At 56.3% G+C, this 44,136-nt stretch carries 37 protein-coding genes; 24 read left to right on the top strand and 13 right to left on the bottom strand.

The window, feature by feature from the left end:
• The 5 genes from N7V53_RS21835 to aceK form a co-directional block, all read left to right on the top strand.
• Nucleotides 1–470: YjaA family stress response protein (locus N7V53_RS21835; RefSeq protein WP_279794923.1), on the top strand; the 470-nt coding region annotated here is incomplete at its 5' end.
• Between the two features lie 133 nt (nt 471–603).
• Nucleotides 604–1,533: a homoserine O-succinyltransferase gene (gene metA / locus N7V53_RS21830; protein WP_023478504.1), complete on the top strand. Its 930-nt coding sequence runs from the start codon at nt 604–606 to the stop codon at nt 1,531–1,533.
• Between the two features lie 246 nt (nt 1,534–1,779).
• Nucleotides 1,780–3,381 (top strand): malate synthase A, encoded by a 1,602-nt coding sequence (gene aceB / locus N7V53_RS21825; protein ID WP_279794921.1) that lies wholly within the window; start codon nt 1,780–1,782, stop codon nt 3,379–3,381.
• Nucleotides 3,382–3,534: 153 nt separating this feature from the next.
• A complete protein-coding gene (gene aceA / locus N7V53_RS21820) occupies nt 3,535–4,845 on the top strand; it encodes an isocitrate lyase (RefSeq protein ID WP_023478373.1) in 1,311 nt (436 codons plus the stop codon).
• A gap of 85 nt (nt 4,846–4,930) precedes the next feature.
• Nucleotides 4,931–6,679 carry a bifunctional isocitrate dehydrogenase kinase/phosphatase gene (gene aceK / locus N7V53_RS21815; protein WP_279794919.1) on the top strand — a complete coding sequence of 583 codons (1,749 nt, stop codon included), beginning with the start codon at nt 4,931–4,933 and terminating at the stop codon, nt 6,677–6,679.
• On the opposite strand, the gene N7V53_RS21810 is transcribed toward aceK, so the two are convergent.
• From N7V53_RS21810 to N7V53_RS21800, 3 genes are all read right to left on the bottom strand, one after another.
• A complete protein-coding gene (locus tag N7V53_RS21810) occupies nt 6,676–7,692 on the bottom strand; it encodes a hypothetical protein (protein ID WP_279794917.1) in 1,017 nt (338 codons plus the stop codon). The genes aceK and N7V53_RS21810 overlap by 4 nt on opposite strands.
• A 119-nt stretch (nt 7,693–7,811) precedes the next feature.
• Nucleotides 7,812–8,639 (bottom strand): glyoxylate bypass operon transcriptional repressor IclR, encoded by an 828-nt coding sequence (gene iclR, locus N7V53_RS21805; protein ID WP_023478496.1) that lies wholly within the window; start codon nt 8,637–8,639, stop codon nt 7,812–7,814.
• A 120-nt stretch (nt 8,640–8,759) separates the two neighbouring features.
• Nucleotides 8,760–9,503 carry a hypothetical protein gene (locus N7V53_RS21800; RefSeq protein ID WP_279794914.1) on the bottom strand — a complete coding sequence of 248 codons (744 nt, stop codon included), beginning with the start codon at nt 9,501–9,503 and terminating at the stop codon, nt 8,760–8,762.
• Between the two features lie 160 nt (nt 9,504–9,663).
• Here N7V53_RS21800 and metH point away from each other — a divergent pair, with 160 nt between their 5' ends.
• The 4 genes from metH to N7V53_RS21780 all read left to right on the top strand — a co-directional run bounded on the left by metH (nt 9,664) and on the right by N7V53_RS21780 (nt 16,637).
• Entirely contained in the window at nt 9,664–13,350 is a 3,687-nt protein-coding gene (metH, locus tag N7V53_RS21795; RefSeq protein WP_279794913.1) for a methionine synthase, read from the top strand.
• 223 nt (nt 13,351–13,573) lie between these two features.
• Nucleotides 13,574–14,383, top strand: coding sequence for a hypothetical protein (locus N7V53_RS21790; RefSeq protein WP_023478360.1), 810 nt, complete (start codon nt 13,574–13,576; stop codon nt 14,381–14,383).
• Nucleotides 14,358–14,834, top strand: coding sequence for a hypothetical protein (locus N7V53_RS21785; protein ID WP_023478446.1), 477 nt, complete (start codon nt 14,358–14,360; stop codon nt 14,832–14,834). Before N7V53_RS21790 ends, N7V53_RS21785 begins: the two co-directional genes overlap by 26 nt.
• 171 nt (nt 14,835–15,005) lie before the next feature.
• Entirely contained in the window at nt 15,006–16,637 is a 1,632-nt protein-coding gene (locus tag N7V53_RS21780; protein WP_279794911.1) for a Na/Pi cotransporter family protein, read from the top strand.
• 28 nt (nt 16,638–16,665) lie between these two features.
• On the opposite strand, the gene N7V53_RS21775 is transcribed toward N7V53_RS21780, so the two are convergent.
• Nucleotides 16,666–16,944, bottom strand: a complete 279-nt coding sequence (locus N7V53_RS21775) for an addiction module antidote protein (RefSeq protein ID WP_279794924.1) — start codon at nt 16,942–16,944, stop codon at nt 16,666–16,668.
• 247 nt (nt 16,945–17,191) lie between these two features.
• Here N7V53_RS21775 and rluF point away from each other — a divergent pair, with 247 nt between their 5' ends.
• Complete coding sequence (rluF, locus tag N7V53_RS21770) at nt 17,192–18,061, top strand: 23S rRNA pseudouridine(2604) synthase RluF (protein WP_023478466.1); 870 nt, start codon at nt 17,192–17,194, stop codon at nt 18,059–18,061.
• Here the strand turns inward: rluF and N7V53_RS21765 are convergent, their stop codons facing one another.
• The 3 genes from N7V53_RS21765 to rtcR form a co-directional block, all read right to left on the bottom strand.
• Complete coding sequence (locus N7V53_RS21765) at nt 18,062–18,334, bottom strand: DUF3811 domain-containing protein (protein ID WP_042712605.1); 273 nt, start codon at nt 18,332–18,334, stop codon at nt 18,062–18,064.
• Between the two features lie 148 nt (nt 18,335–18,482).
• Complete coding sequence (gene panS, locus N7V53_RS21760) at nt 18,483–19,424, bottom strand: ketopantoate/pantoate/pantothenate transporter PanS (RefSeq protein ID WP_023478339.1); 942 nt, start codon at nt 19,422–19,424, stop codon at nt 18,483–18,485.
• A 149-nt stretch (nt 19,425–19,573) separates the two neighbouring features.
• Entirely contained in the window at nt 19,574–21,160 is a 1,587-nt protein-coding gene (gene rtcR / locus N7V53_RS21755) for an RNA repair transcriptional activator RtcR (RefSeq protein ID WP_279794910.1), read from the bottom strand.
• A gap of 473 nt (nt 21,161–21,633) precedes the next feature.
• Between rtcR and N7V53_RS21750 the strand changes: the two genes are divergently transcribed.
• The 3 genes from N7V53_RS21750 to N7V53_RS21740 are packed head-to-tail and all read left to right on the top strand — an operon-like array spanning nt 21,634 to nt 24,793.
• Complete coding sequence (locus N7V53_RS21750; RefSeq protein ID WP_279794909.1) at nt 21,634–22,779, top strand: slipin family protein; 1,146 nt, start codon at nt 21,634–21,636, stop codon at nt 22,777–22,779.
• Nucleotides 22,769–23,995 (top strand): RtcB family protein, encoded by a 1,227-nt coding sequence (locus tag N7V53_RS21745; RefSeq protein ID WP_042712614.1) that lies wholly within the window; start codon nt 22,769–22,771, stop codon nt 23,993–23,995. Before N7V53_RS21750 ends, N7V53_RS21745 begins: the two co-directional genes overlap by 11 nt.
• Nucleotides 23,996–24,007: 12 nt before the next feature.
• Nucleotides 24,008–24,793 carry a nucleotidyltransferase domain-containing protein gene (locus N7V53_RS21740; protein WP_279794908.1) on the top strand — a complete coding sequence of 262 codons (786 nt, stop codon included), beginning with the start codon at nt 24,008–24,010 and terminating at the stop codon, nt 24,791–24,793.
• Nucleotides 24,794–25,304: 511 nt separating this feature from the next.
• On the opposite strand, the gene lysC is transcribed toward N7V53_RS21740, so the two are convergent.
• A complete protein-coding gene (lysC, locus tag N7V53_RS21735; protein ID WP_139568492.1) occupies nt 25,305–26,654 on the bottom strand; it encodes a lysine-sensitive aspartokinase 3 in 1,350 nt (449 codons plus the stop codon).
• 363 nt (nt 26,655–27,017) lie between these two features.
• Between lysC and pgi the strand changes: the two genes are divergently transcribed.
• The 5 genes from pgi (at nt 27,018) to N7V53_RS21710 (ending at nt 32,890) form a co-directional block, all read left to right on the top strand.
• A complete protein-coding gene (gene pgi / locus N7V53_RS21730; protein ID WP_279794907.1) occupies nt 27,018–28,667 on the top strand; it encodes a glucose-6-phosphate isomerase in 1,650 nt (549 codons plus the stop codon).
• A 444-nt stretch (nt 28,668–29,111) separates the two neighbouring features.
• A complete protein-coding gene (gene yjbE, locus N7V53_RS21725) occupies nt 29,112–29,354 on the top strand; it encodes an exopolysaccharide production protein YjbE (protein ID WP_071789442.1) in 243 nt (80 codons plus the stop codon).
• Between the two features lie 64 nt (nt 29,355–29,418).
• Nucleotides 29,419–30,057, top strand: coding sequence for a YjbF family lipoprotein (locus tag N7V53_RS21720; RefSeq protein ID WP_023478525.1), 639 nt, complete (start codon nt 29,419–29,421; stop codon nt 30,055–30,057).
• Nucleotides 30,054–30,791, top strand: coding sequence for a capsule biosynthesis GfcC D2 domain-containing protein (locus tag N7V53_RS21715; RefSeq protein WP_279794906.1), 738 nt, complete (start codon nt 30,054–30,056; stop codon nt 30,789–30,791). Before N7V53_RS21720 ends, N7V53_RS21715 begins: the two co-directional genes overlap by 4 nt.
• A gap of 2 nt (nt 30,792–30,793) precedes the next feature.
• Entirely contained in the window at nt 30,794–32,890 is a 2,097-nt protein-coding gene (locus N7V53_RS21710; RefSeq protein WP_279794905.1) for a YjbH domain-containing protein, read from the top strand.
• A gap of 35 nt (nt 32,891–32,925) precedes the next feature.
• On the opposite strand, the gene N7V53_RS21705 is transcribed toward N7V53_RS21710, so the two are convergent.
• Together N7V53_RS21705 and N7V53_RS21700 are read right to left on the bottom strand one after the other, a co-directional pair.
• Complete coding sequence (locus tag N7V53_RS21705) at nt 32,926–33,387, bottom strand: acyltransferase (RefSeq protein WP_279794904.1); 462 nt, start codon at nt 33,385–33,387, stop codon at nt 32,926–32,928.
• 9 nt (nt 33,388–33,396) lie between these two features.
• Complete coding sequence (locus N7V53_RS21700; protein WP_279794903.1) at nt 33,397–33,906, bottom strand: GNAT family N-acetyltransferase; 510 nt, start codon at nt 33,904–33,906, stop codon at nt 33,397–33,399.
• 137 nt (nt 33,907–34,043) lie between these two features.
• Between N7V53_RS21700 and psiE the strand changes: the two genes are divergently transcribed.
• A complete protein-coding gene (psiE, locus tag N7V53_RS21695; protein WP_023478361.1) occupies nt 34,044–34,454 on the top strand; it encodes a phosphate-starvation-inducible protein PsiE in 411 nt (136 codons plus the stop codon).
• A gap of 75 nt (nt 34,455–34,529) precedes the next feature.
• On the opposite strand, the gene malG is transcribed toward psiE, so the two are convergent.
• From malG to malE, 3 genes are all read right to left on the bottom strand, one after another.
• Nucleotides 34,530–35,420 (bottom strand): maltose ABC transporter permease MalG, encoded by an 891-nt coding sequence (malG, locus tag N7V53_RS21690; protein WP_023478487.1) that lies wholly within the window; start codon nt 35,418–35,420, stop codon nt 34,530–34,532.
• A 14-nt stretch (nt 35,421–35,434) separates the two neighbouring features.
• A complete protein-coding gene (gene malF, locus N7V53_RS21685; RefSeq protein WP_023478334.1) occupies nt 35,435–36,979 on the bottom strand; it encodes a maltose ABC transporter permease MalF in 1,545 nt (514 codons plus the stop codon).
• A 124-nt stretch (nt 36,980–37,103) separates the two neighbouring features.
• A complete protein-coding gene (gene malE, locus N7V53_RS21680) occupies nt 37,104–38,294 on the bottom strand; it encodes a maltose/maltodextrin ABC transporter substrate-binding protein MalE (protein ID WP_076769052.1) in 1,191 nt (396 codons plus the stop codon).
• Between the two features lie 370 nt (nt 38,295–38,664).
• Between malE and malK the strand changes: the two genes are divergently transcribed.
• The 5 genes from malK to ubiA all read left to right on the top strand — a co-directional run bounded on the left by malK (nt 38,665) and on the right by ubiA (nt 43,880).
• On the top strand, nt 38,665–39,774 hold the full coding sequence (gene malK / locus N7V53_RS21675) for a maltose/maltodextrin ABC transporter ATP-binding protein MalK (protein ID WP_023478364.1): 1,110 nt from the start codon (nt 38,665–38,667) through the stop codon (nt 39,772–39,774).
• A 171-nt stretch (nt 39,775–39,945) separates the two neighbouring features.
• A complete protein-coding gene (locus N7V53_RS21670) occupies nt 39,946–41,265 on the top strand; it encodes a maltoporin (RefSeq protein WP_279794902.1) in 1,320 nt (439 codons plus the stop codon).
• A gap of 109 nt (nt 41,266–41,374) precedes the next feature.
• Nucleotides 41,375–42,316 (top strand): maltose operon protein MalM, encoded by a 942-nt coding sequence (malM, locus tag N7V53_RS21665; RefSeq protein WP_279794900.1) that lies wholly within the window; start codon nt 41,375–41,377, stop codon nt 42,314–42,316.
• A 181-nt stretch (nt 42,317–42,497) separates the two neighbouring features.
• Nucleotides 42,498–42,995, top strand: a complete 498-nt coding sequence (gene ubiC / locus N7V53_RS21660; RefSeq protein WP_279794899.1) for a chorismate lyase — start codon at nt 42,498–42,500, stop codon at nt 42,993–42,995.
• Nucleotides 42,996–43,007: 12 nt separating this feature from the next.
• The gene (gene ubiA, locus N7V53_RS21655; protein WP_279794898.1) at nt 43,008–43,880 is read left to right on the top strand and encodes a 4-hydroxybenzoate octaprenyltransferase; all 873 of its coding nucleotides are present in this window, start codon (nt 43,008–43,010) and stop codon (nt 43,878–43,880) included.
• Nucleotides 43,881–44,136 lie beyond the last annotated feature (256 nt).

Here is a 44,136-nt window from a genome sequence, read left to right as displayed (position 1 = left end):
CCACGCGTTTTAATCCCCCCTCACCGCTAAAGGAAGTAGCCATGGTCACGCTTTACGTTCAGCTGTATAAAAACCGTATGGTTGTACGCAATCTCAACACCCAGCAGCAGGTTTCCGGCCATCAACCCTTCAGCAACCAGCGCATCATTATTGCTGACTTCTTTCTTGCGGAAAAACTGCTCCATGATTTGATCATGGAAGTTGCCCCTCACTCTTTCTGGCATGCCCTTCCCGGAGCCGGTAAGCTGGCCATTCTCGCTCATGCGCTGGAGATGAACGAAGGGGGGTTATCGGCGGTGGAAGAGCGTGCCATCATGGAAATGACCTTCGGCGCAGCACATGGTCGGTGTCGCGCGCCTTATGTTATTGCCAATCCCGCCCCGCTTAGCGATCCTCAGATTCTGGAGGCGCTACAGCAAGTTAAAAGGCCAAAACCACCGGGCAATAACAACCCTACCATCATCAGCTGAACCCTCACCGCGTAAGCCGTAATGTGAAACTTTCTCACCTTCCACCGGCATGCTCGACATTCAGACCATTTATGGGTATTGTCAGCTGTCTGGATGTCTAAACGTATAAACGTATGTTGTGAGGATATAAGTTATGCCGATTCGGGTGCAGGACGAGCTGCCGGCCGTCAATCTTCTCCGGGATGAAAACGTCTTTGTAATGACGACTTCGCGCGCGACAGTGCAGGAAATTCGTCCCCTGAAGGTGCTTATCCTCAACCTGATGCCGAAAAAGATCGAGACGGAAAACCAGTTCCTGCGGCTGCTCTCCAACTCCCCGCTGCAGGTTGATGTCCGCCTGTTGCGAATCGATTCACGCGAGTCGCGTAACACCCCCGCTGAGCACCTCAACACTTTCTACTGTAACTTCGATGAAGTATGCGACGAGAATTTCGACGGTCTGATCGTCACCGGCGCGCCGTTAGGCCTGGTCGAGTTTAACGATGTTGCCTACTGGCCGCAGATCGAGCAGGTGCTGGCATGGGCAAAAGATCACGTTACCTCAACGCTTTTCGTCTGTTGGGCCGTGCAGGCCGCGCTCAATATCCTTTACGGCATTCCGAAACAGACCCGCAGCGATAAGCTTTCCGGCGTATATGAGCATCACCTCTTACAGCCTCATGCCCTGCTGACGCGCGGCTTTGATGACTATTTTCTTGCGCCGCACTCGCGCTATGCCGATTTCCCGGCCGCGCTGATCCGTGATTACACCGATCTCGATATCCTGGCAGAAACGGCAGATGGCGATGCCTACCTCTTCGCCAGCAAAGATAAGCGCATCGCGTTTGTCACCGGTCACCCGGAATACGATCCTGACACGCTGGCGAGCGAATATTTCCGCGACGTGGAAGCGGGCCTGAAACCTGAACTGCCGCACAACTATTTCCCGCAAAACGATCCGCAAAACAAACCGCGTGCTTCATGGCGCAGCCACGGTAATTTGCTGTTCATCAACTGGCTCAACTACTACGTCTACCAGATCACGCCATACGATCTTCGTCATATGAATCCAACCTTGGATTAAGCGTTTCAGCTCCAGACGAGAGGCACCTTCGGGTGCCTTTTTTGTTTGCGAAAATCACTTCACTCCCCAGTAAAAATTTATCTCCATTCTGATCAATCACTTATCATGTATTTATAATTAAAATGGAAATTGTTTTTGATTTTGGAAAATTTATTGTCCAGGATTGATCTTGCTGCACGAAAACTGCACAACCGATCTTCGTTTGCCCTGGAAAATGAGTTCGCTGCCAAAAGAGGAGACCGCACCATGACACAACAGGCGACCACAACTGAAGAACTGGCCTTTACCCAGCCATTTGGCGCGCAGGAGAAGCAGATCCTGACGCCGGCAGCAGTAGAATTCCTCAGCGACCTGGTCGCGCGCTTCACGCCAAAACGCAATCAACTGCTGGCCGCGCGCATTCACCAGCAGCAAGAGATTGATAACGGCAAGCTTCCAGACTTTATTTCGGAAACTGCTTCCATCCGTGAAGGCGACTGGACGATCCGCGGCATTCCTGACGATCTGCTGGACCGTCGCGTAGAGATCACCGGGCCCGTCGAGCGCAAAATGGTCATCAACGCGCTGAATGCAAACGTGAAAGTATTTATGGCGGATTTTGAAGATTCGCTGGCGCCAAACTGGGGAAAAGTAATCGACGGGCAGATTAACCTGCGCGATGCGGTCAATGGCACCATCAGCTACACCAATGAAGCGGGAAAAATTTATCAGTTGAAGCCCGATCCGGCGGTACTGGTTTGCCGCGTGCGCGGCTTACACCTGCCGGAAAAACATGTCACCTGGCGCGGGGAGGCGATCCCAGGCAGCCTGTTCGACTTCGCGCTCTACTTCTTCCACAACCATAAAAGTCTACTCGCCAAAGGCAGCGGCCCTTACTTTTACCTGCCGAAAACACAAGCCTGGCAAGAGGCCGCCTGGTGGAGCGAAGTCTTCAGCTTCACGGAAGATCGCTTCAACCTGCCGCGCGGCACCATCAAAGCAACGCTGTTGATTGAAACGTTGCCGGCCGTCTTCCAGATGGATGAGATCCTCCACGCGCTGCGTGACCATATTGTCGGGCTGAACTGCGGGCGCTGGGATTACATCTTCAGCTACATCAAAACCCTGAAAAACTACCCGGACCGTGTGCTACCGGATCGCCAGGTGGTGACGATGGATAAACCCTTCCTCAGCGCCTACTCCCGCCTCCTGATCAAAACCTGTCATCGTCGCGGCGCGTTTGCCATGGGCGGCATGGCGGCGTTCATCCCCAGCAAAGATGCCGAACGCAATAACTGGGTGCTGAACAAAGTAAAAGCCGACAAGCAGCTGGAAGCGGATAACGGACACGATGGCACATGGATTGCGCACCCCGGCCTTGGCGACAGCGTGATGGAGATTTTCAACGCGGCGCTGGGCGAGCATAAAAACCAGCTTTTCGTAACCCGTGAAGAGGATGCGCCGATCCGCGCAGAAGAGCTGCTGGCACCCTGCGAAGGGGAGCGCACCGAAGAGGGGATGCGCGCCAATATCCGCGTGGCGGTGCAGTACATCGAAGCGTGGATCACCGGTAACGGCTGTGTGCCCATTTACGGTCTGATGGAAGATGCCGCCACCGCGGAAATCTCCCGAACCTCTATCTGGCAGTGGATCCACCACCAGAAGACGCTGAGCAACGGCAAACCGGTGACCAAAGCGCTGTTCCGCCAGATGCTGGCTGAAGAGATGCAGGTCATTCAGGAAGAGCTGGGTGAGCACCGTTACAGCAGCGGACGTTTTGACGATGCCGCACGGCTGATGGAGCAAATCACCACTTCCGATGAGCTGATCGATTTCTTAACCCTGCCGGGCTATCGCCTGCTGGCGTAACTACCCGGGCTAATTTGTTCGCCACGTTGGCCAGGGCAGCGTTCACCATCCCCGCTTATGACAAACAGGCTGCGGTGGGTGGGCTGGCCCTGAGCAAACGGCCTTCATCAATAACGCCTGGTACGCCAGGAGAAGAATAGGGAGCATCTGCATATGAAAACCCGTACCCAACAAATTGAAGCGCTGCAACAGGAATGGACACAATCACGCTGGGAAGGCATTCGCCGCCCGTACAGCGCGGAAGAGGTGGTGAAGTTACGCGGCTCGGTCAACCCGGAGTGCACGCTGGCGCAGCTTGGCGCAGCCAAAATCTGGCGTCTGCTGAACGGTGAGTCGAAAAAGGGTTACGTGAACAGCCTTGGCGCATTAACCGGCGGGCAGGCGTTGCAGCAGGCGAAAGCGGGCATTGAGGCGGTCTATCTCTCCGGCTGGCAAGTAGCGGCGGACGCTAACCTTGCCGCCAGCATGTACCCGGATCAGTCCCTCTACCCGGCTAACTCGGTGCCAGCGGTGGTTGAGCGCATCAATAACACCTTCCGCCGCGCGGATCAGATCCAGTGGTCGAGCGGCATTGAGCCTGGCGACCCGCGTTATGTCGACTATTTCCTGCCGATCGTTGCCGATGCGGAAGCGGGGTTTGGCGGCGTGCTTAACGCCTTTGAACTGATGAAATCGATGATCGAAGCCGGTGCAGCGGCGGTTCACTTCGAAGATCAGCTCGCCTCGGTGAAAAAGTGCGGCCATATGGGCGGTAAAGTGCTGGTTCCGACCCAGGAAGCGGTGCAAAAACTGGTGGCCGCGCGACTGGCCGCTGACGTGCTTGGCGTGCCGACATTAGTGGTCGCGCGTACCGATGCGGATGCCGCCGACTTGATCACCTCCGACTGCGATCCTTATGACAGCGCCTTTATTACCGGGGAGCGTACCAGCGAAGGGTTTTACCGCACCCATGCTGGCATTGAACAGGCGATCAGCCGTGGCCTCGCTTATGCTCCTTACGCTGACCTGGTGTGGTGTGAAACCTCGACGCCAGACCTGGCACTGGCGCGCCGCTTTGCCGACGCCATTCACGCGAAATTCCCCGGCAAGCTGCTGGCCTACAACTGCTCGCCCTCCTTTAACTGGAAAAAGAACCTCGACGACGACACCATCGCGCGCTTCCAGCAGGAGCTGTCGGATATGGGCTACAAATTCCAGTTCATCACCCTCGCGGGCATTCACAGCATGTGGTTCAACATGTTCGACCTTGCGCACGCCTATGCGCAGGGCGAGGGGATGAAGCACTACGTTGAGAAGGTGCAGCAGCCGGAGTTTGCCGCTGGTAAAGAGGGCTATACCTTCGTCTCGCACCAGCAGGAGGTGGGCACCGGTTACTTCGACAAAGTGACCACCATTATTCAGGGCGGAACCTCGTCAGTCACGGCGTTAACCGGATCGACAGAAGAGGCGCAGTTCGGCGTCTAATCGCGCACAACTGCATTGTGGCTGCCGGATGGCGCGGACGCGTCTCCGGCTTACACACTAATCCGGCCGTCACCTGGAGGTGCACATGTCGCGTGGCCTGGCGTTGTTAATTGCACAAACCATCCTGCAGGGTTTTGACGCGCAGTATGGGCGCTTTCTGGAAGTGACCGCCGGGGCGCAGCAGCGCTTTGAGCAGGCGGACTGGCACGCCGTGCAGCAGGCGATGAAACAGCGTATCCACCTCTACGATCACCACGTCGGTCTGGTGGTGGAGCAGCTGCGCTGTATCACCGACAGCCAGCATCCGGACGTGGAATTTTTGCAAGAGGTGAAAGCGCACTACACGCAGCTGCTGCCCGACTATCCCCGCTTTGAAATTGCCGAAAGCTTCTTTAACTCGGTCTATTGCCGCTTGTTTGATCATCGCTCTCTGTCGCCCGAGCGGCTTTTCATCTTCAGTTCGCAGCCTGAACGCCGTTTTCGCACCATTCCGCGCCCGCTTGCGAAAGCCTTCTGGCCGGAGCGCGGCTGGGAAGCGCTGCTGACAAAAGTGTTATCGGATCTGCCGCTGCGGCTGCCGTGGCAGGACAAAGCGCGTGACGTGCGTTATATCAGCGCTCACCTGCTGGAAGCCTTTGGCATGGATGCGCTCAACCACGCGCATTTACAGGTAGCGAACGAGCTTTTTTATCGCAATAAAGCCGCCTGGCTGGTGGGCAAACTCATCACCCCGGCGGGAACGCTGCCGTTTCTGCTGCCGATCCATCGCAGCGAGGAGGGGGAGCTGTTTATCGACACTTGCCTCACCACACACGCCGAAGCAAGTATCGTGTTTGGCTTCGCCCGCTCCTACTTTATGGTCTATGCGCCGCTCCCGGCGGCCACCGTCGAGTGGCTGCGCGAAATCCTGCCGGGCAAAACCACCGCCGAGCTCTATATGGCGATTGGCTGCCAGAAGCATGCGAAAACAGAGAGTTACCGCGAATATCTCCACTATGTCACTAACAGTGATGAGCAGTTTATTGAAGCACCGGGCATTCGCGGTATGGTGATGCTGGTGTTTACCCTGCCGGGGTTCGATCGTGTCTTCAAAGTGATCAAAGATGTGTTCCCGCCGCAAAAAGAGATGAGCGCCGCCCACGTTCGCGCCTGCTATCAACTGGTAAAGGAGCACGATCGCGTCGGGCGCATGGCCGACACCCAGGAGTTTGAAAATTTTGTGCTGGAGAAGCGGCAGATTGCGCCGCCGCTGATGGCGCTGCTGCTGGAGCAGGCACCGGGCAAAATCACCGATCTCGGCGATCGGATTGCCATCAGCCATCTCTATATTGAACGGCGAATGGTGCCGCTCAATCTCTGGTTCGAGCAGGTGAAAGGCCAGCAGCTGCGCGATGCGGTGGAAGAGTATGGCAATGCCATCCGTCAGCTTGCCGCCGCCAATATTTTCCCCGGCGATATGCTGTTTAAAAACTTCGGCGTGACGCGCCACGGCCGGGTGGTGTTTTATGACTACGACGAAATCTGCTACATGACGGAAGTGAATTTCCGCGATATCCCCGCCCCGCGTTACCCGGAAGATGAACTGAGCGCCGAGCCGTGGTATAGCGTCGCACCGGGCGATGTCTTTCCTGAAGAGTTTCGCCACTGGCTCTGCGCCGACCCGGAGATCGGCCCGCTGTTTGAAGAGATGCATGCCGATCTCCTTCGTGCTGACTACTGGCGTGGTTTGCAGGAGCGTATTCGCCAGGGGCACGTCGAGGATGTCTACGCCTACCGCAAACGCCAGCGCTTCTGCATTCGCTTCGCCCAAAGCGCGCTGCGGCAGGCGGGTTAATGCAGATGGGTGTTGTACTGCAACACCGAGTAGCTCAGGGAGCCAAACAGTAGCAGCGTCAACAGCATCACCAGAAAGGCGGCGGTGTTAGCTATGGCGCTGCGAAACAGCACGGTTTCCCTTGGCGTAAGCAGGATCGCAACCAGCGGCACAATAAAGGCGAAATGACCCACCACATCTGTGATGCCAAAGGGAATAAAGGCCAGCACCGCAATCAGCGCGAAGAGAACGATGCAGGTATAGCTTGCCAGTTTGCCGCTGTAGATATGCCAGATCAGGCACAGCTCCACAAACCCGCAGCCGCGCACAAAGAAAGCCCAGTCCAGCCCCATCGCCAGCCACGGGTGCGCGCCCAGCAACTGGAAATAGAGATTCGGCTGCATAAATTTCTCCACGGCGCCCCATAAAAAGGAGTAGCAGAGCATCAGCCGCACAAAGGCCATCACCCGCTCGTCGTTTTCTACCGGCAGAAAGGTCTGGCTGATGAGATAGATACCGAGGGCGACAAACAGCAGGTAATCGAGCATATGGAACGCGCCGTAAAGCTGCACCGCATAGCTATAAAGAAACAGCATCAGCAGCCCGGCGATAAAGCTGGTTTTCCGCGTCAAGGCGGTGATGGCAATAGCGAGGTGAATAAAGGTCAGCCACGGGTTGGCCACGATCAGCTCTGGGGTGAGGATCACTTGCGGGTAGAAGAGGCCGAGGATGAGAAAAAAGAGGCCGGTTCCCACGCGCATAATGGCAGGAACCCAGTGATGGGCGCGCTGAAGTTGCGGGCGAAAGCGCGGGATCTCAGGTAATGAGGGGAGGCGGCGATCGGCCAGCGACGTGGCGAAAATCACCAGCGTGGCGAAAACCAGCAGCGCCCAAAAGCTGAGTGAACCGGCAATCGCCGTCAGCGAGGCCGGGGCGATTTTGACGTCATAATCCACAAACCATTTCACATGCGCCCACACCGGAACAGGCAGCGCCAGCAGAAGGGCGGCAAGCGTACGACTATTACACTTCATCAAACAGAACCTCAGAAAGGGCATTGCCGCCAAAGTGCCACTGCCTGAGGGGGAACAACAATCAGAGATCCCTTCTATCGCCTGCGAGAGTGCCCGCGCGTATAGAGAGAACTCTTCTTTTAGGTGCGGATGCCACCGTAAGCCAGCGTCACCTCTTTTGCCGCGCGGATCACCATTGCGCCCAGCTCCGTGACGCGATCGTCAGTAATGCGCGAAATTGGCCCGGAGATTGAGATGGCGGCGAACGGCTCGCCGTGCTCGTCAAAGATGCAGGCGGCGACGCAGCGCAGGCCGAGCGCATGCTCTTCATCATCAAAGGAGTAGCCGCGTTTACGCGTCTGGGCGAGATCCTCTTTCAGATGCAGCGGCGACACCAGCGTGGCGTGGGTATAAGCGTGCAGCCCCTGGCGGTGCAGCAGATTACCAACCTGCTCATCATCCAGCCGGGAAAGAAACGCTTTTCCCGCCCCGGAGGCATGCATTGGCAGCTTGCCGCCAATCGGCGCGGACATGCGCATCAACTGCGTACACTGCACCTGATCGATAATGATCGCCTGATGATCGCTCTTATCCAGCACCGCCAGGTTCACCGTCTCGCCGGACTCCTCCATCAGCTTGCGCAGAATCGGGTGCACAATCGCCATCAGATTGCGGCTTTGCAGAAAGCTACTGCCGACGATAAAGGCGTGCGCGCCAATCGCCCAGTGCCCCAGCTCGCCTACCTGGCGGACAAAGCCCAGCTGCTGCATGGTGGTCAATAAACGGTGGGTGGTGGAGTTGGGTAAACCGGCCTGCTGCGCCAGCTCGGTCAGCGCGACGCTACTGTGTGATTCGGCGATCCACTCGAGCAATTTCAGGCCGCGCGTTAAGGATTGCACCTGCCCACCAGCGGGCGCGGCGGGAGCGGCGGCTTTTCTGCCACGTTTTGCGGGGACGGAAGCGACCATAGGAGCTCCTTTTCTGTATCGTGGAAATGGTTTTCGTTTTGCCAGAGTATAACGTAACTCCTTCGTGGACTGATCGGATGAGTTCGCCCAGACATATCGAAAAACGGCTCCACAGCTTGTTTATTGCCGCAAGTGTTTTGCCAGCTGACAATGTTGAGCGCAAAACGCAATGGTCTCTCTTACCTGGCTGAGAGGGTGCTCAGGGAATACCTCATCGTATTGCCGCTCGTCGCTCGGCAGACAGCGTAGCTTGCTTTCACGCAACCTGGCGAAAAGAGCGTCGGCGGATTCGATAAATTCGGGTTCCTCCTCGGCTGGTGCTTCATAGCCCTGGTGAAGAAGCAAGTTCGTGACGAACGCTTCGCGTATACCGGTATCGCCTTTTTCGATTGCTTCAGCATTAATCTGGAAAGTGCCCTGGCTTAAGGGGAGCCAGATAATCGCGACGTAATACATACCAAGCGAACCAGGTGTAGGGTCCCGATATTTAAATATGCCTTGCAACGCTGCCATTCCCTGAATATCGAGCGCTATCAGCTCCACCAATGCTCCATCGATTTTGGCCGTTTCCTGCTGCCAGTAGCGGGTAGCCGCGGCAATATCATCTAAGGCGAAGGGCCACTGCGTCGGTGGGAGCAGTTGCAGGCGCACTGCGTTTCGTTCTGGTGTAAACCACATCATAGTGGTTTCAAATGTCTCATACAGTTGCCACTTATCAACATTAAGTTTCAAGTCGCTGAGACGAGGTTTTTTATTGCCAAACAATGAGCGTAAAAACGACATAATCTGTTCCGTGACGAGGTGCGTTTGTAAAGAGGCAAAAGATTTAGCATACATCGGCAGCATCGCCCAAAACTTGAACAAGGAATTCCCCGGAAAGGTTAGTGACTGGCGCGGCAATCGAGCTTACAGGCGTTAAGTGAACTTCTCTCATATTCCCCCCGCGTCGCTTTTCCACCCTGTGACTTTATGCCAGTATGTCCTGCTGGCCTTTTGGCCTGATCTGGCGCCGTCGGGAGTGAGTGTGAGCAGCAACGTTGAGCAACTGAAACAGCAGTTAAGTGAACGCATTCTGGTTCTGGATGGGGGCATGGGCACCATGATCCAGAGCTATCGTTTAAGCGAGCAGGATTTCCGCGGCGAGCGCTTCGCCGACTGGTCCTGCGATCTGAAAGGTAACAATGACCTGCTGGTGCTCAGCAAACCGCAGGTAATTGCTGATATCCACGACGCCTACTTTGCAGCAGGCGCGGATATTATTGAAACCAACACCTTTAACTCCACCACCATCGCCATGGCGGATTACCAGATGGAATCCCTGTCGGCGGAGATCAACCTGGCTGCCGCGAAGCTGGCGCGTGCCAGCGCTGATAAGTGGACCGCGCAGACGCCGGATAAACCGCGCTATGTAGCCGGCGTGCTCGGCCCAACCAACCGCACCGCCTCCATTTCGCCGGACGTTAACGACCCGGCGTTTCGTAATATCTCCTTCGATCAGCTGGTTACTGCCTATCGCGAATCAACCCGCGCGCTGGTGGAGGGGGGAGCCGATCTGATCATGATCGAAACGGTGTTTGATACCCTCAACGCCAAAGCGGCGATCTTCGCGGTAAAAGAGGAGTTCGACGCTCTGGGCATCGATCTGCCGATCATGATCTCCGGCACCATTACCGATGCTTCCGGGCGCACGCTCTCCGGGCAGACCACCGAAGCCTTCTATAACTCTTTGCGCCATGCCGATGCGCTCACCTTCGGGCTCAACTGTGCGCTGGGGCCGGACGAGCTGCGCCAGTATGTGCAGGAACTGTCGCGCATTGCCGAGTGTTACGTCACCGCGCACCCGAACGCCGGTTTACCGAATGCGTTTGGTGAATACGATCTCGATGCCGACACCATGGCGGCGCAAATCGGTGAATGGGCGCAGGCCGGTTTTCTCAACATCGTCGGCGGTTGCTGTGGCACCACGCCGGAACATATTGCGGCGATGAGCCGCGCGGTTGCTGGTGTGCCGCCGCGCAAACTTCCGGAGCTGCCCGTCGCCTGCCGTCTCGCCGGTCTTGAGCCGCTCAATATTGGCGATGAAAGCCTGTTTGTGAACGTCGGCGAACGGACGAACGTTACCGGCTCAGCCAAATTCAAACGCCTGATTAAAGAAGAGAAGTACAACGAAGCGCTCGATGTTGCCCGCCAGCAGGTGGAGAGCGGCGCGCAGATCATCGATATCAATATGGATGAAGGGATGCTCGACGCCGAAGCGGCGATGGTGCGTTTTCTCAACCTGATTGCCGGTGAGCCGGATATTGCCCGCGTGCCCATCATGATTGACTCCTCCAAATGGGAGGTGATTGAAAAAGGGCTGAAGTGCATCCAGGGCAAGGGCATTGTTAACTCCATCTCAATGAAAGAGGGCGTTGAGGCCTTTATCCATCACGCGAAGCTGGTGCGCCGCTATGGCGCAGCGGTGGTGGTGATGGCCTTTGATGAAGTGGGCCAGGCGGATACCCGCGCGCGCAAAATTGAAATTTGCCGCCGCGCTTACCAGATTTTGACCCAGGAAGTAGGCTTCCCGCCGGAAGATATTATTTTCGACCCCAACATCTTCGCCGTGGCGACGGGGATCGAAGAGCACAACAACTATGCGCAGGACTTTATCGGCGCCTGCGAAGATATCAAACGCGAACTGCCCCACGCCCTCATCTCTGGCGGCGTGTCGAACGTCTCCTTCTCGTTTCGCGGTAACGACCCGGTGCGTGAAGCGATCCACGCTGTCTTCCTCTATTACGCCATTCGTAACGGTATGGATATGGGCATCGTCAACGCCGGTCAGCTAGCGATTTATGACGATCTGCCCGCCGAGCTGCGCGATGGGGTAGAAGATGTGATCCTTAATCGCCGCGACGACGCCACTGAGCGCATGCTGGATCTGGCGGAGAAGTATCGCGGCAGTAAAGGTGCCGATGAGGGTGCTGCTGCCCAGCAGGCGGAGTGGCGCAGCTGGGATGTGAAAAAGCGCCTTGAATATTCGCTGGTTAAAGGCATCACCGAGTTTATTGAGCAGGACACCGAAGAGGCCCGACAGCTGGCCGCGCGCCCGATCGAAGTGATTGAAGGGCCGCTGATGGATGGCATGAACGTGGTCGGCGATCTGTTTGGCGAAGGCAAAATGTTTCTGCCGCAGGTGGTGAAATCTGCCCGCGTGATGAAGCAGGCGGTGGCCTATCTGGAGCCCTACATTGAAGCCAGCAAAGAGAAGGGCAGCAGCAACGGTAAGATGGTGATCGCCACGGTAAAAGGCGATGTGCACGATATCGGCAAGAACATCGTTGGCGTGGTGCTGCAGTGCAACAACTACGAAATTATCGATCTCGGCGTGATGGTGCCAGCGGATAAAATCCTCAAAACCGCCCGCGAAGTGAATGCCGATCTGATTGGTCTTTCCGGCCTTATCACCCCCTCGCTTGATGAGATGGTCAACGTGGCGAAAGAGATGGAGCGTCAGGGCTTCACCATTCCGCTGCTGATTGGCGGCGCGACCACCTCGAAAGCCCATACGGCGGTCAAAATTGAGCAGAACTACAGCGGGCCGACGGTCTATGTGCAAAACGCCTCGCGTACCGTCGGCGTGGTCTCTGCGCTGCTCTCTGCCACGCAGCACGATGATTTTGTTGCCCGCACCCGCAAAGAGTATGAAACGGTGCGCATTCAGCACGCGCGTAAAAAACCGCGCACGCCGCCCGTGACGCTACAGGCCGCGCGTGAAAACGATCTCGCCTTTGACTGGGCGAGCTACACGCCGCCGGTCGCTCACCGCTTAGGTGTGCAGGAGGTCACGGCCAGTATTGAGACGCTGCGTAACTACATCGACTGGACGCCTTTCTTTATGACCTGGTCGCTGGCGGGTAAATATCCGCGCATCCTCGAAGATGAAGTGGTGGGTGAAGAGGCAAAACGGCTCTTCGCCGATGCCAACGAGATGCTTGATATGCTCGGCGCAGAAAAGCGGCTCAACCCGCGCGGCGTAGTGGGCATTTTCCCGGCGAACCGCGTCGGTGATGACGTCGAGATTTACCGGGATGAAACTCGCACTGAACTGCTGGCGCTGGGTTGCCATCTGAGGCAACAGACGGAAAAAATCGGCTTTGCTAACTACTGCCTCGCCGATTTTGTCGCGCCGAAACAGAGCGGTAAAGCGGATTACATCGGTGCTTTCGCCGTGACCGGCGGCCTGGAAGAGGACGCGCTGGCAGACGCCTATGACGCCGCGCACGACGACTACAACAAAATCATGGTCAAAGCGATAGCCGATCGGCTGGCGGAAGCCTTCGCCGAGTATCTCCATGAGCGGGTACGCAAAGTCTACTGGGGCTATGCGCCGTATGAAAATCTCAGCAACGAGGCGCTGATCCGCGAAAATTACCAGGGGATCCGCCCGGCACCGGGTTATCCGGCCTGCCCGGAGCACACGGAAAAAGGGACCATCTGGCAACTGTTGGATGTGGAAAAACATACCGGCATGAAGCTGACGGAGTCCTTCGCCATGTGGCCGGGTGCCTCGGTCTCCGGCTGGTACTTCAGCCATCCGGAGAGTAAATATTTCGCCGTGGCGCAAATTCAGCGTGACCAGGTGGAAGATTACGCGCGCCGTAAAGGGATGAGCGTGGCGGAAGTTGAACGCTGGCTGGCGTCCCATTTAGGTTACGATGCGGATTAAATTATACGGGGCAGGTTAATTGCCCCGTTTTTTCATTTCATTTTCACGAAACTATCGTGAAGCAGACATAATACAAATTTGAACTAAGAACATTCTTAAAGTATGATATTTTCTTAGGCCCTCATTCCGCTTCATGCGTATGATGGAGGCAGATTAAAAAGTAAGGTTGCTCTCTTTTTTGCGCTGCTTTTGGCTGTCATCAATTAAACGTGAGTATTATAAAATGGATATTTATGATATCAGGAAAAGAAATTTACTGCCGAAGGATTATGAGAATATCCTCGCTCCGGATATTGCAAAGAACATCATTAAAAAAGAGTACTTTATTGAAAGCAGCCCTAATAATCTTTTAGGCAGTATTGATGGCTACACCATTAAACCCCATCACGGTTTTAAATATGGTTTACCGCACGATCCGCTGGGCCATCAAAAAGAGAACTATATCGATAGCCTGATTGATAAAGGTATTGTGGTGGTGGTCAGGCCGAACGTCAGCGCACGCAACCGCTTCTACTATCCGTTCTTTATTTCCGAAAACGCTGAGCTGTTCTGCGTGCAGAGCCTGTCGTTCAACGCCGTCTTTGTACGTACGATTATTAACGGCTTTAAAGATAGCGTGGCGGTGCACGGGCGTCCGGCACCCACCCGCAGCGATTTCGCGCCGGTGACGGATGAGTTTGGCCCCGGCTACTGGAAAACCAGCGAAACGGACTTCCACGGTGTGAAGAATGCGGCGGTGATGCTGCTTAACCGTGCGACCAGTATGGGCGACGAAGGGCGCGTCTTCGGCTCCGACGGCAAAGATTATATGAACACCTCGCGCGATAAAATTCAGCTGTGGACGCCGCTGCCGGCAGACCTGGCATCCGATACGCGTGAGTTCCTCTATAATCGTTCGGTGATCCGCCGCTATGGCGAAAAGCGGACGATCTACCAGAAATATCTTGAGGGTGATGATGCCTGGGCGGTGTCAGGTAAATCATGGCACTGGATTCCAGGCGTAAGGGATGAAGATTATGAATTTAAGAAATAAAATATTTATCTTTTGGGGCGTGATGGACGTGCTGGCGCTGCTCGGATATCTCTTTTTTTCGATGCAGAGCGGTAACGTGCCCTTTTATTCTGACATCAGCGCGTTTTATTCCAACTATGGCCGCTTAGGCGTCAGTGGTGTGACGGGCGGATTAGTCCAGTTGATGTTCTTTATTAATATTGCATTAATTGTTTCATTAATATTTTCCGCGTGGTCGTTTCTGGCGAAGAAAAATATCAATATGATTTTCTTTGTCGTGCAGGAAATTGCCCGCGTGTTCTCATTAAAATGCTCTGTTGCGCTGATCCCGATGATGATGCATCTGAGTGGATTTAGCTCAGCATGGGGCGCGGTTGTGTTGTTTATGTTGTCGGAAGCGTTAAAAATTGGCTCGGTGGTCTGGGCGAAACGTAACGGCACCCCACGCGCGGATGCCGCTTTAACGCGTTAACCGCCAACGCCTCGCTTCTGTCACATAACTGTCATCTATTCTTACAACTCACAGGGCGCGGATTGCGCGCCCTGCGCCCGTCTCAGGTTTAACGCCTTATACTTACTTCATAAAGTTGCCGTATCCATGTGGATAACAGGCAGCGCATAACGATAAGGAGAAGCTGATTCCGTGTTAACTTTGCTACATCTTCTTTCTGCCGTCGCCCTGCTGGTGTGGGGCACACACATTGTACGAACCGGCGTCATGCGCGTGTTCGGCGCGCGTTTACGCACGGTGCTTAGCCGTAGCGTAGAGAAAAAACCGCTCGCCTTCTGCGCCGGTATTGGCGTAACCGCGCTGGTGCAGAGCAGCAACGCCACCACCATGCTGGTGGCCTCCTTTGTCGCCCAGGATCTGGTGGCGCTGACCCCCGCGCTGGTGATCGTACTCGGCGCGGATGTGGGTACCGCGCTGATGGCGCGGGTGTTGACCTTCGATCTCTCATGGCTTTCGCCGTTGCTGATTTTTGTCGGCGTGATCTTCTTTCTTGGGCGTAAACAGACGCGCGAAGGGCAGCTTGGCCGCGTCAGCATCGGCCTTGGGCTGATCCTGCTGGCGCTGGAGTTGATTGTGCAGGCGGTGACGCCGATTACTCAGGCGAATGGGGTGCAGGTGATTTTCGCCTCGCTGACCGGGGATATCATGCTCGACGCGCTGATTGGCGCGGTGTTTGCCATTATCAGTTACTCCAGCCTCGCCGCGGTGTTGCTGACCGCGACGTTAACCGCAGCCGGTATCATCTCTTTCCCGGTGGCGCTGTGCCTGGTGATTGGTGCCAACCTTGGCTCCGGGCTGCTGGCGATGCTGAATAACAGCGGGGCCAATGCCGCCGCCCGCCGCGTTGCGCTCGGCAGCCTGCTCTTCAAGCTGGTGGGCAGCCTGCTTATCCTGCCTTTCGTTCACCTCCTTGCTGACGGGATGCAGAAGCTGCCGCTGCCGGAGTCGGAGCTGGTGATCTATTTCCATGTCTTCTACAACGTCATCCGCTGTCTGGCGATGGTGCCGTTTGCCAGCCCGATGGCGCGCTTCTGTAAACGTATTATTCACGAAGAGCCGGAGCTGGATGCACGCCTCAAGCCGAAACACCTCGACAGCTCCGCGCTTGACACACCAACGCTGGCGCTGGCCAATGCCGCACGCGAAACCCTGCGCATGGGCGATGCGATGGAGCAGATGCTGGAAGGGCTGCACAAAGTGATGCATGGCGAACCGCGTCAGGAGAAGGAGCTGCGTAAGCAGGCCGACGATGTGAATGTGCTCTACACCGCCATCAAACTCTACCTGGCGCGCATGCCGAAAGATGAGCTGGCGGAGGAGGAGTCGAAGCGCTGGGGCGAAGTGATTGAGATGTCCCTCAACCTTGAGCAGGCCTCTGACATTATTGAGCGCATGGGCAGTGAGATCGCCGATAAATCCCTCGCCGCGCGGCGCGCGTTCTCCTTTGAAGGGCTGAAAGAGCTGGATGCTCTGCATGAGCAACTGCTTAACAACCTGAAGCTGGCGATGTCGGTCTTTTTCTCCCGCGATGTCACCAGCGCACGCCGGTTGCGCCGCAGCAAGCACCGCTTCCGTATTCTGAACCGCCGTTACTCCCACGCGCACGTCGATCGTCTGCATCAGCAAAACGTGCAGAGTATTGAAACCAGCTCGCTACACCTCGGCCTGCTCGGCGATATGAAGCGCCTCAACTCGCTCTTCTGCTCGGTGGCCTACAGCGTGCTGGAGCAGCCCGACGAAGACGAAACCCGCGAAGAGTATTAATCCACGCCGTGCCTGCGGGCACGGCAGCTTAGCGTTTGACTGTCAATTCAATACCCAGCGCTTTCATTACGGAGAGTGTCGTCTTCAGTGTCGGGTTTCCCTTTTCACTGAACGAGCGATAGAGCTGCTCGCGTGACAAACCGGTTTCTGCAGCGATGTCGGTCATCTCTTTAGCCCGAGCGATCACTCCTAATGCTCGGGCGATATAAGCCGCATCGCCGGTTTCCAGTGCATCCGCCATAAAGACCACTATCGCCTCATCGTTAACCAGTGCCGCTGCGGGATCATAAGGGGTTAATTTATTCATGGTAATCACCTGATGGTTTAAACACATTTTGCCAGGTATTTTGTACTGTTGAGCAAAAATACTCTTCCACTGATACGGAAAAAAGCCCCCCATTCTCTTTCTGGAAAGCGTCTCGCAGACTACTTTGCTTGCTTTCACATAGTGCATATATTTTAACGAGTTAGCGCACATTTCTCCGCCGCTGGGGCAAAAATCCATTTTTCTCTTCTGCCTAACAACGTTATATTCCGCTTTCAGAGGAGAACTTATGCTGCCAACCCAATCTACACGTTTAAACAAATACATTAGCGAAAGCGGAATCTGCTCACGCCGCGAGGCTGACCGTTACATCGAACAGGGCAACGTCTTTATCAACGGCAAACGCGCCGGCATTGGCGACCAGGTGGTGGCCGGAGACGTGGTGAAAGTGAACGGGCAACTTATCGAACCGCGAAGTGAAGAAGATCTGGTGTTTATCGCGCTGAATAAACCCGTTGGCATCGTCAGTACCACCGAAGAGGGCGAAAAAGACAATATCGTCGATTTCGTTAACCACAGTAGCCGCATTTTCCCCATTGGCCGGCTCGATAAAGATTCGCAGGGGCTGATTTTCCTGACCAACCACGGCGATCTGGTCAACAAAATCCTGCGCGCAGGAAACGACCACGAAAAAGAGTATCTGGTCACGGTCAACAAGCCGGTTACCGATGAGTTTGTTCGCGGGATGGGCGCAGGTGTGCCGATCCTCGGTACGGTAACCAAAAAGTGCAAAGTGAAAAGAGAAGCGCCTTTTACCTTCCGCATCACGCTGGTGCAGGGGCTTAATCGCCAGATTCGCCGCATGTGCGAACACTTTGGCTATGAGGTGACCAAGCTTGAGCGCACGCGCATTATGAACGTCAGCCTGACCGGATTGCCGCCCGGCGAATGGCGCGATCTTACCGATGATGAACTGATTGCGCTGTTTAAGCTGATTGAGAACTCCACCTCGGAAGCGAAACCGAAGGGGCAGAGCAAAGCGAAACCGCAGGCGGCGAAAAAGCCCGCGGTAAAAGCGGCGAAGCCGGAAGAGAAAAGCCGGGCGAAACCGGCCGGTAAACGCTTTACCCAGCCGGGCAGGAAAAAGAAAGGGCGCTAATCAGCGGCGTCCGCGCGTTTGCGTGGTTGCCGACCACGAAAAGGTGCTGTTCTCATCAGGTTTATAAGCCTGCTGCTTTTTCACCTGGCGGGCTTTCTTCGCGGTCGCTTCACGCTGCGCCATCAGCTTATCGATGTACTCTTTCTTAACATGGTTCGCCTCAGAGTTGCTCAGCGGGCGTCCATGCGCAATGCGGGCGCGATCGAGCAGCGTTTTAAGCTCCCGCTGTTCACTTTCGGTCATCTCTTTCTGCGTCAGTCTGGTCACGGCCATGGCATGTTCTCCTAAGGAAGTGTCTCGAGTCTACGCGATAACGTGCCAAAAGCGCAGGCAAGAACGCCATAACTGGAAATTGGCTCGCAGGTTATCGCTCAATGAGGATAACCGGAACGACGTGCTGCGTCCGGCATCCCCTTTCCAGTTAACTCACTTCGCGCTTTTCTGCCTGATGGCCCTCTACCGGTTTACCCGACCAGTAGCCCGCCAGCAGCGAGCCGGAAAGGTTATGCCACACCGAGAAGAGCGCTCCGGGCAGGGCGGCGAGTGGTGAGAAGTAGAGCTTGCCGAGCGCGGCAGCCAGCCCCGAGTTCTGCATTCCCACTTCGATAGCCAGCGTCCGGCAGGTGGACTCATCAAAACCAAACAGACGCCCGCCCCAGTAACCGCTGAGCAGACCAATCGCGTTGTGCAGGATAACCGCCACAATCACCATCAGCCCAACAGACGCAATGTGTGATGCGGAACCGGCGACCACCGCGCTGATGATGGCCAGAATACAGACCATCGAAAAGGCGGGCAGCCAGGGTTCTACCGCTTTCACCACCCGCGGGAAGAGGTAATGAACAATCAACCCCAGCCCAATCGGGATCACCACGATTTGCAGGATACTCAGCAGCATCCCCATCACATCGACCTGGATATGGGCATCGACATAGAGGCGCGTCAGCAGCGGCGTGGCGATAACACCCACTAGCGTTGAGACCGAAGAGATAGTCACCGACAGCGCGACATCGCCTTTGGCGAGATAGATCATCACGTTGGATGCGGTTCCGCTGGCGACGCTGCCGACCAGCACCATTCCTGCCGAAAGATCCGGCGGCATCTTGAAAATCATTGCCAGCAGCCATGCCGCCAGCGGCATCACCAGGTAGTGAAGAAACGTACCCGCCGCGACGGGGGCCGGTCGGGAGAGCACGCGCTTAAAGTCGTCGAGGGTCAGATGTACGCCCATGCCGAACATAATCAGCATCAGCAGCGTGGTGACCCACGGGCCGATAGCGACAAATGTCGGCGGGAAGAAGTAGGCGAGAACAGAGAGCAGCACGGCCCAGAGCGGGAACAGCCGCGTGAAGGTTGCGAGCATGGGGATTTCCTTGCGATGACATTGTGTTGTGTTATTCCCCGTTCTCGTAAACGATTCGGGGGTTTATTAACGGCCGGGTTCGAGCCCGACCATAGCCAATGTTTATCGTGCTAAGGATTAATATTCAAACGAATTATGATGAAGATCGTTTATGTTGCGCCGCGCACGCTCTCCCAGCTCAGGCCAAAGCGTGCGAGATATTTACGCAGCCGGTCAGCATCATTGGGGTTGGCCTTTTTCTGCCGCGATACCGCAAACAGTTCCCGGCCCGCTTCAGAAAGGCTCTGCGTGCGGCGACACACCTCCACCACGCTCTCCAGCTGGCGTCGGTCGAAGAGATCCAGCGTCTCCATGTCGACCGGCAAATCGCCCATTGATGGCGCACCGCGCCAGTTGTACTCCAGCCGCGCGATCTCCTCCGCCACCAGCGCATCGGTGATGCGGCCCTGTTCCGCCAGCGTTGCCATGCGGGCAATCGAGGTGCTCAGCTCGCGGAAGTTGCCGCGCCACGCCGCCTGCACCGAGCAGGCGAAGGCCAGGTATCGCTCGCGCGCCCCTTTGTCGAAGCGGATCTGCGTCTGCTGCTCAAGGCCAAAACGCTGCAACTCATACTCGATATTGGGCGCGATATCCTCCCGCCGCTGCGCCAGCCCCGGCAGTTCAAAGGTCCACATATTGATGCGCGCGTAGAGATCCTCCCTGAAGCGCCCCTCATCAACCCACTGCTGCATATTGCGGTGGGTACCGGCAATCAGCTGGAAGTCACTCTGCACCTCTTTATCCGAGCCGAAGGGGAAAAAGGTCTTCTCTTCAATCGCTTTTAACAGCATCGCCTGTTCATCCAGCCCCAGCTCAGCGATCTCATCAAGAAACAGCACTCCGCCATCCGCTTCGCGCAGCAGCCCGGTTCGCGCCTGCTGTGCACCGGTAAACGCCCCCTTCACATGACCAAACAGCGTCGACATGGCGTTATCGCCGCGCAACGTCGCGCAGTTCACCGCCACCAGCCGCCCGGCAACGAGATGGCGGGCGTGGCGTAGCTGAAAGATGCGTTTTGCCAGAAACGATTTTCCCGCCCCGGTCGGGCCGGTAAGCAGAATCGGCGCAGAGGAGCGCAGCGCCACGCGCTCAATCTGATCGATCATGCGGTTAAAGGTGGCGTTGCGCGTATCAATACCCGATTTCAGGAACGAGACCGACTGCTGCTGCTCGCGCTGAAAACGGCTGGTCAGTGTGGCATAGCGGCTTAAATCGAGATCGATAACCGAACAAACGCCCGCTGAGATCTCTTTATCGTTCGCGCCTCTCACCGCCGGGCCGGTTTGTAACAGGCTGGCGGGGAGGTAGCGCGCTTCGGTGAGCAGGAACCAGCAGATCTGCGCCACGTGCGTCCCGGTGGTGATATGCACCAGGTACTCTTCATTGTCGGTATCGAAAGGGTAGTGGGTGGCGAAATCGAGAAACGCGGCGTAGACCTCTTCGAAATCCCACGGGTTTTTGATCTCCACCGGGTGGTTGCGCACCTCGGTGCGCGGCGAGAGCACTGCGATATCTTCTGCGGTTTGCGTCGCCAGCCCTTCATCGCGCGGCTGGTGGATCAACTCCAGCCTGTCGACAGGAAAATCCGCTTGCTGGCAGAGCGCCACCGTCGGTCGCCATTTGCGAAAGCGGTTATGCCGTTTCCCGCGTTTATCCAGCACTGTTCCCAGCACCCCAATCACAACCCGACGTTTCATCTTTATCCTGAATAATAAAAGGCGATATATAAAGATAAGAAATCTCGTAGGCTGGCACAATGCCTGGCATCGCCTTAAAAAATTAAATCATTTATTTTCAATAAGATAAAAATTTATTTTCTTGTTTTCCTCTTTTTGGCACGCCTCTCGCAATAGTTACCTCGTCAACACGCTGAGTTCGCTGGGGTTATTCACCCCGCCGGCGCATCAGGAGCGGCAAGCGCCGTTTTCCCGGAGGCGTTCCGTCAGTGCAGAGACATCTGCGGAAAATCGGTTATTGATCGGGTTCGACTCCCGAATTCGCAACCATTATCTCTCCAGATAATCATGATGCAGTACCCCGTCATCGCGCAGTTTACGGTGACATGAGACGACCGCCGATAATGGCGCCGGGCGGCAGGCAAAACAGTGTTTCCCCTGTCGCTTCGCCCCTGCATTCGCGGTCGTAACAACAAAAATAAGAGGGATCAGAGATGACCAACAAAATCACAATTCGAAAAGGTCAGTTAGCGTTACTGGCAAAAGAGGGCGACTACTACCAGGTTCTGGAAACCGGAGAGCACCGTCTGCCATGGTTTGGTAAAAAACCGGATGTGCTGATCGTTAACCGCGACGGCAGCGAAGTGCCAGCCGGGCTTGCCGAGTATTTGCGCCGTTTCCAGCCGGAGTGGGCGGAAAAATATTGCCTGGCAGCCGATCTGGGCGATAACGAAGCGGGCGCGCTCTACCTGAACGGCATGCTGCTGGAGATTTTGCCGCCTGCTACGCGTCGTCTTTACTGGAAAGCGGACGACACCCTGACGCTGGTGCGTATCAATACCGACGAGGTGAGCGTCCCGGCCGATATTGTTAACGCCGTATTGCAGCCGAAACGTGGCGCGGCGGTAAAAGGGCGCGACGCAATCCTCGTGGTGCAGGTGCCCGCCTGGCATGCGGGTGTGCTGAAAATTGATGGTGAAACCCAGGCGCTGTTACCGGCGGGTATCAGCGGTTACTGGAAAGTGAACCACCTGGTGGAAGCGGAAGTGGTCGATCTGCGCCTGCAGGTGCTGGAAGTGAGCGGCCAGGAGATCCTGACCAAAGATAAAGTGACCCTGCGCCTCAACCTGGCGGCGAACTGGCGTTACAGCGATCTGCTGAGCGCGTTTGCCCAGTTGAGCAAACCGCTGGATCACCTCTACCGTGAATTGCAGTTTGCCCTGCGTGAAGCGATCGGTACCCGCACGCTGGATGAGCTGCTGGAAGATAAGCAGATTATTGCTGATGTGGTTAGCGTACAGGTGGCGAACCGCATGGCGGCCTTCGGCATTGAAGTGGCGTCGCTTGGCGTCAAAGACATCATCCTGCCGGGCGAGATGAAAACCATTCTGTCGCGCTTAGTCGAGGCAGAAAAGTCGGCGCAGGCGAATGTGATCCGCCGCCGCGAAGAGACCGCCGCCACCCGTTCGTTGCTGAACACGGCGAAAGTGATGGAGAGCAACCCGGTGGCATTGCGCCTGAAAGAGCTGGAAACGCTGGAGCGTGTCGCAGAGCGCATCGATAAGATCTCGGTCTTCGGTGGTCTCGACCAGGTATTGCACGGCCTTGTAAACATTAAAGGGAAAGATAATGCAGCATAACGATTACAACCTGCTGGCGCGTGAAAACAGCGCGCCGGTGAAGATGTGGACCCACGGCGTGCCGGTCGAGCCAGAAGCGCGTGAACAGTTGCTTAACACCGCCAAAATGCCGTTTATTTTCAAACATCTGGCGGTGATGCCGGATGTGCACCTCGGGAAAGGTTCCACCATTGGTAGCGTCATTCCGACCAAAGGGGCGATTATCCCGGCAGCGGTCGGCGTGGATATCGGTTGCGGCATGATTGCCGTGCGCACCTCGCTGCTGGCAAGCGATCTGCCGGACAACCTGAGCGGGCTGCGCAGCGCCATTGAGCAAGCTGTGCCGCACGGGCGCTCGGTAAACCGATCGAAGCGGGATAAAGGCTCATGGTCAAGACCGCCGGAAGAGGTGGATGTGCACTGGGCGTCGCTTGCGCCGCGTTTTAAGCGGCTGACGGATAAATATCCGCGTTTGCTGAAAACCAACAATTATCAGCATCTGGGAACATTGGGCACCGGTAACCACTTTATTGAGGTGTGTCTGGATGAGCAGCAGCGGGTCTGGGTGATGTTGCACAGCGGTTCGCGCGGCGTGGGTAACGCCATCGGCAACGTCTTTATCACCCTGGCCCAGCAGGATATGCAGCAGCATATCGCCAATCTGCCGGACAGAAACCTCGCCTATTTCCGCGAGGGGAGCAAGCACTATGACGACTATCTGGAAGCGGTCGAGTGGGCGCAGGATTTCGCCCGTCATAACCGGGAAGTGATGATGTCGCGCGTGCTGGCAGCGCTGTCGAGTATTGTCACTAAACCCTTTATGACCCAGCAGGAAGCGGTGAATTGCCACCATAACTATGTGCAAAAAGAGACGCACTTTGGTGAAGAGGTGCTGGTCACGCGTAAAGGCGCGGTTTCGGCGCAAAAAGGGCAGATGGGGATCATTCCCGGCTCAATGGGCGCGAAAAGCTTTATCGTGCGCGGGCTGGGAAATGAGGAGAGCTTCTGCTCATGCAGCCACGGTGCCGGGCGCACCATGAGCCGTACCGCGGCGAAAAAGCGCTTTACCGTTGAAGATCAGATCCGCGCTACCGCGCATGTGGAGTGCCGTAAAGACAGCGAGGTGATCGATGAGATCCCTATGGCCTATAAAGATATCGACGCCGTGATGGCGGCGCAGGCCTCGCTGGTGGAAGTGGTGCATACCCTGCGTCAGGTGGTGTGCGTAAAAGGATAAAAGGGTGAAAAGATGGAACAGCACGGAGTAGATGCCGCCATGCGTGAACGCGTGCGGCTCGAGTTAGAGGCAGTAGAGCGCAAATATGATGTGAGAGTGCTCTACGCCTGCGAATCAGGCAGTCGCGGATGGGGCTTTGCCTCGCCGGACAGCGATTATGATGTGCGCTTTTTGTATGTGCACAAGCCGCAGTGGTACCTGCGCGTTGAACCGCAGCGCGATGTGATCGAGCTGCCGATAGACGCAGAGCTGGATGTTTGCGGCTGGGAGTGGCGAAAAGCGCTGGGGTTATTGAAGGCCGCAAACCCGACGCTTATCGAGTGGCTCGATTCGCCAGTGGTCTATCAGCAGGATGAGGGCGTGCTGGCGGCGTTACGCGATCAGGTGCCGCACTGGTTTTCACCGGTTCGCGCGCGCTGGCACTACTACGCCATGGCGAAGAAGAACTTTCGCAGCTACTTGCAGGATGAGCAGGTACGGCTGAAGAAATACTTCTATGTGCTGCGTCCTCTGCTGGCGGTGCGCTGGATAGAGGCGGGGAAAGGGATGCCGCCGATGCGTTTCGCCACCCTGCTGGCAGGGAGCGATCTCGGCGCGCCGCTGCGGGCTGAAATCGACGAGCTGCTGGAGGTGAAGCAGCGCGCAGGTGAAGCGCAGTACGGCGCGCGTCGGCCGTTGATGCATGACTTTATCAGCCGGGAGCTGGCGCGCGGTGAAGTGGCGGATGCATTGCCCGAGAGCCGCAGCGGAAATGTCCGCGATCTCGACCAGTTGCTGTTTGAAACGGTGATGGCCTAATCATGCCGGGTGGCGCTACGCTTACCCGGCCTACAAACGACCATGGAGTTGAAATATGCATGGTTTGCGTAGGCCTGATAAGGCGTAGCCGCCATCAGGCAGAACCACGATATTGTGCCAGGTTTTGGCTCCGGACAGGTTTTGTTGCCGGGTGGCGCTGCGCTTACCCGGCCTACAAAGGGCCATGCAATTGAAATATGTATGGTTTACGTAGGCCTGATAAGGCGCAGCCGCCATCAGGCAGAACCGCGGTATTGCGCCCGGTTTGGCTCAGGACAGTTTTTTTGCCGGGTGGCGCTGCGCTTACCCGGCCTACAAACGACCATGGAGTTGAAATATGCATGGTTTGCGTAGGCCTGATAAGGCGCAGCCGCCATCAGGCAGAACCACGATATTGCGCCCGGTTTTGGCTCCGGACAGTTTTTTTGCCGGGTGGCGCTGCGCTTACCCGGCCTACAAACTGCATTATCCCCGTAGGCCTGATAAGGCGTAGCCGCCATCAGGCAAAACCTCATTCGAACAGGTTGTGGTGTAACTTCTGCACCACCTGTTCGGCCTCTTTTCCGGGGACGAGGAAACAGAGGTTATGGCTCGACGCGCCGTAACAGATCATGCGGATGTTGAACGGTTCGAGCACACCGAACACCTCTTTGCCCACGCCGCACGCTTTCGACAAATCGTTGCCAATCAGCGCCACCAGCGCCAGATCCTCTTCAACTTCCACCCGACAGAGCGCCGAAAGCTCCATCAACAGCCCCTGCGTCAGCAGCGTATCGCCCGTGGAGGTGGAACCGGTGGTATCCAGCGTCAGCGCCACGCTCACTTCCGAGGTGGTAATCAGATCGACCGAAATATTGTGCCGCGCCAGAATGCCGAACACTTCTGCGAGGAAGCCGCGCGAGTGGAGCATATTCAGGCTGTGCAGCGTTAACAGCGTCTGCTTACGGCGCAGCGCCAGCGCGCGGAACAGCGGCGGATTGGTGGTGTTATTGCACACCAGCGTGCCGCCCGCCTGCGGATCTTTGCTCGAGCCGACAAAGACCGGGATATCGCTGCGCACCGCCGGTAACAGCGTCGCCGGATGGAGCACTTTCGCGCCGAAGGTCGCCATTTCTGCCGCTTCTTCAAAGGCGATTTCATCAATGCGTTTTGCTGCCGGCACCACGCGTGGATCGGTAGTGTAAATGCCCGGCACATCGGTCCAGATATCGACGCGCGACGCGCTCAGCGCTTCAGCCAGCAGAGCGGCGGTGTAGTCGCTGCCGCCGCGGCCAAGCGTGGTGGTGCGGCCTTTTGCTTCGCTGCCGATAAAGCCTTGGGTGATCACCAGGCCTTCATTGATGCGCGGGGCAAGTTGCTGCGTGGCAAGCGTTGAGAGGGCGGCTACGTCCGGCTCGGCGCGGCCAAAACGGTCGCTGGTGCGCATCACTTTGCGGATATCAAACCACTGCGCCTGCACGCTACGCTCGCGCAGCACTTCCACAAACAGCAGGGTCGACATCAGTTCGCCGTGGCTGACCAGTTCATCCGTCAGCGCCGCCGAGGTTGCCAGCGAAGCAGCTTCAGCGAGGGTAGTAATATTTTCCAGCAGGCGTTCGATCTCTTCGCGGATCACCGCCTGGCTGCCCATACGCTCCAGGATATCGAACTGAATTTTGCGGATGGCGTCGAGCTTGACGAAACGCTCGGTCGCTTCGAGGCCTTCGGCCAGCGCAACCAGTAAGTTGGTCACGCCCGCGGAAGCGGAGAGCACCACCAGACGAACACTGTTATCGGAGAGCACCACGTCCGCACTGCGGTTCATGGCATCGTAATCGGCAACGCTGGTGCCGCCAAATTTAGCGACAACGAAACTTGACATAACTACCTCGTGTCAGGGGATATCATTTCAGCCATGGCACAAGGTTGAACCTTCGCCTTTCGCCCCACAGCGGTGGCCTGGGTAGATGAAACTGAAGCGTGCAGTTATCCTGCAAAAAACTTCGTAAAACAGCGTATTTATAAATAAAGGCTGGGCGGGCACAGTGTCAACGTCGGGATTATGCGGATTTTTCATGCTGCTTTTGCTGTTAGTAAAATGACTTATGTTGTGCTGGTTTTCGCTGTTTTTTGCCTGGCTTTTGCGCACATCGACCGAACCTTTGACATAAAAACCATCACACCTTCCCCGCGCAGGCGCTACAATCGACGGCAGTCTCACTTCTCAAATCAGAAGAGTATTGCTATGAAAAACATCAATCCAACGCAGACTTCTGCCTGGCAGGCACTACAGAAACACTACGCTGAAATGAAAGACGTCACCCTTGCGGATCTCTTCGCAAAAGACGGTGATCGCTTTACCAAATTCTCCGCCACCTTCGACGATCTGATGCTGGTGGATTACTCCAAAAACCGCATCACGCAAGAGACCCTCGACGCGCTGCTGGCGCTGGCGAAAGAGACCGATCTGGCCGGTGCCATCAAATCGATGTTCTCCGGTGAGAAAATCAACCGCACCGAAGATCGCGCCGTGCTGCACGTCGCGCTGCGTAACCGTAGCAATACGCCGATTATGGTCGATGGCAAAGATGTGATGCCGGAAGTGAACGCGGTGCTGGAGAAGATGAAAAGCTTCTCAGAAGCGATCATTTCAGGGAGCTGGAAAGGCTACACCGGCAAGCCGATCACCGACGTGGTCAACATCGGCATTGGCGGCTCGGATCTCGGCCCGTTTATGGTCACCGAAGCGCTGCGCCCGTACAAAAATCACCTCAACATGCACTTTGTCTCTAACGTCGATGGTACCCACATCGCCGAAGTGCTGAAGAAAGTGAACCCGGAAAGCACGCTGTTCCTCGTGGCATCGAAAACCTTCACCACCCAGGAAACCATGACCAACGCCCATAGCGCGCGCGACTGGTTCCTGAAAACCGCCGGTGACGAAAAGCACGTAGCGAAGCACTTTGCCGCACTCTCGACTAACGCGAAAGCGGTGGGTGAGTTCGGGATTGATACCGCCAACATGTTTGAGTTCTGGGACTGGGTCGGCGGCCGTTACTCGCTGTGGTCGGCGATTGGCCTGTCGATCATCCTCTCCGTTGGCTTCGACAACTTTGTTGAGCTGCTTTCCGGCGCGCACGCGATGGATAAGCACTTCGCCTCCACCGAGCTGGATAAGAACCTGCCGGTGCTGCTGGCGCTGATCGGTATCTGGTACAACAACTTCTTCGGCGCTGAAACCGAAGCGATCCTGCCGTATGACCAGTACATGCACCGTTTTGCCGCTTACTTCCAGCAGGGCAACATGGAGTCCAACGGTAAATACGTTGACCGTAATGGCAACGCCGTGGATTACCAGACTGGCCCAATCATCTGGGGTGAGCCGGGCACCAACGGCCAGCATGCGTTTTACCAGCTGATTCACCAGGGAACCAAAATGGTACCGTGCGATTTCATCGCCCCGGCCATTACCCATAACGCGCTTTCCGATCACCACCAGAAGCTGCTCTCTAACTTCTTCGCCCAGACCGAAGCGCTGGCGTTCGGCAAATCCCGCGACGTGGTTGAGCAGGAGTATCGCGATCAGGGTAAAGATCCGGCAACGCTGGACCACGTGGTGCCGTTCAAAGTGTTTGAAGGCAACCGCCCGACCAACTCCATCCTGCTGCGTGAAATCACGCCGTTTAGCCTCGGCGCGCTGATTGCGCTCTATGAGCACAAAATCTTCACCCAGGGCGCAATCCTCAACATCTTCACCTTTGACCAGTGGGGCGTTGAGTTAGGCAAACAGCTGGCGAACCGTATTCTGCCAGAGCTGGGCGACGATCAATCGATCTCCAGCCATGACAGTTCCACAAACGGGCTGATTAACCGCTACAAATCCTGGCGCGGTTAACAGAGAAAGCGTCGCTTCGGCGGCGCTTTTTTTTGCCCGCACAATTATTCCCGCCGCGCCTTAAATATCTGCCGCCTGCGCGAATCAATATATAAGTAATTCCAATAATGTTATTTCCATTAAGGCTAATCCACGCCGAATAGCTGCCTTTGCCATGCGTAATTTGGTTCATCAGGTTTATCCGAAAATCATCGCGCATAGCGTAACGCTTACTATCTATTTTAGGACTAGCCTTATTGTATGAATAATATGTAATTATTTATATGATTGTTTTTTAAGGCATTTGTAAATTTAAATGTTTGCTAAATATACGCTCCGGCTAATGTTCCGAAAAGGTTCCCCGCTATTTCCTGAGGCGTAATTCCTCTGCTTTAGTTGTGTATACTCCCTATCGCCTGAATTTTTTCAGGCAAATCTCCATTCATTCAATGAAGGGAAATTGATATGAAAAAAGCTCTTTATGGCATTTTTGCCATAACCGCGCTTGCGGCGACGTCTGCTTTCGCTGCACCGGTGCAAACCGGTGACGCAGCAGGCTCGGCAGCGACCTCTGTTTCTGCAGGCAGCTCTGCGGCAACGAGTGCGAGCACCGTAGGGTCAGCGGTAGGTGTCGCTCTGGCGGCAACCGGTGGCGGTGATGGTTCCAATACGGGGACCACAACCACCACCACGACAAGTACTCAGTAATAGCGAGTGCATTAACTATAACCACACTTCGGTGTGGTTATTTCGTCCCTTTCGGAGAAGAGTCGTGAAGCGACCTGGTATCATTTTGATTTGCCTGCTCCTTCAGGCATGTTCTGGCCCGATCAAAGGCCTCGGGAATTCACTCTGGAATAGCGTATTTGGCACGCCGGGCGTGCAGCTTACCGATGAAGATATCCGTAATATGCCCTACGCCAGCCAATATATGCGGCTGAATAACGGCCCTCAGCTGTTTGTGGTGTTGGCATTTGCCGAAAACGGGCAGCAAAAATGGGTGACGCAAGATCAGGCCGTCATCGTGACGCAAAACTATCGCATCGTAAAAACCCACCTTGGCACCGATAACCTGCTTGATGTCACCAACCTGGCGGCAGATCCGCTGGCGAAACCTAATCAAATTATCGATGGCACCAGCTGGACGCGCATGATGGGCTGGACCGAATACAAACAGGTGCGCTACGCCACGGCCCGCTCGGTGTTCCACTGGAATGGCACCGACACCGTGCAGCTGGGCAGCGACGAAACCCGCGTTCGCGTGCTGGACGAAGAGGTTACAACGGATCAAAAAAGCTGGCGCAACCGCTACTGGGTGGATGAGGACGGGGTGATCCGCCAGTCTGAACAGTATCTTGGCGCGGACTGGTTCCCGGTGAAAACCACGCTGATTAAGGCGGGCAAACAATGAAAACACGCGCGCTCTTTTTGATGCTTTCAAGCCTCGTCTCCCCGCTGGCGCTGGCGGCGGGCAACGTTGATGTTTACACCCCCGGCGACAGCAAACCGAAAACCTTAACCAATGCCGAACATCTGGTCGATCTGGTGGGCCAGCCGCGTCTGGCGAACAGCTGGTGGCCGGGCGCGGTGGTCAGCGAGCGCAGGGCGACGATCACCGAGCAGGCACGCCATCAAGCGCTGCTGGCCCGGCTCACCACGCTCGCGTCAGAAGAGGGGGGTGACAGCGCCGCCGCCATCAACGGCTTGCGTCAGCAGTTGCAGGGAATCAAGGTCACCGGCAGGCAGCTTGTTGAACTCGATCCCGACTTTTTGCGCACGCACCGCCGCGCTAACCGGCCGCTGGAAGGTGACTACACCCTGTGGGTGGGACCGCAGCCGACCACCATTACCGTCGTCGGGCTGGTGAGCCGGCCGGGCAAGAAACCCTTTACGCCAGAGCGCGATGTGGTGAGCTACCTCGACGAGATGGATCTGTTGAGCGGCGCGGATCGCAGCTACGCATGGGTGGTCTATCCCAACGGTAAAACGCAAAAGGTACCGGTGGCTTACTGGAACCGTCGTCACGTCGAGCCGATGCCCGGCAGCGTGATTTTCGTCGGTTTCGCACCGGGTTTGTGGAGCGATGAGAATGACAAGCTCAATGCCGACATTCTCCAGTCCCTGACGCATCGGATACCGGAATAATAATGAAAAAATCGTTTGTTATTAGCATATTGGCGCTTGGCGTGAGCGCCGCTTGTCACGCGGAGTCCTGGCCGGAACCGATCGGGCCTTCGCAGTCAGATTTCGGCGGCGTTGGCCTGTTGCAAACGCCCACCGCGCGTATGGCACCCGAAGGCGAACTGAGCCTCAACTACCGCGACAATGACCAGTACCGTTACTATTCAGGCTCGGTGCAGCTCTTCCCGTGGCTGGAAACCACACTGCGTTACACCGACGTGCGCACGCGCAAATATAGCTCGGTCGAAGCGTTCTCCGGCAACCAGACCTATAAAGATAAAGCGTTCGATCTGAAATTACGCCTCTGGGAAGAGGGCTACTGGCTGCCGCAGGTCTCCGTCGGCGCGCGCGATATCGGCGGGACGGGGCTGTTCGATGGCGAATATCTGGTGGCGAACAAAGCCTGGGGGCCGTTTGATTTCTCCCTCGGTATCGGCTGGGGCTATCTCGGCACCAATGGAAATATTAAAAACCCGCTCTGTAGCTACAAGTCAGCCTATTGTGTGCGTGACAACCGCTATAAACAGGCCGGTTCAACGGATACCAGCCAGATGTTCCGCGGCCCGAGCGCGCTGTTCGGCGGCGTAGAGTACCAGACGCCGTGGAACCCGCTGCGCCTGAAGCTGGAGTATGACGGCAACAACTACCAGCAGGATTTTGCCGGCAAACTGCCGCAGCGCAGCAAAGTGAACGTCGGCGCGATCTATCGCGTGTCGGACTGGGCAGACATCAACCTGAGCTACGAGCGCGGCAACACCTGGATGTTCGGCTTCACCCTGCGCAATAACTTCAATAATTTGCGTCCTTCCTATAGCGATAATCCACGGCCGAAGTATCAACCGCAGCCGCAGGACGCGATCCTGCAACACTCGGTGGTGGCGAATCAGCTGACGTTGCTGAAGTACAACGCCGGTCTTGCGGATCCGCAAATTCAGGTCAAGGGCGATACGCTCTATGTCACCGGCGAACAGGTGAAATATCGTCATAACCAGGAAGGGGTTGAGCGCGCAAACCGTATCATCATGAATGATTTGCCGGACGGTATTCGCACCATCCGCGTCACGGAAAACCGCCTGCGTATGCCAGCCGTGACCACCGAAACGGATGTCGCCAGCCTGAAGCGCCACCTTGAGGGCGAACCGCTGGGGCAGGATACGGAGCTGGTGCAAAAACGTGTCACGCCAATCGTGCCGGATAAAACCGAGCAGGGCTGGTATATCGACCGCACGGCCTTCGACTTCCATCTCGATCCGGTGCTTAACCAGTCGCTCGGCGGGCCGGAAGGCTTCTACATGTATCAATTGGGGGTGATGGCGACCGCCGACTGGTGGGTCACCGACCATCTGCTGACCACCGGCAGCCTGTTCGGCAACATCTCCAATAACTATGACAAGTTTAACTACACCAACCCGCCGAAGGACTCCGCGCTGCCGCGTGTGCGTACCCGCGTGCGTGAATATGTGCAGAACGATGTCTATGTGAACAACCTGCAGGCCAACTACTTCCAGTATCTCGGCAATAACTTCTATGGCCAGGTCTATGGCGGTTATATGGAGACCATGTACGGCGGCGCGGGTGCAGAGGTGCTGTGGCGTCCGGTCGACGGGCCGCTGGCCTTCGGCATTGACGCGAACTACGTGAAGCAGCGTGACTGGCGCAGCGCCCAGGACATGATGAAGTTCACCGATTACAGCGTGAAAACCGGGCACTTCACCGCCTACTGGACGCCGTGGTTTGCCGATAACGTGCTGGTGAAAGCGAGCGCCGGGCAGTATCTGGCGGGCGATAAAGGGGTGACGCTGGAAGTGTCGAAACACTTCGACAGCGGCATCGTGGTCGGGGCGTATGCGACGAAAACCAACGTTTCCGCCGCGCAGTACGGCGAAGGGGATTTCACCAAAGGGGTGTATGTCTCCGTACCGCTGGATCTCTTCAGCGCCAGCCCAACCCGCAGCCGTGCCGCTATCGGCTGGACACCGCTGACGCGTGACGGTGGCCAGAAACTGGGTCGTAAGTTCGATCTCTACAGCCTGACCAGCGATAAATCGGTTAACTTCCAGTAAGCAAACGCCCTTCTCGTGCTGAGAAGGGCGCTGTTTCACAACCGGCGCAGCAGTCGCGCCGGGTTGCCCGCATAAACCCCTTTCACCGTAGTCGACTTCGTCACCACACTGCCCGCGCCAATTACGCAACCATCGCAAATTGAAACCGCCAGAATCGTGGCACCGCTGCCAATAGATACGCCATTGCCAATCGTAATCCGCCCCCAGTTTTCGCGATTTGGATCGGGTTTGCCGTCGCGGAACAGATCGTTGGCGAACATCACGCCGTGACCAATAAAGCAGCCTTCGCCAATGGTGACGTACTCGCAGATAAAGGTGTGGGACTGGATCTTCGTGCCTTTGCCAATCTGCGTATTGCCCTGAATTTCCACAAACGGGCCGACAAAAACCTCATCCGCCAGCGTGCAGTCATACAGATTGGCGGGCTCATAAATCACCACATTTTCACCGCAGATCACGTTGCGAACGGCGGCGTGGCGAAGAGAAGCGGTGTGCATGATGGCTCCTTAAAGCGCTTTCCCGAAAATATGCAGCGTGCTTTGTTGAGAAGGTGTGGTGAAGAGGGCGCTCTTAATAAACGCGAACCCCTGGCGCTGATAGAAACGCTGCGCATGCGGGTTGGCATCCAGCACTTCCAGCCAGAAAAAGGTCTCGCCACGGCGTTGCGCTTCACGCGCTATCTCATTAATGAGATGCTCGCCGTAGCCTTTTCCCGTTTCGCCAGGTAAGAGATAGAGCTTATGCAGCAGCGTGCCAGCCCGGCCATCATCGTCAATGGCGCAATGCCACGTGACTTTAGCAAAACCCACCGGACTCGGATCACAGAGAATAAACCAGTTTCCCGCTTCGCTTTGCAGGCTCTGTTGCAGGGATGGCACAGCGTACTCCTGGTGCAGAAAAGCCTCCAGTTCACTTTTCTCCTGCCATAAGTGCGCGAAATGGTGGGTGTAACTGGCATAGCCCATCTCGCTCAACAGCGCGGCATCTTCCACGCTCGCTTTACGTATCGTCATCATCGCTTATTACTCTCCCGCTTCGCTGGCTCAGCGACACATCTCATCACGGGCTGTCACATAATCTAAGTAAAAAAAGTAGATCAAGATCACATTTACGCGATATACAGAGGATCTTCTAACAATAATGAGGTGCTGTTATGTCGTCGCTTAATCACCCGCGGGTGGCGTTTGTTTCAACTATTTTGCAGGGCATACTCAGCCTGGGTCTGCTGGCGCTGGGTATTATCCTGATTGTCTTTCTCGGCAAAGAGACGCTGCATCTGGCCATTGCGCTCTTCGCGCCGGTACAGACCAGCAAATATGAGCTGGTCGAAGGGCTGGTGGTCTACTTCCTCTACTTCGAATTTATCGCCCTGATTGTGAAGTATTTTCAGTCCGGGCTGCACTTCCCGCTGCGCTACTTTGTCTATATCGGCATTACGGCGATTGTGCGGTTGATCATCATCGATCATCAGTCGCCGATGGATGTGCTGATCTACTCGGCGGCGATCCTGCTGTTAGTGATCACGCTGTGGATCTGTAACTCCCAGCGCCTGCGCCGCGAATAAAAAAGGCGGCCTGTTCAGGCCGCCGAAATTGAGGGTGCAGTGGCAATAACAACAAGGGTATGACAACGATGAAATTTAGCCCTTCACCCCACCGGCCGTCAGGCCATTGACCAGCCAGCGCTGCGCCAGCAGGAACACCAGGGTAATCGGGATGGCGGAGAGCACCGCCGCGGCGGCGAAATCGCCCCATAAGTAGTTCTGCGGGTTGAGATACTGCTGCATCCCCACTGCCAGCGTGTAGCTATCGACATCGCGCAGCAGCAGCGAGGCGACCGGCACTTCGGTAATGGCCGCAATAAACGACAGAATAAACACCACCGCCAGAATCGGCACCGAAAGCGGCAGCAGTACCAGGCGGAACGCCTGCCATGGGGTCGCGCCATCCAGCGAGGCGGCCTCTTCCAGCGAGCTGTCGATCGTTTCGAAATACCCCTTGATCGTCCAGACATGCAGTGCGATCCCGCCGAGGTAGGCGAAGATCACCCCACCGTGCGTATTCAGCCCGATAAACGGAATGTACTGACCTAAACGATCAAACAGGGCATAGAGCGCCACCAGCGACAGCACCGCCGGGAACATCTGGAAAATCAGCATTCCTTTCAGCAGCGTCGCTTTACCGCGAAAACGCATACGCGCAAAGGCGTAGGCGCAGGTGGTGGAGAGCGCGACAATGCCGATGGCGGTAATCACGGCAATCTTCACCGAGTTCCACAGCCATAACAGCACCGGGAAGGGCGGAGGCGTCACGCGCCCATCGGCATGCTCAACGCTAAAGCCCAGCGCCAGCCGCCAGTGCTCCCAGGAGATGCGCTCCGGGATCAGGCTGCCGGTGGCGAAGTTGCCTTCACGCAGTGAAATGGCGATCACCATCAGCAGCGGGAACATAATCGCGGCGATAAACAGCAGCAGTAACGCATGGGTGAAAAAGAGCCGCAGCTTTTGCGATTTCGCCTGCACCATAGCCATAGTTTTCCTCCTCCTTAATCAAATTTCATGCGCGTGGCTTTCAGATTGACGATGGCCAGTGCGCCCACCAGCAGGAAGATCAGCGTGGCGATAGCCGCCGCAAGACCGAAGTCCTGGCCGCCGCCGCCTTCAAAGGCGATGCGGTAGGTGTAGCTCACCAGCAGGTCGGTATAGCCCGCCGGTGTGGTGGTGCCGATACGATCCGGGCCGCCGTTGGTCAGCAGCTGGATCAGCACGAAGTTGTTAAAGTTAAAGGCAAAGCTGGCGATCATCAGCGGCGTCAGGGGCTTGATCAGCAGCGGGAAGGTGATGCGGAAAAAGTTCTGTAACGGCCCGGCGCCATCCATTGCCGAGGCTTCATAGAGATCTTCCGGGATCGCTTTCAGCAGCCCCATGCAGAGGATCATCATGTAGGGGTAGCCGAGCCAGGTGTTGACGATCACTACCATCGCGCGGGCGGTATTCGGATCGCTAAACCACGCCGGTTTAATGCCGAACAGTGCGCTCAGCATCATGTTGATCTCACCAAAGCTCTGGTTGAACAGCCCTTTAAAGATCAGGATCGAGATAAACGACGGCACGGCGTAAGGCAGGATCAGCAGCAGCCGGTAGACAGCCTTACCCTTTAACGACTCCCACTGCACGACGCAGGCCAGCACCATGCCGACCGCTACCGTCAGCACCACGGTGAGGATGGAGAAGATCACCGTCCAGATAAAAATCTCGATAAACGGTTTCTGAATACCCTCATCGGTAAAGACGCGGGTGAAGTTATCCCAGCCGATAGTGACGGTATAACCGGGGCTCAGTTTCTCACTGCCCCAGCTGCCGTCGGCGTTAAGCGCCTGGTAGAAGCCGGTCTGGTTGTTCGGGCGATACTTGACGCCGCTCTGGTTATTGAGCAGCGTGCCGTCCTGCTCAACCTGATAGAGCGGACGGGTGCCGGAGAACTGGCGCAGCGAGCTCATCGCCACTTTGCTCTCATCCGGCAAGACCGCGGTGAGCTGGTTCAGCCCCTGGCGGTTTTGCGTAATGACACGCAGATTGGCGCGCTCGCCCGCAGGCAGCGCATCGACCTCTTTAACCTTCAACTGCTGTTCGCCGCCGGGTTTAAAAGCGTCGGAGAGATAGTGTTTGCCGCTCTCGCCATCCGTCAGCGCTAACTGCCACTTATCTCCGTCCGGATAGAGCCCGAAGTTGTAGGCTTTGCCCGCCTGGTATGAGCGGTCGAGCAGCACCTGCTGCGCGCGCTCCTGGGTGAGCTGGTTAGTACTGCTGTAGTTGGTAAAGGCGATGGCGATGGTGCAAATCAGCGGGAAGAGGACGAACAGCCCCATCCCCGCGAGACCCGGGTAGACATAGCGCCAGGCGTAGGCTTTACGATTGGCAAAAATGTAGAGGCCCGCCGAACTCAGCACGAGCGTGGTGATGGCAAAAAGGTATTCCCCCTGGGCATACATCATGACGACAAGGTAAGCCACCAGCAGCCCAATTACGGCGATGGCGGCCCATGCAACCTGCGAGCTTTGCCACCAGTGGCGTTTTCTTACAACATCCATGGGAGTGTCCTCTCTACACGCCCCTTTTCACGCCGCTTCGTTGTTGGCGAGGCAGCGTGAAATCTGGCATGTATACAGCCTGTCCAGTTAGCCCTGCTCCGGGATGAACAGGGCCGTTACGTTCTTACTTGGTGATACGGCCCTGCGCATCTTTCAGCGCCGCATCTACGGTCTGGCGACCGGTGACAGCGTTGATCACCGCGGTACGGGTGGCGTACCAGAAGGCGGACATTTGCGGAATATTCGGCATGATTTCGCCGGTTTTAGCGTTCGCCATGGTGGCGGCGATGCGCGGATCTTTCGCTAACTGATCCTGATAGGATTTCAGCGCTACCGCGCCCAGCGGTTTGTCTTTATTCACTTCCGCCAGGCCTTCATCGGTCAGCAGGTAGTTTTCAAGGAACTCTTTCGCCAGCTCTTTGTTCGGGCTGGCGGCGTTGATGCCTGCGCTCAGCACGCCAACGAAGGTTTTCGACGGTTTACCGTTGAAGGTTGGCAGCTGCGCGACGCCGTAGTTGATCTTGCTCTTGTCGATATTGGTCCATGCCCACGGCCCGTTGATGGTCATCGCCGTTTCGCCTTTGTTAAACGCGGCTTCGGCTATCGAGTAGTCGGTGTCGGCATTCATGTGTTTGTCTTTGATCAGTTTCACCAGGAAGCTGAGACCGGCTTTCGCGCCCGCGTTATCCACGCCAACATCTTTCACATCATATTTGCCGTTTTCATACTTAAAGGCGTAACCGCCATCGGCGGCAATCAGCGGCCAGGTGAAGTAGGGCTCTTGCAGGTTGAACATCAGCGCGCTCTTGCCTTTCGCCTTCAGCGCTTTATCCAGCGCCGGGATCTCTTCCCAGGTTTTCGGCGGGTTTGGCACTAAATCTTTGTTATAAATCAGCGACAGGGATTCCACGGAGACCGGGTAGGCGATCAGCTTGCCGTTGTAGCGCACCGCGTCCCAGGTGAAGGGAACCAGCTTCTCCTGGAAGGCTTTGTCCGGCGTCACTTCCGCCAGCAGACCAGATTGTGCGTAGCCACCGAAACGGTCATGCGCCCAGAAGATGATATCCGGGCCGTCGCCGGTCGCCGCAACCTGCGGGAACTTCTCTTCCAGCTTGTCCGGATGCTCAACGGTCACTTTGATGCCGGTATCTTTCTCGAATTTTTTACCCACTTCGGCCAGGCCGTTATAGCCTTTGTCGCCGTTAATCCAGATAACCAGCTTACCTTCTTCGATTTTGGCAAGGGCAGAGGCGGAGAACATCATCGTTGCCACTGCGGACAATGCGAGGATGCGTGCGCCTGTTTTGATTTTCATATATCCCGTCCTTTAGATGATGTGCTCATGAATACGCATAAGGTGGTTTGACGGGAGTAGTCTCCTTTTTTGGCAAGCGCTTCTCATCATCCCCGCCCCTACGCCCCTGGGGCGATTTGTGTGATCTCTGTTACAGGGATTTTCGTTATGTGTCGCAGCGCACATAAAAATGCGCCGTTTTTTGCAAAGCCGGTCACGAAATTACCCGCCGCCCGCTCGTCGGGGGGGCAGAGCAGCGCGTCTCATCCTCCCATCTCCTCCCCCATAAAAAACGCAGGGGGTGGAGGATTCGCCGGAAAAATCGTTACGCCATAGTCAGGCCACTTTGAATGTATCCGTTGGTATCAGGTTGTAACGAAGGGAGATGGGGATGGCGAGCGTACAGCTGCGAAATGTCACGAAAGCCTGGGGCGATGTGGTGGTATCGAGAGATATCAGTCTGGACATTCACGAAGGTGAGTTCGTCGTGTTTGTCGGCCCGTCAGGCTGCGGTAAGTCAACGCTGCTGCGCATGATTGCCGGGCTGGAGACGATTACCAGCGGGGATCTGCTGATTGGCGATACCCGCATGAATGATGTGCCGCCCGCTGAGCGCGGTATCGGCATGGTGTTCCAGTCCTATGCGCTCTATCCGCATCTGTCGGTGGCGGACAATATGTCGTTCGGCCTTACGCTCGCGGGCGCGAAGAAAGATTTGATCAAATCGCGCGTCACCCAGGTCTCCGAAGTGCTGCAACTCGGGCACCTGCTGGAGCGTAAACCGAAGGCGCTCTCCGGTGGCCAGCGTCAGCGCGTGGCAATTGGCCGTACGCTGGTGGCCGAGCCGCGCGTTTTTCTGCTCGATGAACCCCTCTCCAACCTTGATGCCGCGCTGCGCGTGCAGATGCGTATTGAGATCTCCCGTCTGCACAAGCGCCTGCGCCGCACGATGATTTACGTCACCCACGATCAGGTCGAAGCGATGACGCTGGCGGACAAAATCGTGGTGCTGGACGCCGGGCGCGTGGCGCAGGTCGGCAAGCCGCTGGAGCTTTATCACTACCCGGCAGATCGCTTTGTCGCCGGCTTTATCGGCTCGCCGAAGATGAACTTCCTGCCGGTAAAAGTGACCGCCACGGCGATTGAGCAGGTGCAGGTTGAGCTGCCCAACCGCCAGCAGGTATGGCTGCCGGTCGACAGCGCGAACGTGCAGGTCGGCGCCAATATGTCGCTCGGCATTCGCCCGGAGCATCTGCTGCCCAGTGATATCGCCGATGTCACGCTCTCCGGCACTGTTCAGGTCGTCGAACAGCTTGGTCACGAAACACAGATTCATATCCAGATCCCCGCAATACGTCAGAACCTGGTTTACCGCCAGAACGACGTGGTGCTGGTAGAAGAGGGTGCCACATTCGCCATCGGCTTACCGCCGGAGCGTTGCCATCTGTTCCGTGAAGATGGCACCGCCTGCCGCCGGTTGCATAAAGAACCTGGCGTTTAAGCTACCCCACAATGAGATTACACAAAGCCATTCGCATGATGTCGAGGCGGCAACGGCATGCACTTTGTGCGCTTACAAACGTAGGCGCACGGGTGAATACGGCAGCCAACAAAGCGTTAGCCGGACGGGGGCGTGTAAAAAAAGAAAAGCAAGCTCTCAGGAGATAGAACGATGATTACTCTGCGCAAAGTTCCTCTGGCAATCGCCATTACGGCAGGCATTTTGTCTGCTCAGGCGGGCGCTGTTGATTTTAAAGGTTATGCACGTTCCGGCATCGGCTGGACCGGCAGCGGCGGCGAGCAGCAGTGCTTCCAGGCCACCGGTGCGGACGCCAAATATCGTCTCGGTAACGAATGCGAAACCTACGCAGAATTAAAACTCGGTCAGGAAGTGTGGAAAGACGCTGATAAAAGCTTCTATTTCGACTCCAACATTGCCTATAAAACAGCGCAGTTGGATGACTGGGAAAACACCAACACGCCAGCCGTGCGTGAATTTAACGTTGTGGGTAAAAACCTGATCGACGCGCTGCCGGGCGCCAATATGTGGGCCGGTAAACGCTTCTATCAGCGTCATGACGTACATATGATCGACTTCTATTACTGGGATATCTCCGGCCCAGGCGCAGGTCTTGAAAATATTGACGTTGGCATCGGTAAACTCTCTCTGGCAGCAACCCGCTCCTCGGAATCCGGCGGCTCTTCAGCCTTCGGTGATCGTGATACGACCACTGGCCTCAGAACCTATAACAAAGTGGTTCCTAACGATGTGTTTGATGTGCGTTTGGCCGGTCTGGAAACCAACCCGGATGGCGTGCTGGAACTGGGCGTCGATTACGGTCACACCAATATTCCGGACAACTACTACCTGGAGCCGGGTGCCTCGAAAGATGGCTGGATGTTCACCGCAGAACATACCCAGAGCATGATGAAGGGCTACAACAAGTTCGTGGTGCAATATGCCACTGACGCAATGATTTCTCAGGGTAAAGGCCGGGCGCGCGGCGGCTCGGTGGATAACGATGGACATCTGATTCGCGTCCTGGATCACGGCGCAGTTAACCTCGCAGAGAAGTGGGATCTGATGTACGTCGGTATGTATCAGGATACCGATCGCGATAACAACCGCGGCAACACCTGGTACACCGTGGGCGTGCGTCCGATGTACAAATGGACGCCGATCATGAGCACTCTGATGGAAGTGGGCTACGACAATGTGAAGTCTCAGGAAACGGGCGATCGCAACAGCCAGTACAAAATTACCCTGGCGCAACAGTGGCAGGCAGGCGACAGCATCTGGTCTCGCCCGGCGATTCGTGTGTTCGCCACCTACGCCAAGTGGGATGAAAAATGGGGCTACATCAAAACTGACCCTAATGGCAACGTCTCTTCATTTGCTGCAAGCAATGGCACCGTGACGCCGTATGGTACCTCCAGCCGTGGTGACAATGACGAGTGGTCCTTCGGTGCGCAGATGGAAATCTGGTGGTAATCGAGTTTTACCCGCTGTAATGCATGAAAAGAGGGGCGCAAGCCCCTCAATTTTAGGTGAAGCGCGCTATTGCCTGGCTACCGCTCACAACGAAATTAAGGTGATAACAATGAAAATGAAAAAGAGTCTTCTCGCATTGTGCCTCACAGCTGGCCTGCTGGCTGCGCCCATGACCAGCTTCGCAGCGATTAACATCGTCCCGCAGGATCTCTCCGCCGCGCCTGCTATTCCTGCCTCTGCACTTCAGCAACTGCAGTGGACGCCAGTCAATGCGTCGCAAACCGTCACTAACGATATCTCTGTCGCAGGGCAGCGCCTGAATGTCAGCGGCATCAGCGGCCCGGTGATGGCCTATAGCGTGCCGGCCAATATCGGCGAACTGAATATTACGCTCAGCAGCAAAGTCAAAGATGAAAGCGTCTTCGCGCCGAACGTGCTGGTGCTGGATCAGAATCTGTCGCCAGCAGCCTTTTTCCCTTCCAGCTTCTTTGCCTACCAGGAGCCGGGCGTGATGTCCGATAACCGCCTCGAAGGCACCATGAAGCTGACGCCTGCGCTGGGTCAGCAAAAGCTCTACTTATTAGTGTTCACCACGGAAAAAGATCTGCGTCAGACCACACAAATGGTTGACCCGGCGAAAGCCTACGCCAAAGGGAACGGTAACGCGGTGCCTGATATTCCGGATCCGATTGCCCGCCATGCCTCCAGCGGCACACTGGCGCTGAAAGCCAGCACCTCTTCCGCGTCAAGCATTCTGGTTGGCCCGCTGTTTGGCTCCTCGGCACCGAGCGCGGTGACGGTCGGCAACACCGCTGCACCAGCCTATAACACGCAGCCTGCACCAGCGCCGGTTGCTGCTCCTGCGCCAGCACCTGCGGCGAAAAGCGAGCCGATGCTCAATGATACCGAGAGCTACTTTAACCGGGCGATCAAACAGGCGGCTGAGAAGGGTGATATCGATAAGGCACTGAAATTATTGAATGAAGCAGAGCGTCTCGGGTCGAAAACTGCCCGTGCCACTTTTATCAGCAGTGTAAAAGGCAAGGGGTAACGTCTCCCCACGTTGTTGATACTTGCAGTAACTGGTGCGTCGCCAGACGCACCTTTTTTTCCGCCGTGCGCACGCGCTGTTGCGCAACTGTTGCACGGATGAAAAGCGAATAAACTTTCCCGCCACTCACTCATCGGTTCTGCGATACACTACTGCGACGTTATGTACCGGAGAGTATGGCATGTCACATCCTGCGCTTACGCAATTGCGTGCGCTGCGCTACCTGGACGCAATCCCCGCGCTGGAACCGCAACTGCTCGAGTGGCTGTTGCTGGAAGATTCCATGACCAAACGTTTTGAACAACAGGGCAAAAAGGTCACGGTTACGCTGATCCGCGAGGGGTTTGTCACGCCTGATGAGATCGCCGAAGAGCGCGATCATCTGCCCGATGAAACACGTTACTGGCTGCGGGAAATCCTGCTCTGTGCCGACGGCGAGCCGTGGCTTGCCGGCCGCACCGTGGTGCCCGAGTCAACGCTGAGCGGCCCGGAACTGGAGCTGCAAAAGCTGGGGAATACGCCGCTGGGGCGATATCTTTTCACCTCTTCTACACTTACGCGTGACTTTATTGATATTGGACGCCACGAGCAGTTATGGGGGCGGCGCTCCCGCCTGCGTCTCGGCGGTAAACCGCTGATGTTGACCGAACTGTTTCTGCCCGCGTCACCGCTGTACTAAGAGGAACTGAAAATGGAGTGGAGTCTCACGCCAACTAAACTGTTGGCCTTTCATCGGCTGATGCGTACGGACAAACCGATTGGTGCGCTGTTACTGCTGTGGCCGACGCTGTGGGCGCTGTGGGTGGCAACACCGGGCGTACCGCCGCTGTGGATTTTGTTAGTGTTTGTCGCCGGCGTCTGGCTGATGCGCGCGGCGGGCTGCGTGGTGAATGATTACGCGGATCGTAAATTTGACGGGCATGTAAAGCGCACCGCGAACCGTCCTTTACCGAGCGGCGCGGTGACGGAAAATGAGGCGCGCGGGTTGTTTATCATCCTTGTGCTGCTGGCTTTTGCGCTGGTGCTTACCCTCAATCTGATGACCATTCTGCTCTCGGTCGCTGCGCTGGGCCTGGCCTGGATCTACCCGTTTATGAAGCGCTATACGCATCTGCCGCAGGTGGTGCTGGGCGCGGCGTTTGGCTGGTCGATACCGATGGCGTTTGCCGCTGTGAGCGAGTCCGTGCCGCTGAGCTGCTGGATTATGTTTTTCGCCAACATCCTGTGGGCGGTGGCTTATGACACCGAATATGCGATGGTCGACCGCGACGATGATGTGAAGATTGGCATCAAGTCGACGGCGATCCTCTTTGGGCGTCACGACAAGCTGATTATCGGCATTTTGCAGGTGCTGGTAATGGCGATGATGGCGGCAGTTGGCTGGCTAAACGGGCTGGGGTGGATCTATTACGCCACCGTGCTGGTCGCCGGGGCGCTGTTTGTCTATCAGCAGGTGTTGATTGCAGGCCGCGAACGCGATGCCTGTTTTAAAGCCTTTCTGAATAATAACTACGTTGGCCTGGTGCTGTTTCTGGGGCTGGCGGTAAGTTATATGCACGTATAGCGCGGGTTTGTCGGGGTTGTGCCCTGAGTTGCCGCGCTCGTGCGCTGAGGTGACGGGTTCGGGCGCTGAGTTGCCGGATGGCGGCTGCGCCTTATCCGGCCTACGGGTTCGGGGCCGCTGAAACCGCCCAGGCCGGATAAGCGTTTGCGCGCATCCGGGAGTTCCCGCACAGTTTCAGCTACAGTTCCAGCGTTACTACGTAGGCCGGATAAGCGTTAACACGCCATCCGGCAGTTACCATACGGTTTCAGCGTTA

It is taken from the genome of Kosakonia sp. HypNH10 (genome assembly GCF_029850615.1).
Lineage (GTDB): Bacteria > Pseudomonadota > Gammaproteobacteria > Enterobacterales > Enterobacteriaceae > Kosakonia > Kosakonia cowanii.
Note: the sequence above shows the minus strand (reverse complement) of the source record. Positions and strands in the feature narration are given on the sequence as shown.

Coding starts and splice junctions, on each gene's coding strand:
- N7V53_RS21740 (WP_279794908.1), top strand. CDS start 24,008: ATGGAACAGCACGGAGTAGATGCCGCCATGCGTGAACGCGTGCGGCTC.
- iclR (WP_023478496.1), bottom strand. CDS start 8,639: ATGGTCGCTTCCGTCCCCGCAAAACGTGGCAGAAAAGCCGCCGCTCCC.
- pgi (WP_279794907.1), top strand. CDS start 27,018: ATGAAAAACATCAATCCAACGCAGACTTCTGCCTGGCAGGCACTACAG.
- aceB (WP_279794921.1), top strand. CDS start 1,780: ATGACACAACAGGCGACCACAACTGAAGAACTGGCCTTTACCCAGCCA.
- ubiC (WP_279794899.1), top strand. CDS start 42,498: ATGTCACATCCTGCGCTTACGCAATTGCGTGCGCTGCGCTACCTGGAC.
- ubiA (WP_279794898.1), top strand. CDS start 43,008: ATGGAGTGGAGTCTCACGCCAACTAAACTGTTGGCCTTTCATCGGCTG.
- N7V53_RS21715 (WP_279794906.1), top strand. CDS start 30,054: ATGAAAACACGCGCGCTCTTTTTGATGCTTTCAAGCCTCGTCTCCCCG.
- malM (WP_279794900.1), top strand. CDS start 41,375: ATGAAAATGAAAAAGAGTCTTCTCGCATTGTGCCTCACAGCTGGCCTG.
- rtcR (WP_279794910.1), bottom strand. CDS start 21,160: ATGAAACGTCGGGTTGTGATTGGGGTGCTGGGAACAGTGCTGGATAAA.
- rluF (WP_023478466.1), top strand. CDS start 17,192: ATGCTGCCAACCCAATCTACACGTTTAAACAAATACATTAGCGAAAGC.
- N7V53_RS21750 (WP_279794909.1), top strand. CDS start 21,634: ATGACCAACAAAATCACAATTCGAAAAGGTCAGTTAGCGTTACTGGCA.
- N7V53_RS21810 (WP_279794917.1), bottom strand. CDS start 7,692: ATGAAGTGTAATAGTCGTACGCTTGCCGCCCTTCTGCTGGCGCTGCCT.
- malF (WP_023478334.1), bottom strand. CDS start 36,979: ATGGATGTTGTAAGAAAACGCCACTGGTGGCAAAGCTCGCAGGTTGCA.
- N7V53_RS21765 (WP_042712605.1), bottom strand. CDS start 18,334: ATGGCCGTGACCAGACTGACGCAGAAAGAGATGACCGAAAGTGAACAG.
- metA (WP_023478504.1), top strand. CDS start 604: ATGCCGATTCGGGTGCAGGACGAGCTGCCGGCCGTCAATCTTCTCCGG.
- aceK (WP_279794919.1), top strand. CDS start 4,931: ATGTCGCGTGGCCTGGCGTTGTTAATTGCACAAACCATCCTGCAGGGT.
- N7V53_RS21790 (WP_023478360.1), top strand. CDS start 13,574: ATGGATATTTATGATATCAGGAAAAGAAATTTACTGCCGAAGGATTAT.
- N7V53_RS21670 (WP_279794902.1), top strand. CDS start 39,946: ATGATTACTCTGCGCAAAGTTCCTCTGGCAATCGCCATTACGGCAGGC.
- malG (WP_023478487.1), bottom strand. CDS start 35,420: ATGGCTATGGTGCAGGCGAAATCGCAAAAGCTGCGGCTCTTTTTCACC.
- N7V53_RS21745 (WP_042712614.1), top strand. CDS start 22,769: ATGCAGCATAACGATTACAACCTGCTGGCGCGTGAAAACAGCGCGCCG.
- malK (WP_023478364.1), top strand. CDS start 38,665: ATGGCGAGCGTACAGCTGCGAAATGTCACGAAAGCCTGGGGCGATGTG.
- lysC (WP_139568492.1), bottom strand. CDS start 26,654: ATGTCAAGTTTCGTTGTCGCTAAATTTGGCGGCACCAGCGTTGCCGAT.
- N7V53_RS21710 (WP_279794905.1), top strand. CDS start 30,794: ATGAAAAAATCGTTTGTTATTAGCATATTGGCGCTTGGCGTGAGCGCC.
- aceA (WP_023478373.1), top strand. CDS start 3,535: ATGAAAACCCGTACCCAACAAATTGAAGCGCTGCAACAGGAATGGACA.
- N7V53_RS21705 (WP_279794904.1), bottom strand. CDS start 33,387: ATGCACACCGCTTCTCTTCGCCACGCCGCCGTTCGCAACGTGATCTGC.
- N7V53_RS21785 (WP_023478446.1), top strand. CDS start 14,358: ATGAAGATTATGAATTTAAGAAATAAAATATTTATCTTTTGGGGCGTG.
- N7V53_RS21700 (WP_279794903.1), bottom strand. CDS start 33,906: ATGATGACGATACGTAAAGCGAGCGTGGAAGATGCCGCGCTGTTGAGC.
- malE (WP_076769052.1), bottom strand. CDS start 38,294: ATGAAAATCAAAACAGGCGCACGCATCCTCGCATTGTCCGCAGTGGCA.
- panS (WP_023478339.1), bottom strand. CDS start 19,424: ATGCTCGCAACCTTCACGCGGCTGTTCCCGCTCTGGGCCGTGCTGCTC.
- N7V53_RS21775 (WP_279794924.1), bottom strand. CDS start 16,944: ATGAATAAATTAACCCCTTATGATCCCGCAGCGGCACTGGTTAACGAT.
- yjbE (WP_071789442.1), top strand. CDS start 29,112: ATGAAAAAAGCTCTTTATGGCATTTTTGCCATAACCGCGCTTGCGGCG.
- psiE (WP_023478361.1), top strand. CDS start 34,044: ATGTCGTCGCTTAATCACCCGCGGGTGGCGTTTGTTTCAACTATTTTG.